The 57,671-nt window shown below is 57.5% G+C and carries 54 protein-coding genes, 1 tRNA gene and 1 pseudogene (1 of these 56 running past the window's edge); 35 read left to right on the top strand and 21 right to left on the bottom strand.

What is annotated here, in order from left to right:
- The 10 genes from SLH49_RS19730 to SLH49_RS19685 form a co-directional block, all read right to left on the bottom strand.
- Nucleotides 1-661 carry the 5' portion of a mannitol dehydrogenase family protein gene (locus tag SLH49_RS19730; protein WP_320270865.1) on the bottom strand. Its footprint begins 830 nt before the window's first position, so the window shows 661 of its 1,491 coding nt (coding positions 1-661); the start codon lies at nucleotides 659-661; its stop codon lies beyond the left edge, outside the window.
- Complete coding sequence (locus SLH49_RS19725; RefSeq protein WP_320270864.1) at nucleotides 661-1,428, bottom strand: L-iditol 2-dehydrogenase; 768 nt, start codon at nucleotides 1,426-1,428, stop codon at nucleotides 661-663. Before SLH49_RS19725 ends, SLH49_RS19730 begins: the two co-directional genes overlap by 1 nt.
- Nucleotides 1,425-2,429, bottom strand: coding sequence for an ABC transporter ATP-binding protein (locus SLH49_RS19720; RefSeq protein ID WP_320270863.1), 1,005 nt, complete (start codon nucleotides 2,427-2,429; stop codon nucleotides 1,425-1,427). Before SLH49_RS19720 ends, SLH49_RS19725 begins: the two co-directional genes overlap by 4 nt.
- A gap of 9 nt (nucleotides 2,430-2,438) precedes the next feature.
- Complete coding sequence (locus tag SLH49_RS19715) at nucleotides 2,439-3,272, bottom strand: carbohydrate ABC transporter permease (RefSeq protein WP_320270862.1); 834 nt, start codon at nucleotides 3,270-3,272, stop codon at nucleotides 2,439-2,441.
- A 3-nt stretch (nucleotides 3,273-3,275) separates the two neighbouring features.
- Entirely contained in the window at nucleotides 3,276-4,166 is an 891-nt protein-coding gene (locus tag SLH49_RS19710) for a carbohydrate ABC transporter permease (protein WP_413785313.1), read from the bottom strand.
- A 190-nt stretch (nucleotides 4,167-4,356) separates the two neighbouring features.
- The gene (locus SLH49_RS19705) at nucleotides 4,357-5,652 is read right to left on the bottom strand and encodes a sugar ABC transporter substrate-binding protein (RefSeq protein WP_320270860.1); all 1,296 of its coding nucleotides are present in this window, start codon (nucleotides 5,650-5,652) and stop codon (nucleotides 4,357-4,359) included.
- A gap of 110 nt (nucleotides 5,653-5,762) precedes the next feature.
- A complete protein-coding gene (locus SLH49_RS19700; RefSeq protein WP_320270859.1) occupies nucleotides 5,763-6,794 on the bottom strand; it encodes a LacI family DNA-binding transcriptional regulator in 1,032 nt (343 codons plus the stop codon).
- A 683-nt stretch (nucleotides 6,795-7,477) separates the two neighbouring features.
- Nucleotides 7,478-7,765 carry a DUF6525 family protein gene (locus SLH49_RS19695; protein WP_320270858.1) on the bottom strand — a complete coding sequence of 96 codons (288 nt, stop codon included), beginning with the start codon at nucleotides 7,763-7,765 and terminating at the stop codon, nucleotides 7,478-7,480.
- Nucleotides 7,766-8,398 carry a DUF1826 domain-containing protein gene (locus SLH49_RS19690; protein WP_320270857.1) on the bottom strand — a complete coding sequence of 211 codons (633 nt, stop codon included), beginning with the start codon at nucleotides 8,396-8,398 and terminating at the stop codon, nucleotides 7,766-7,768.
- Nucleotides 8,395-9,606 (bottom strand): GTP-binding protein, encoded by a 1,212-nt coding sequence (locus SLH49_RS19685; RefSeq protein WP_320270856.1) that lies wholly within the window; start codon nucleotides 9,604-9,606, stop codon nucleotides 8,395-8,397. Before SLH49_RS19685 ends, SLH49_RS19690 begins: the two co-directional genes overlap by 4 nt.
- Before the next feature lie 105 nt (nucleotides 9,607-9,711).
- Between SLH49_RS19685 and SLH49_RS19680 the strand changes: the two genes are divergently transcribed.
- Nucleotides 9,712-10,140 carry an Rrf2 family transcriptional regulator gene (locus tag SLH49_RS19680; protein WP_320270855.1) on the top strand — a complete coding sequence of 143 codons (429 nt, stop codon included), beginning with the start codon at nucleotides 9,712-9,714 and terminating at the stop codon, nucleotides 10,138-10,140.
- A 50-nt stretch (nucleotides 10,141-10,190) separates the two neighbouring features.
- Here SLH49_RS19680 and SLH49_RS19675 read toward each other — a convergent pair whose 3' ends face one another.
- The 4 genes from SLH49_RS19675 to SLH49_RS19660 form a co-directional block, all read right to left on the bottom strand.
- A complete protein-coding gene (locus SLH49_RS19675) occupies nucleotides 10,191-10,853 on the bottom strand; it encodes a class I SAM-dependent methyltransferase (protein WP_320270854.1) in 663 nt (220 codons plus the stop codon).
- A gap of 3 nt (nucleotides 10,854-10,856) precedes the next feature.
- Nucleotides 10,857-12,083, bottom strand: a complete 1,227-nt coding sequence (locus SLH49_RS19670) for a DUF3419 family protein (RefSeq protein ID WP_320270853.1) — start codon at nucleotides 12,081-12,083, stop codon at nucleotides 10,857-10,859.
- Between the two features lie 15 nt (nucleotides 12,084-12,098).
- Nucleotides 12,099-12,899 carry a UDP-2,3-diacylglucosamine diphosphatase gene (locus tag SLH49_RS19665; protein ID WP_320270852.1) on the bottom strand — a complete coding sequence of 267 codons (801 nt, stop codon included), beginning with the start codon at nucleotides 12,897-12,899 and terminating at the stop codon, nucleotides 12,099-12,101.
- Between the two features lie 133 nt (nucleotides 12,900-13,032).
- Nucleotides 13,033-16,368: an ATP-binding protein gene (locus tag SLH49_RS19660; protein WP_320270851.1), complete on the bottom strand. Its 3,336-nt coding sequence runs from the start codon at nucleotides 16,366-16,368 to the stop codon at nucleotides 13,033-13,035.
- A 473-nt stretch (nucleotides 16,369-16,841) separates the two neighbouring features.
- On the opposite strand from SLH49_RS19660, the gene SLH49_RS19655 reads away from it, so the two are divergent.
- On the top strand, nucleotides 16,842-16,979 hold the full coding sequence (locus SLH49_RS19655; RefSeq protein WP_320270850.1) for a hypothetical protein: 138 nt from the start codon (nucleotides 16,842-16,844) through the stop codon (nucleotides 16,977-16,979).
- A 412-nt stretch (nucleotides 16,980-17,391) separates the two neighbouring features.
- Here SLH49_RS19655 and SLH49_RS19650 read toward each other — a convergent pair whose 3' ends face one another.
- Nucleotides 17,392-18,909, bottom strand: coding sequence for a cryptochrome/photolyase family protein (locus tag SLH49_RS19650; RefSeq protein WP_320270916.1), 1,518 nt, complete (start codon nucleotides 18,907-18,909; stop codon nucleotides 17,392-17,394).
- A complete protein-coding gene (locus SLH49_RS19645) occupies nucleotides 18,903-19,565 on the bottom strand; it encodes an SDR family NAD(P)-dependent oxidoreductase (protein WP_320270849.1) in 663 nt (220 codons plus the stop codon). Before SLH49_RS19645 ends, SLH49_RS19650 begins: the two co-directional genes overlap by 7 nt.
- Nucleotides 19,566-19,627: 62 nt before the next feature.
- On the opposite strand from SLH49_RS19645, the gene SLH49_RS19640 reads away from it, so the two are divergent.
- From SLH49_RS19640 to SLH49_RS19600, 9 genes are all read left to right on the top strand, one after another.
- On the top strand, nucleotides 19,628-20,389 hold the full coding sequence (locus SLH49_RS19640) for a hypothetical protein (protein ID WP_320270848.1): 762 nt from the start codon (nucleotides 19,628-19,630) through the stop codon (nucleotides 20,387-20,389).
- Between the two features lie 235 nt (nucleotides 20,390-20,624).
- On the top strand, nucleotides 20,625-22,181 hold the full coding sequence (locus SLH49_RS19635; RefSeq protein ID WP_320270847.1) for a 2-isopropylmalate synthase: 1,557 nt from the start codon (nucleotides 20,625-20,627) through the stop codon (nucleotides 22,179-22,181).
- 308 nt (nucleotides 22,182-22,489) lie between these two features.
- Nucleotides 22,490-23,527 carry a rod shape-determining protein gene (locus SLH49_RS19630; protein WP_320242422.1) on the top strand — a complete coding sequence of 346 codons (1,038 nt, stop codon included), beginning with the start codon at nucleotides 22,490-22,492 and terminating at the stop codon, nucleotides 23,525-23,527.
- Nucleotides 23,528-23,545: 18 nt separating this feature from the next.
- On the top strand, nucleotides 23,546-24,469 hold the full coding sequence (mreC, locus tag SLH49_RS19625) for a rod shape-determining protein MreC (protein WP_320270846.1): 924 nt from the start codon (nucleotides 23,546-23,548) through the stop codon (nucleotides 24,467-24,469).
- On the top strand, nucleotides 24,462-25,001 hold the full coding sequence (locus tag SLH49_RS19620; protein ID WP_320270845.1) for a rod shape-determining protein MreD: 540 nt from the start codon (nucleotides 24,462-24,464) through the stop codon (nucleotides 24,999-25,001). The genes mreC and SLH49_RS19620 overlap by 8 nt, the downstream gene beginning before the upstream one ends.
- Nucleotides 24,998-26,938, top strand: coding sequence for a penicillin-binding protein 2 (mrdA, locus tag SLH49_RS19615; protein ID WP_320270844.1), 1,941 nt, complete (start codon nucleotides 24,998-25,000; stop codon nucleotides 26,936-26,938). The genes SLH49_RS19620 and mrdA overlap by 4 nt, the downstream gene beginning before the upstream one ends.
- Nucleotides 26,935-28,074 carry a rod shape-determining protein RodA gene (gene rodA, locus SLH49_RS19610; RefSeq protein ID WP_320270843.1) on the top strand — a complete coding sequence of 380 codons (1,140 nt, stop codon included), beginning with the start codon at nucleotides 26,935-26,937 and terminating at the stop codon, nucleotides 28,072-28,074. The genes mrdA and rodA overlap by 4 nt, the downstream gene beginning before the upstream one ends.
- A 63-nt stretch (nucleotides 28,075-28,137) precedes the next feature.
- Nucleotides 28,138-29,070, top strand: a complete 933-nt coding sequence (locus SLH49_RS19605; RefSeq protein ID WP_320270842.1) for a glyoxylate/hydroxypyruvate reductase A — start codon at nucleotides 28,138-28,140, stop codon at nucleotides 29,068-29,070.
- Entirely contained in the window at nucleotides 29,060-29,692 is a 633-nt protein-coding gene (locus tag SLH49_RS19600; RefSeq protein WP_320270841.1) for a helix-turn-helix domain-containing protein, read from the top strand. Before SLH49_RS19605 ends, SLH49_RS19600 begins: the two co-directional genes overlap by 11 nt.
- 18 nt (nucleotides 29,693-29,710) lie before the next feature.
- Here the strand turns inward: SLH49_RS19600 and SLH49_RS19595 are convergent, their stop codons facing one another.
- The 3 genes from SLH49_RS19595 to SLH49_RS19585 all read right to left on the bottom strand — a co-directional run bounded on the left by SLH49_RS19595 (nucleotide 29,711) and on the right by SLH49_RS19585 (nucleotide 31,545).
- A complete protein-coding gene (locus SLH49_RS19595) occupies nucleotides 29,711-30,103 on the bottom strand; it encodes a VOC family protein (RefSeq protein WP_320270840.1) in 393 nt (130 codons plus the stop codon).
- Between the two features lie 81 nt (nucleotides 30,104-30,184).
- Nucleotides 30,185-30,958: an SseB family protein gene (locus tag SLH49_RS19590; RefSeq protein WP_320270839.1), complete on the bottom strand. Its 774-nt coding sequence runs from the start codon at nucleotides 30,956-30,958 to the stop codon at nucleotides 30,185-30,187.
- Nucleotides 30,955-31,545: a uracil-DNA glycosylase family protein gene (locus SLH49_RS19585; RefSeq protein ID WP_320270838.1), complete on the bottom strand. Its 591-nt coding sequence runs from the start codon at nucleotides 31,543-31,545 to the stop codon at nucleotides 30,955-30,957. Before SLH49_RS19585 ends, SLH49_RS19590 begins: the two co-directional genes overlap by 4 nt.
- 116 nt (nucleotides 31,546-31,661) lie before the next feature.
- Between SLH49_RS19585 and SLH49_RS19580 the strand changes: the two genes are divergently transcribed.
- The 11 genes from SLH49_RS19580 to SLH49_RS19530 all read left to right on the top strand — a co-directional run bounded on the left by SLH49_RS19580 (nucleotide 31,662) and on the right by SLH49_RS19530 (nucleotide 41,232).
- Entirely contained in the window at nucleotides 31,662-32,321 is a 660-nt protein-coding gene (locus SLH49_RS19580; protein WP_320270837.1) for an ABC transporter ATP-binding protein, read from the top strand.
- The gene (locus tag SLH49_RS19575; RefSeq protein WP_320270836.1) at nucleotides 32,299-33,843 is read left to right on the top strand and encodes a capsule biosynthesis protein; all 1,545 of its coding nucleotides are present in this window, start codon (nucleotides 32,299-32,301) and stop codon (nucleotides 33,841-33,843) included. Before SLH49_RS19580 ends, SLH49_RS19575 begins: the two co-directional genes overlap by 23 nt.
- A complete protein-coding gene (gene kdsA / locus SLH49_RS19570; protein ID WP_320270835.1) occupies nucleotides 33,843-34,676 on the top strand; it encodes a 3-deoxy-8-phosphooctulonate synthase in 834 nt (277 codons plus the stop codon). The genes SLH49_RS19575 and kdsA overlap by 1 nt, the downstream gene beginning before the upstream one ends.
- 16 nt (nucleotides 34,677-34,692) lie before the next feature.
- Nucleotides 34,693-35,973, top strand: coding sequence for a mechanosensitive ion channel domain-containing protein (locus SLH49_RS19565; protein WP_320270834.1), 1,281 nt, complete (start codon nucleotides 34,693-34,695; stop codon nucleotides 35,971-35,973).
- Between the two features lie 63 nt (nucleotides 35,974-36,036).
- Nucleotides 36,037-36,111 (top strand) — tRNA-Gln (locus tag SLH49_RS19560).
- Between the two features lie 283 nt (nucleotides 36,112-36,394).
- Nucleotides 36,395-36,682: a hypothetical protein gene (locus tag SLH49_RS19555; protein ID WP_320270833.1), complete on the top strand. Its 288-nt coding sequence runs from the start codon at nucleotides 36,395-36,397 to the stop codon at nucleotides 36,680-36,682.
- A 387-nt stretch (nucleotides 36,683-37,069) separates the two neighbouring features.
- A complete protein-coding gene (locus SLH49_RS19550; protein ID WP_320270832.1) occupies nucleotides 37,070-38,068 on the top strand; it encodes an AraC family transcriptional regulator in 999 nt (332 codons plus the stop codon).
- A 112-nt stretch (nucleotides 38,069-38,180) separates the two neighbouring features.
- On the top strand, nucleotides 38,181-38,468 hold the full coding sequence (locus SLH49_RS19545) for a DUF1330 domain-containing protein (RefSeq protein WP_320270831.1): 288 nt from the start codon (nucleotides 38,181-38,183) through the stop codon (nucleotides 38,466-38,468).
- A 188-nt stretch (nucleotides 38,469-38,656) separates the two neighbouring features.
- On the top strand, nucleotides 38,657-39,484 hold the full coding sequence (locus tag SLH49_RS19540) for an NmrA family NAD(P)-binding protein (RefSeq protein WP_320270830.1): 828 nt from the start codon (nucleotides 38,657-38,659) through the stop codon (nucleotides 39,482-39,484).
- Between the two features lie 65 nt (nucleotides 39,485-39,549).
- Nucleotides 39,550-40,059: a DUF1772 domain-containing protein gene (locus SLH49_RS19535; RefSeq protein WP_320270829.1), complete on the top strand. Its 510-nt coding sequence runs from the start codon at nucleotides 39,550-39,552 to the stop codon at nucleotides 40,057-40,059.
- Nucleotides 40,060-40,359: 300 nt separating this feature from the next.
- Entirely contained in the window at nucleotides 40,360-41,232 is an 873-nt protein-coding gene (locus SLH49_RS19530; RefSeq protein WP_320270828.1) for a DMT family transporter, read from the top strand.
- A gap of 128 nt (nucleotides 41,233-41,360) precedes the next feature.
- On the opposite strand, the gene SLH49_RS19525 is transcribed toward SLH49_RS19530, so the two are convergent.
- Complete coding sequence (locus SLH49_RS19525) at nucleotides 41,361-42,356, bottom strand: ester cyclase (protein ID WP_320270827.1); 996 nt, start codon at nucleotides 42,354-42,356, stop codon at nucleotides 41,361-41,363.
- A gap of 126 nt (nucleotides 42,357-42,482) precedes the next feature.
- Between SLH49_RS19525 and SLH49_RS19520 the strand changes: the two genes are divergently transcribed.
- The 13 genes and pseudogenes from SLH49_RS19520 to SLH49_RS19460 all read left to right on the top strand — a co-directional run.
- Nucleotides 42,483-43,535, top strand: a complete 1,053-nt coding sequence (locus SLH49_RS19520; protein ID WP_320270826.1) for a sn-glycerol-3-phosphate ABC transporter ATP-binding protein UgpC — start codon at nucleotides 42,483-42,485, stop codon at nucleotides 43,533-43,535.
- A gap of 95 nt (nucleotides 43,536-43,630) precedes the next feature.
- The gene (locus SLH49_RS19515) at nucleotides 43,631-44,878 is read left to right on the top strand and encodes an ABC transporter substrate-binding protein (protein WP_320270825.1); all 1,248 of its coding nucleotides are present in this window, start codon (nucleotides 43,631-43,633) and stop codon (nucleotides 44,876-44,878) included.
- Nucleotides 44,879-44,944: 66 nt separating this feature from the next.
- Nucleotides 44,945-45,976, top strand: a complete 1,032-nt coding sequence (locus tag SLH49_RS19510) for a sugar ABC transporter permease (RefSeq protein ID WP_320270824.1) — start codon at nucleotides 44,945-44,947, stop codon at nucleotides 45,974-45,976.
- A 12-nt stretch (nucleotides 45,977-45,988) separates the two neighbouring features.
- Nucleotides 45,989-46,870 carry a carbohydrate ABC transporter permease gene (locus SLH49_RS19505; RefSeq protein ID WP_320270823.1) on the top strand — a complete coding sequence of 294 codons (882 nt, stop codon included), beginning with the start codon at nucleotides 45,989-45,991 and terminating at the stop codon, nucleotides 46,868-46,870.
- 7 nt (nucleotides 46,871-46,877) lie between these two features.
- Nucleotides 46,878-47,417: an ester cyclase gene (locus SLH49_RS19500; RefSeq protein WP_320270822.1), complete on the top strand. Its 540-nt coding sequence runs from the start codon at nucleotides 46,878-46,880 to the stop codon at nucleotides 47,415-47,417.
- Nucleotides 47,418-47,419: 2 nt separating this feature from the next.
- Nucleotides 47,420-48,733: a histidinol dehydrogenase gene (gene hisD / locus SLH49_RS19495; protein WP_320270821.1), complete on the top strand. Its 1,314-nt coding sequence runs from the start codon at nucleotides 47,420-47,422 to the stop codon at nucleotides 48,731-48,733.
- Nucleotides 48,730-49,782 (top strand): ester cyclase, encoded by a 1,053-nt coding sequence (locus SLH49_RS19490; RefSeq protein ID WP_320270820.1) that lies wholly within the window; start codon nucleotides 48,730-48,732, stop codon nucleotides 49,780-49,782. The genes hisD and SLH49_RS19490 overlap by 4 nt, the downstream gene beginning before the upstream one ends.
- The gene (locus SLH49_RS19485) at nucleotides 49,782-50,546 is read left to right on the top strand and encodes an SDR family NAD(P)-dependent oxidoreductase (protein WP_320270819.1); all 765 of its coding nucleotides are present in this window, start codon (nucleotides 49,782-49,784) and stop codon (nucleotides 50,544-50,546) included. The genes SLH49_RS19490 and SLH49_RS19485 overlap by 1 nt, the downstream gene beginning before the upstream one ends.
- Entirely contained in the window at nucleotides 50,546-51,565 is a 1,020-nt protein-coding gene (locus tag SLH49_RS19480; protein ID WP_320270818.1) for a LacI family DNA-binding transcriptional regulator, read from the top strand. Before SLH49_RS19485 ends, SLH49_RS19480 begins: the two co-directional genes overlap by 1 nt.
- Nucleotides 51,562-52,551, top strand: coding sequence for a nuclear transport factor 2 family protein (locus SLH49_RS19475; protein ID WP_320270817.1), 990 nt, complete (start codon nucleotides 51,562-51,564; stop codon nucleotides 52,549-52,551). The genes SLH49_RS19480 and SLH49_RS19475 overlap by 4 nt, the downstream gene beginning before the upstream one ends.
- 131 nt (nucleotides 52,552-52,682) lie before the next feature.
- Complete coding sequence (locus tag SLH49_RS19470) at nucleotides 52,683-53,666, top strand: cupin domain-containing protein (RefSeq protein WP_320270816.1); 984 nt, start codon at nucleotides 52,683-52,685, stop codon at nucleotides 53,664-53,666.
- 79 nt (nucleotides 53,667-53,745) lie between these two features.
- Nucleotides 53,746-54,870, top strand: a complete 1,125-nt coding sequence (locus tag SLH49_RS19465; protein WP_320270815.1) for a cobalamin-independent methionine synthase II family protein — start codon at nucleotides 53,746-53,748, stop codon at nucleotides 54,868-54,870.
- A gap of 153 nt (nucleotides 54,871-55,023) precedes the next feature.
- Nucleotides 55,024-56,181: pseudogene (locus SLH49_RS19460) on the top strand (MFS transporter); the annotation flags it as partial.
- Nucleotides 56,182-56,719: 538 nt separating this feature from the next.
- On the opposite strand, the gene SLH49_RS19455 reads toward SLH49_RS19460, so the two are convergent.
- Nucleotides 56,720-57,671, bottom strand: a 952-nt coding sequence (locus SLH49_RS19455) for a LysR family transcriptional regulator (protein ID WP_320270814.1), incomplete at its 5' end; no start/stop codon positions are given.

Genomic DNA, 57,671 nt, shown 5'->3' with positions numbered 1-57,671 from the left:
GTTTGGGATCGACCAGATTGCCGAGGCCAACGACCACCTCGCGCAAGACCGTTCCATTTCCGGGCAGGTTGTCGCAACTTTGGCACGTGAAAGGTCCCGCGTCCGCATCCCTGCGCGCGCGCAACGCCGAGACGATTGCGCCAAACGCCGTTCGCGGTCGGTCAAGGCGACGTACATCGTGTTGAATATCTGGGTGCTGTTTGTCAAACCGCTTGGTCGCTGGATCGAGGAAGTATCCCCCCTCTGTGACGGTCAACGAGACGATGCGGATGGACGGGTGAGCCATTTGTCTGATCAGTGCGCCATGACCATCCTCGATGGGTAGATATCCGATCATCGAACCTACTACCTCTGCCGAGGTGCCGGAAGGGTCGAGCTCAATCAGCGTCGTCAGGTAGTCTTGCTCTTCAAGCCGATGGCGCTGCGCAGAATCTTCGCTTCGGACGCTTGCCCCAATGATCGCCCAGTCGAGCGCTTGTCCCTCTTGCATCAGACGATGGGAATACCAAGCCTGATGCGCACGATGGAAGTTACCGAGGCCAATATGCACAATACCCGGCGTCAAGGCCTTGCGGTCATAGTTTGGACGTAAGATGGCGGCGGGCAACCTGTCCAAAGTCTGGTTTCTCAGCGGAATGAGTTTTGCGTCGTGATCTCTCATCAGCTCATCCATTGTCCGCCATCCACGTTGTAGGTCTGCGCAACGACGTAATCTGCGTCGTCGCTTGCGAGGAAAACTGCCATGCCTGTTAGATCTTCGGCCTTGCCTATCCGCCCATAGGGTACCGCAGTGCCCACTTCGACCTTCTTTTGGCCGGGCGATTTGCCTTCATACTTGGCGAAGAATGCATCTACTTCGTCCCAATGTTCACCGTCGACGACGCCGGGCGAGATAGCATTCACGTTTATTCCGTGCTCGATGAGGTTTAGGCCCGCACTTTGCGTCAAACTGATCACCGCAGCTTTCGAGGCACAGTAGACTGCGACCAAAGGCTCGCCGCGGCGGCCAGCCTGAGAGGCCATATTGACGATCTTGCCTTTGATCCCCCGCGCGATCATATGTCGTGCGACGGCCTGTAACGTGAAGAGCGTCCCTGCGACGTTAATATCGAAGACGCGTTGGAAATCCGCATCCTTGATCTCGGTGATCGGGGCTGCGGTAAAGACAGCAGCATTGTTAACAAGGATGTCGATTTGACCAAAGGCCGCGATGGTTTCGGCTACCGCAGCATCTATGCTCGCATGGTCGGTGACATCCATCTTGACCGTCACCGCGCCAATATCGCCCGCAGCGGCTTGCGCGCGCGGCAGGTCGATATCCCCGATCATCACCTGAGCACCCTCATCGATATAGGCTTTGGCAAAGGCCAGACCGATGCCGCGTGCGGCACCCGTGATTAAGGCATTTTTGCCGGCCAAACGGTTCATGCGATCCGCAGCCCTGCGTCATCGAAGCGGAGGAGTTCGTCCTCGCGCGGTCTGAGTTGGATCGTATCGCCGTGACGCAGGGCGACGTCACCGACCGTCCGTACAGTCAGAGTATCTGCCAGATTCGTACCATGGACATGGAAGAAGGTGTCGGACCCTAGGTGCTCGGCGACGCCTACTTTGCCCTGCCATATTCCGCCGTCCTCGACAACGTCGATATGCTCGGGCCGGATACCGATGGTCTTGGCATCGCGTTTGTCGGCCTCCTCGCCCTCTATGAAGTTCATCTTCGGCGAGCCGATGAAGCCTGCCACAAATAGACTGCGTGGCGCGCGGTAGAGCTCGAGCGGCGAGCCCACCTGCTCGATCACACCCGCCCTTAGCACAACGATTTTGTCAGCCATAGTCATCGCTTCAACTTGATCGTGCGTAACATAGATCATCGTCGTCTTCATACGCTCATGCATCTCGGTGATCTCAAGGCGCATACCGACCCGCAAGGCGGCGTCGAGGTTCGAGAGCGGCTCATCAAAAAGGAACGCCTCGGGGTCGCGCACGATGGCGCGGCCTATGGCCACGCGCTGGCGCTGACCACCAGAGAGCTGTCCGGGTTTCCGATCAAGGTAATCCGTCAGGTTGAGGCTTTCGGCGGCGGCCATGATCCGCTTTTCCTGTTCTGCCTCACTAAGGCCCGCCATGCGCATCGGGAACGCGATATTCTTCCTTACGGTCATATGAGGGTAGAGCGCATAGGTCTGGAACACCATTGCGAGCCCACGCTTGGAAGGGGAGACCTGCGTCACATCTTGCCCGTCTATCATGATCGAGCCCGAAGTTGTTTCCTCCAGTCCGGCGATCAAACGCAGTAAGGTGGATTTCCCGCAGCCTGAAGGGCCGACAAAGACCGCAAATTCCCCATCCTCAATCGTCAGGTCCAATGGCGGGATAACCTGAACATCGCCAAAGCTCTTCGTTACACTTTCAAGTTGGATACGTCCCATGATTAAATCCTATTTGACGGCGCCAAAGGTCAGACCTTGGACAAGTTGTTTCTGGCAGAACCACCCCAGCACTACGATGGGCCCCACGGCGGCGGTAGAAACCGCTGAGAGCCTGCCAAAGAACAACCCTTCGGGTGCGCGGTTGCCTTCGATGAGTTTCGAGAGTGTCGCCGCATCGGTCGTGGTCAGGCGCACGGTCCAGTACGCCTCGTTCCAGCAGAAGATGAAGCAGAGCAATGCGGTCGATGCGATCCCACCCCAAGCGAGGGGGATCAGAATCTCCCGGATTTCGCCCCAGGTGTTAACACCGTCCATCTGGCCCGCCTCGATGATTTCTTTCGGGATTTCCTTGAAGTAGGTGAACAGCATCCAGATCACGATGGGCAGGTTAATAAGCATCAAGACCACGATGATCAGGAACTTGGTGTCGAATAGCCCCATGCTTTTCGTCAGAAACGTCATTGGGTAAAGCACGGCCGCCGCGGGCAGCATTTTTGTGGAGAGCATCCACATCAGGACATCCTTAGTGGACCGGCTCGGGTTGAAAGCCATCGCATAGGCGCAAGGGATTCCAACCGCCAAGGCAAAGATTGTGGCAAAGACCGCAGTGATGACCGAGTTCCGGGCAAAGCGCCAATAATCATAGTTCTCGGTCATGTTCAGATAGTTCTCAAGCGTCGGTTGAAAGAAGATCAGGAACTCCGGCTTCACCGCATCGGCGTCGGTCTTGAAGCTGGTCAAGACCATCCAGAAAATCGGGAAGAAGAACAGAAGCCCAACGATCCAGGCGAGTGTCGCGCGACTGGCGCGGCTGGCGTTCGAGGATTGTGCGACAATAGCCATCGGTTACTCCATCAATGATTTGCCGATCATCCGCAGCAGGAAGATCGCAACGATGTTGGCGAGGATCACGGCAAAGATGCCTGTAGCGGAGGCGGCGCCAATGTTGTTGTTGGCAAATTCACCGATCAGGTAAGGTAGGTTCTTGTTGCCATTGCCCCGGCTGACGATCTCGATCTCGGCATAGAGGGACAGGTGAAAGATCGCCTGGATCATCACGACAATCGCGATGGGCCGCCCAAGATGGGGCAGCGTCAGAAAGCGAAACTGGCTCCACGCGCCCGCTCCATCGAGGATCGCCGCCTCCTTTTGCTGCTGATCTTCGGATTGCAGCGAAGTCATGAAGATCAGGACCGCAAATGGCGTCCATTGCCATGTGACCATGATTATCACCGCATAAGCACTGGTCTGTGTTGCGCGAAACGAGATCGGCTCAAGCTCTGGCCAGAGCGAGAAGAACCAGCCAACAAGTGGAGCATTTTGAAGGCCGTCGATAAGGCTGTTGATCCCACCAACCGCAAGGCCCTGAAGGCCAAGGACCGGATCAAGGATCATGTTGATCCACAAGACGGCATTCACCGCTGGCATGACGAAGAATGGCGAGATCAGCAGCACCCGCACAATGCCCCGCCCCGGAAAAGCCTTGTTGATCAGGACTGCGATCAGGACACCAAGGATGACGGTGAGAAACAGGATGCTGCAAACAATGAGCAAACTGTTCTGAATGGCGAGTAGAAAATCCTTGTTGTTGAGGACGAATTCATAGTTTCCAAAGCCTCGCCAGTTTGACAGCGACGGCGTAGTCCACTCCGGACGTCTGAGATTGTTCAAAACATAACGAATGAATGAAAAGTAAAGTGTCATCCCCAGCGGGATCAGCATCCAGATCAAAAGCATTACTACTGCGGGTGTCTGGAGCAATCTTGGAAGCCGTCTGTCTGACATAGTCCTATTCCTCCGGGCCAATGGTGCTATCCACCATGCCCTGCGTCATGTGACGTGAAAATACTTGGGTTCGCGGTATCCGCTTTTTGTGCGGCTGGGTGGGCCCGGTCAGTACGCCGGCCCCACCTCAAGAGGAGAGGTGCTAGTAGCCCGCTTCTTCCATGATCGCCTCAGCCGTAGCCTGAGAGGCTGCTAGGGCTTCATCGACTGACTTTGCGCCAGACAGTGCTGCTGCCATTTCTTGCGCGACCGCGGAGCCAACTTCCGGGAATTCCGGGATTGCTGCAAACTGGACGCCCACATAAGGCTTCAGATCAGTCGCTTCAGGCGCTGCAGATTCGATCGCCGCCAATTCGGCGTCCGCAAAGGCCGCGACAGCCTGGAAATCCGGATTGGCGTAAGTTGAAGCACGCTGACCGGTAGGGACCGAGCCCCAACCGAAATCGGGATGTGCGGCGACAGCCAGCACGTATTCCTCGGAAGTTGCCCACTCAATGAAGTCTTTGGCCGCATCTGCATTGGGGGAACCAGCCGGAACTGCCATCGCCCATGCCCAAAGCCAGTTTGCACCCACGGGATTGCCGGCATTTGGCGATTGTGCATAGGCCACGCCGTCAACTTCGAGGAAGGAGGCCGCGATCGTCGCATCGATCCACATACCGCACTTACCTTCATTGTAGAGCGCAAGGATCTCATTGAATGAGTTCCCTTCCGAGCCCGGGGGACCATAGTTGCCCAGCAGGTCAACGTAGAAGTTGATAGCTGCACGCCATTCATCGCTGTCAATGGTGGGTTTGAAATCCGCGTCGAACCAGGCACCACCAAAGCTGTTCACCATGGTTGTGATAAAGGCCATGTTGTCGCCCCAGCCTGGCTTGCCGCGCAGGCAAGCGCCATAGACGCCATTGTCAGGGTCATGAACAGCGGCGGCTGCGGCCTTGATGTTGTCCCAGCTGTCGTTATCAGCAATGGAAACGCCAGCAGCATCCATGAGATCCTTGCGATACATAACCATCGAGCTTTCGCCATAAAATGGCGCTGCGTACATCGTACCTTCGTGGGAAAGGCCAGCGCGGATAGCGGGCAAGATGTCGTCCATGTTGTACTCAGCACCGAAATCAAGCGGTTCGATCCAGCCAGCAGCGCCCCAAATTGGTGCTTCCTGCATACCGATGTTGATAATGTCATACTGGCCGCCGCCGGTAGCGGTGTCAGATGTCACCTGCTCGCGCAGCACGCCTTCCTCCAGCGAAACCCAGTTCAGCTGTATGCCGGTTTCTTCGGTATATGCCTCAGCCACAGTCTGCATATTGATCATATGACCGTTATTGACGATCGCGATAGTCAGTTCCGCGGCATGGCCGTCGGCATAAACACCAACTGAACCTGCCAACGTCAGCGCAGTCGCGCCGAACAAGGCTTTTTTCACAGACATCATCGTCCTCCCTTATCTGATGATGAAGAAAAGGTAGATGATATTTATTCGCGGCGTCAATAAAAACTTATCGCGTGTAAAGTTATAGAATAAAATTCAATAATTACAAAATTTTATGCAGAACCTCGCATGACAAGTCGACCTTCAAAGAAAGTGACTTCGCGTTCTTTAGCACTTTTACCCTCCTCGATAAGCGCCAGAATCGTCTCGACACTCCGCGCGCCAATGGCGGCATAATCCTGGGAAATTGTCGTCAGGCTTGGGCAAGTGTAGCGGGCAAAGGGATGGTCGTCGTGACCAGCGATCCGCAGTTCACACCCCTCCTCCAGCCCCACTCTGGCGCCGCTTTCAAAAGCTGCGGACAATAGGCCAATTGCAAGTCTGTCGTTGGAACAAAGCACCGTGTTGGTCGGCAACAGCTTCTCTGCAATGACCCGGGTTCCTTGCCGAAAACCGATCTCCTCAAAGTCCCATCCCTCACCGTTAACGCGAATAAAATGTGGCTCTTGACCCAGCCGTTCCATCGATGCGGTATAAGCCGTCCTGCGTCGATATGCGTTCGGGTTCACAGGGTTTTTCATCTCGAAGAAGGCGGGCGGTTCGCCAGTGCGGCAAAGATACTGCACGATCAGATCAATGCTTTGCGCATTGTCGGACCCAAAGAACGCCTCACCAACATTTTCGAGATTAGCATCGAACAAAACCGTCGGGATTTCATCAGCAAACTCCGCCAACAATGCGGAATTGGAGGCACGCCCTAGCGGTGCTAGCAATACGCCCGCTGGTTTGATCGCGCGCAAGCTATCAAGATTAGAAATCTCCTGCTCCGCCCCACCATGCGAACTCAAGAGAAGCGGATTATAGCCCGCCGCCAAAATCAACCCCTCCATCGTCCGCGCAATCGCAGCGAAGAACGGATCAGTCAGGTTCGGCACCACAAGCCCAATGTTCTTCGTCCGCCTGCGGTTCTGGTTAATGGCGTAGATGTTCGGGCGGTAGTCGTAGCGTTCCAGCGCAGCTTCGATCTTGATGCGTGTGGATTTGCGGACACTGCCAGGATCATTGAAATATTTCGACACTGTCGGACGCGAGATCCCGCTCACGGCGGCAAAGCCTTCCATATTCTTTATCTTGGCGCCGGGCATTGCACACACTCCATTCCGATCAAGCCCCGCTCAAAACGAACGGTATCTTGCGGCACGATACTTTGCGCGCGGCAATTTTCCAATTATGAATGTAAAGCTCAAACTTGACGGGATTGCTCCAGAGGCATCTCATTAAGAGCCTTAGTCTACCGGAGGAGGAACGACGACATCGATGAAACTAACTCCGGAGACCTTTGCCTTGGAGCTGCTGGAAGTGACAGAGTCTTCGGAGGCCAATGCGACGACTTCATTAAGCATGAAGAACGCAAAGATGTCATAGATGGCGGGAACGGCAACGACACCCCATCGAGTATCGCAGCCGTGATGGTATCCACGGTTGCCTTGCCGATGAAAGGGATGACCACAAGGACAGGGTACAGGACGCTCACACCATTTTTGCTGATGACGGCGCAGATTAGATTTGCGGAAATACAGGTTATGCCACACTGATCTGCTTAGATGACACAGCGATCATCACAGAATGGATATTAGAAGACTTGATCGCGACCAAGTCAGATGGGACTAAAGTTGCTATGGTTACCGCTGTAAACGATCTTCAAGATACGCATATCAGGTTTGATGTTGACACAATCATTACGCTCCCAGGCATTATGAAAATGGGGTTACTCGCGGGTATCTGAACCCATTACTGGCCTATTGTTGCGATCTATTTTCCATCAATATCATCGCACAGGGTCACCGACGTTCTGACCCAGAGATGGCGTCAAAGCATAACGGTCGCGCCTAAGTGTATTTTGTTCAGCCAACGACAGAGCTTGCAATGCGTCATCGGTACTCAACCCTTCGGCGCGTGCACGGTTCCATAGTTTCCGCGCGGATGCGGGCGACCAAGGCAAAGCTGCCTGGGAAAGCCAGTGCCTTAAGGGCGCGGGCAGGGAATCGTAGCTGCGCATCGGATCAGCGGCGCGCCGTTTGCGGCGCAGGGTGGTCGCGCCAAGATTGCGGCTCACTCAGTCATCCTCCGGATCGAATACGGCATCGAGCACCAAGATAAGCCGCGTCTCTCCCGTGCCTTCAATCGGTGGTGAGCGATGCAAAAGGCCGGCAGGCGGATTTGCGGGCCAGAGGGTGCCGCGCAAAAGAATCGGCGCGCCGGTGGGAACGGTAAAGACGCGCGACGGGTCGTCCCCATCGGGAGAGAGGCCATACTGCGTCCCAGTGCCGCGATAGGTGCAGACGAGCCTGGCGGTGATCGCGTCGATATGAAACTTGCGGCAAGCATTCGACGTGACCGGCTGTAGCCGCAGCCTTATATAGTGGGTCTGCATCAAAGCTGCAAAAATCTCGGCCAGCACGTCGATATCCATAACTAACTGATCGCGTTCAGGGCCGGTAGGTGTCTGGGCGATCTCGCATAGCTCGTTCACCGCAGCTCCCACGGCATCGGGTCGCAGGATGATCCGGCCCTGTGGCAGATTTGTCGGATCAAGACCATTGATCCAAGCTTGAAAGTCGGGCGAAAGCTGCCGACGCCAGATTGCTGCGGCGCAGCTTGGCTCCAGAAAATCCTGCAGGTTTTCCGGTCTGTCGGCGATTGCAACGCCGATGGCAGCCGGATGAACCTTGGCGCGGGCAAAGCTCACGCGGCCTGCTCCGCCCGACGCCATGTGGGGAATGGATCGGGATAGTCCGGCAACGCGTCAGGGCTGGTTGCAACAACCTCAGGCACCAGACAAGCATCAAGCTTTGCTTTCAATGCGGGCCAGTCGATACCTGCGCCGATAAAGACGATTTCCTGCCGCCGGTCGCCCCAAGGCTCTTGCCAATGGGTCTGCATGTATTGCCGCGCGCCTTCATGATCTGGCCACCGCTCTTGCGGGACCGAGGCCCACCAGGTGCCCAACGGCGACACGCTCGACAATGCCCCGGCCAGCGAAAATTCGGCGACCCATTGAGGCCGCGTGGCGAGCCAGAAATGCCCCTTGGCACGGATCACACCGGGCAGATCACCGACAAGCGCCGCGTGGATCTTTTCGGGGATGAAGGGTTGGCGTGCACGATAGACATAAGACGACACACCATATTCTTCGGTTTCCGGGGTGTGATCGGCAAAGCCATAAAGCTCTTTCGCCCACATCGGATGCTCATGCGCTTTTTCAAGATCAAAGAGCCCGGTGTCGAGGATCGTCTCTGCGGGCACGTCTGAATGGTTGGTTTCGATAATCTTCGCATCCGCATTCAGGCTGCGGATGATCTTGCGGGCGGCGTCAGTGCGTTCGGGTCCGGCATCAGCCGTCTTGTTCAGGATAATGACATCCGCAAATTCGATCTGGTCGGTGAGAAGGTGCACCAGCGTGCGTTCATCCTCGTCCCCCATCACCTCACCACGGTCCCGCAGAAAGTCGTGGCTGGAATAGTCCTGCAGCAGGTTCACCGCGTCGACGACAGTGACCATCGTATCGAGCCGCGCGACATCTGACAGGCTATCGCCGTATTCATCGCGGAAGTCAAAGGTGGTGGCGACTGGCAAAGGCTCTGAAATACCTGTGGATTCGATCAGCAGATAGTCAAAGCGCCCTTCGGCAGCAAGACGGCGCACTTCATCCAGCAGATCATCACGCAAAGTGCAGCAGATGCAGCCATTGGACATCTCGACCAGCGTTTCATCTGTGCGGCTGAGTTCGGTGTCTGCACGCACCAGGTCCGCATCAATATTCACCTCGGACATATCGTTGACGATGACCGCCACACGGCGCCCTTCGCGGTTGTTGAGAACGCGGTTGAGAAGCGTGGTCTTTCCTGCGCCCAAAAAGCCGGAAAGCACCGTGACGGGAAGGCGGGTATCTGACATGTTTTGCTCCAATCGCTGCGCTGCAGGTCACGTAACTTATGCGGTTACTAGACCAATGCAATAGCAAAAGTTACATTTGGTTTCTATCTTGGAGAAAACCGGCCAATGAAACGCAATTCCCGCCTGTCGCTTGCCTTGCACACGCTAAGTCATATGGCGATTGAGCCTGCCCGGATCCGGACATCAACCGAAATCGCGGACCATGCCGGAACGAATCCCGTGGTTGTGCGGCGTGTGCTGGGCAAGCTGCGGGATGCCGGTCTTTTGATTTCGGAAAAAGGCCATGCGGGCGGGTGGCGCCTTGCGCGCGCACCGCAAGAGATCACGCTGGCTGACGTCTACGTCGCACTTGACGAACGTCTGGTGGCGGCCTCAAACCAAGAAGAGGCGCCGTCCTGCTCCGTCGAACATATCCTGCAGCGCAAGGTCACGGCGGTGCTGGAAGATGTCGAACGCAGTCTGATCGCGCGATTGGCCGCGACAACCATTGCAGAAGTGCAAGAGACCAAGGACATTGCGCATCACACGCATTGAGCCAAGTGCCGTTCCCTCCCTGCGCACAGCGCGTCAGCAAACAACCGTGCCTAGGAAACGCTGAACGCACCCACCTTCGCAAAAATCTGGGGCCGGTGGATGAGCCGGGCATATTGCGTATAGCCGCGCAATAATGGCCGATGACGCACTTCAACCTCTGGCAGGTCAGCCAGAACCTTCGCCAAATCGTCACGCGGCTCCACATGAAACCGCGCCAGCCACCCGCGCAACCTGCGGTCGAACCATCGCGGCATACCTGCCTGATCACCGAAATCAACGATATGCAACTCTCCATCCACAGAAAGGTGCGTGATCGCTTCGGCAATGGCATCTTGCCATGCCGGGATCATCGAGACGCAGTAAGACATCACAATCCGGTCAAACATCGCCTGACCAAAAAGGTCGGTGGGGTCAAAATCGCAGGCATCGCCCAGCGCAAGCTTCGCCCGATACCCCAGTTTTGCATTAGCCGAGCGCAGCATTTCAGACGAGATATCAAGGCCATAGAGCGACCGACCGGGATAGCGCATATCGATCTGATCAAGATTGCGGCCCGTCCCGCAGGCAATCTCGAGAACATGCGCGTCCTGCGGAGGCTGCAACTGCTTCAGCGCATAGTCCCGGCCCAGAAGGTAGTATTTGCGCGTGGCATCGTAGACCAATCGCTGTCGGCGATAGACCTGATCCATCAAGGCGCCATGGGTGTCGGTCATGGCCTAGCCTTTCAGGTGATAAAGGTGAAAGCCGCCGTAAATGGCCGACCGGTCTTGCGCAAAGCCCTTGGCCGAGGCTTCGGGCTGGTATTCCCAGCGCGACAATATGCGTTCCTCAACCCGCCCCGGCAGGATGTCGTCCCGCCCCCCGGTGCGGAAGATCACGCGGGCGCCGGACGCCGCAGTCCGTGTGATCTCGCGCCAGAGCGCGTTAAGCTGCTCATCATTCATCCAGTCCTGCGCGTCCAGCAGCACATAGCAATCCTTTGACCCGTTGGGCTGCCCGGCCAGCATGTCCGTCAGCGAGCGGTTCAGCACTTTCACCTTTGGGGCATGGGCGCGCAATGTCTCAAAATGCGGCGCCTCCAGATAGGGCGGCACTGCCACGTCCGGACCGGGCTGATATTCGCGATAGGCCGCCTGCCAGGCAAAGTAATTGTCCTGAATGGGAAAATCACAGAAAAGCTTCCGGGTCCGCTCGTTCAGAACCGCAACGATATCGCCGTCCGCATCCGCCGCCAGCTTGTCATATTGCGCGGGCGGAATGCCCAGGCCAAAAAGCGATGCGCGCCGATTGGCCAGAAATCGGACAAGGCGGCTTTGATAGACAGGGACAATCTGGCTTTCATAGAAGGCCTGCTGCTCCTCCAACGTTTTGGCGGCCAAAAGCGGCGCAAAATCGACCCGTGCGATGCGCGTGATTACATGAACCGCCCCAATAAACCGGCCCAAAAGCCCATGCCGGTAAAGCCCCCGCACCAGCATCTTCTTGCGCGGGCCCGCGATGCCCCACCCATTCCAATAAGCGAGAGTCTCTGCATCAAGGTGAGGTGCCACATAACGATCAAAGGTCTGAAGATTGCCCGGCCTGTTCGCGTCGCCCAGCATTTCATAAAGCACCGTGTGATCGGGCACATGCTGCACAATCGCGAGCTTGAGCTTGTTCAACATCACATGGGCCGGTGACAGATCAACCGCTGTGATCGCTGCAGGTCCCGCTGTCAGATAAGACAGCATGTTGCAGCCACCCGATGCGATACACACAATGTGGTCGGTCGGTCGGATTTGCAGCGCCTGCATATCCACCACCGGATCCTCCCAAATCTGGGCATAGACCAGACCATGAAAAAGCCGGGCAAAGCTGCGTTCCAGCAGGCCGACGCGTGTCAGGCGGCCATTTTGGTTGACCGCCGCGCCAAGCTGTTCCGTCACCGAAGGGGTGGATGTCATCCGTTTCACTCCTGCCTAGCTGTCAAGCTCAGCCAATTCCTTTGATCTCTTGCGCCATGGTTTGCGCTGCACGGTTTCGGCGGCGCGCTCTTCCCAGTCGATCAGCTCAATTTCGCCCGTCGGGTGTTCAACAATCGCAGTGCAGCTTTCGACCCAGTCGCCGGTGTTGATATAGGCGATGCCCTTGATCTGCCGGATATTGGCGTGGTGGATGTGGCCACAGATCACACCATCATAGCCACCCCGGCGCGCCTCATCCGCGAGCACATCTTCATATTGGCCGATGAAATTCACAGCCGTCTTGACCTGCTGTTTTGCCCATTTCGACAAGGACCAGTAACGACCGCCCCAAAACGAGCGCAGGCGGTTGATCTTGGGGTTCAGCCACAAGAGGAAGTCGTAAGCGGCATCCCCAAAATGAGCGAGCCATTTGGCATTCATCACGACCGCATCAAACTGATCACCATGGGTGACCAGATAGCGTTTGCCGTTGATCCCGTTGAAATCCGCGGACTGCATCACCTCGATCCCGCCGAAATGCGTGCCAAGGTAGTTGCGCATAACCTCGTCATGGTTGCCGGGGATGAACACCACACGGGTGCCGCGCCGGGCCTTGTCCAGCAGGGTTTGCACCACGTTGTTATGGGTCTGTGGCCAGTGCCAGCCCCGCCTGCTGATCGCCCAGCCGTCAAAGATATCGCCGACCAGATAGATCGTGCTGGCTTCGTGACTGCGCAGGAACGGTACCAGCAGATCGGCGCGACATCCCCTTGTGCCAAGGTGAATGTCTGACAAAAACATCGTCCGGTACAGCATACAACCTGCCCTCGATTTCCGTTGGGCGTCACTTATTGCGCGCATGTGACAGTGAGATGACTGGAGTGTGAATCACAGCCCGAGAAAACACATTATCTTGGGGTCAGTGGTGCCAACGCACGCAAATGCTGAATTATTTGGCCGAAATGAAACCCAACATCAGGTCTTTTGCAGCGGCCATTTCAAGGCGGCAATCGCCGTCGCCGATCTTGTCAAAGACAGGTCGGATCGCTGAAATCACCAGATCGTCGCGCCCGGTTTCCTGATAAAGCCGGGCAAGATCGATACTCGCCCGCAATTCCCACAACACACCGCCCGATGCCTGCGACAGCGAGATCGCTTTCTTGAGGTATTTCTCCGCGCTCGCATCATCATCCGTTTCCCGCGCGAATGTGGCGCGTAGCCGGAAGATATCCGGCAACCAGCTTTTTTCGCCGGTCTCGTTCATTAACGCCCCCGCAGATTGCATCAGCGCCCGCGCTTCATCCATAAGCCCGAGGTCAATTGCACGCCGCGCTGCTACGACACGGTTTCCGGGCACCAGTAGTTTCACGTTGGCAGCGATCATCCGCGCATCAGCCTCATGATAAGCAGCAAGGCCATCTCGGTCACCATTCGCCATCTGTACCAAAGCACCGCTGGCATTGTTCCACATCCGCGATGCTGTCACGTCGTGTTCTTCGACCAATTGCTCCAAGACCGTCAAATGGCGTCGTTCTGCCTCGATATCGTTGGCAAGTTGTGCGCAGGCCACAAGAAGGCCGTGCATCGTGCAATCCGTATTGGGGTGGTCAAGCTCTTTAGCGCGACGCTCAGCTTTGAGCCGATAGGTGTCGAAAACACGGGTCTGTCCCCGGAATGTGGCGATGAAGGCCTGATAGATCTGTACCCCGATGACCGGATCATGCCCGAACCTTGCAGCAAGGTTCTCCTTGGCTGCGCTCTCGCACAGGGCTTCGGCCTCATCCAGATAGGTCTGCGCTTCTTGAAACTGCCCCATCTTCAACCGCACTATGCCCGCAAGGCGCTTTGCAACCAGCGCCTGCGCCACATCGCCAGAAGCGTCAGCAAGTGCGATCAATTCTGCCGCCCGCGCCATACTTGTTTGGAGACTGCCGCGGAAGTAGGTGCTGAGCAGCAGGCCATAAATAATATCACCCTGCAACGGCGTGTCACCTACCTTGCCGGCCAGATCCAACGCTTCTTCCAAAGTCTGCAACGCTTCATCAGCCCAAAGCCCTTTGCCCGGCGCCAACGCAACAAAAAGCTGCACTTTCAGGGCGATTGCACGCACGATCGCATCCTGATCATCAGCCTCCACCATTGGCGCATTCAACGCAATCGCGCGACGCAGATGTGTTTCGCCCTCCTGATACGCGGGCTTTGAAATTGCGGTATTCCCAGCTGCTTCCCACAACGCAATCGCCCGCTCTGTCAACTGCGCGGCCTCCGCATGTGCAGCTAGAAGTTCGGGCGCCGCCTCGGCTCCGGTTTCCAGCGCATCAAGGATCTTGCGGTGAAAACTCCGCCGTACCTCTTTCAGCAGGCTTTCGTAGGCTGCATCACGGACAAGAGCGTGTTTGAACAGAAACGTTGCCTCTTGCGACGTGCCGTGGCGCTGGATCAACTCTGCCGAAATCAATTCATCAAGCGCAGTTTCGAGTGCCTCACTTGGCCAATCACACACTTTAGCAAGCAGCTGATAGCTGAATTCGCGACCGATGCAGGATGCGATTTGCGCAATTTCTTTGGTGCCGTGCAGCCGGTCGAGTCTTTCAGTCAGGCTGTCATGCAACGTGGCCGGTATAGCAATGTCTTTCACCGCACCGTTCAGCACATAGCGATCTCCGCATTCGACCAGAACGTTTGATTCAAGGATTGTCTTTGTCAGTTCCTCAACAAAGAGCGGCACACCATCCGTACGTTGCGCAATGGTCGCAAGGATATCCGCGGGCAGCGCTTTGCCTTCGGTCAGCCTATCAACCATTGCATAGATCCCGTCCCGCGCAAGCCTGTTCAGCTTAAGCTGTGTCACCCGGGTGTCGGTTGTAAAATCATGCTCGAACGTCGGGCGGGACGTCCCCAAGATCATGATCTTTTGGTTGGTTGCACCATCAAGGATGAGGTGAAGCACTTCCAGAGACGTCGGATCAACCCAATGCAGATCCTCGAACACCAAGAGAAGTGGTTTGTCCTTGGCACGTTTCCGAATGAACGAAACCAAGGCATTCATGAGCGATGATCGCAGGTCTGTTGATGACAGCTCGGGGACTTCAAAACGGGTTGCGCCGTCCAGGCCAAGAAGCACTGCAATCGGCGCGGCCAGTGTGGCATCGTCGCGCGTGAGCTTCTCAATTTTGTTCAGGCGTTCCTCGGCGGAGTCACCTCCGACAATACCAGCCTCGTGGGTGATCTGCTGAATGAAAGGATAAAACGCGCTGTCAGTGTGATAAGGTGAGCATTGGTAGAAGATGCGAGTGTGGTGATTGAGGGCTGCCACATCCACAATCGCCTTTACGACACGCGACTTTCCAATCCCTGCCTCACCGCTCAGCATGACCATCTGACCACGCCCGGCCACCGCCTCGGCCCATCGGTCAATCACGATGTCGATCTCGCGATTGCGGCCAACGATTGGCGTGATGTCACCAGATCGGCGTGCAGAAAACCGGCTTTCGGCAAAGGTTTCGCCTTCGACAACAAAGGCTTCGACAGTGCGATCAACACCTTTTAGCTTTTGTGGCCCCCGCGGGGTGAGTACGAAGTTGCTACCCAAAAGGGGCAGAACTTCACCCGGCACAACTAACTGATTTGGCGCTGCGAGACCTTGCAAACGTGCCGCCAGATTGGGTGTCTCACCTACCACTGCGGCCTCTTGACGCGCCGTTCCGCCGGTGAGATCGCCAACAACAACAACACCTGATGCAACACCGACACGCGATGCAAGCGGCGAGCCGTCGGGCGTGGTGATCTTTCTTGTTGCCTCGATTACTGCGAGTCCGGCCCGAACTGCGCGATCCGTGTCGTCTTCGCTGGCATGCGGCCATCCAAAGTAGCAGAGCATGCCATCGCCCAATAACGTGGCGATAAATCCATTGAAATCATCGACCACCTTCGCCACGGCTTTCTGGTACGCGGTGATAATGCCGCGCATGTCTTCCGCATCCATACGCATGACCATCTCGGTGGAGCCAACGAGATCAACAAACATGACGGTCAGATGCCGGCGCTCTGCCTGGGCTGCAGCAAAACCTGCGTGATTGCTCACAACCGGAGAAGCAACGCTCTGAGAAGACATCCGCGACAATGCTGCCCAAATCTTGCGTCGCGGGCCCAGAGGCAGGCCAAGCTCCTTCAGATCATCTTCGCGCAACTCCGGCAGTGTCTCGAAATCGATTTCCGCTTTGTCAAAAGCGGCCTGGTATTTTCCCAGACCCAAACGATCCAGCCAAAGGCCGATATCTGACATAGCAGCACATTCTCCAACGCATCTGCGGTTCACGCAGATTTCCCAAACCCAGTGTCCTTTACACTAGCACGATTGACCAAGCGTCATCGCGATTCTTTAAGATCAAAGGTGCAGAACGACCAATATTGACCGTGAAGTGTGCCCCTAATGGAACTCTTTTTCACGATACTGCAAAGCAAATGGGCCACCTTTCGATGGCCCATTGTTTCTTTCAGCTCAGTTACAAGCCTATTCAGTCTTGCCACCATCCTTGTCAGAGGTCACGTCGGGCGACTGACAGGCGCCGGGCATCTGGCAAGCGCCCGCAACCTGACATGCGCCAGGCAATTGGCAAGCAGCCACTGCGACTTGGCATGCGGCCACAGGTAACTGACAGGCAGCAACCGTAAACTGACATGCGGCCGGGCTTTGGCAGGCAGCCGCAACTTGACAAGCCGCCGTCACTGGCAGCTGGCAGGCACCTGGCACCTGACATGCAGGCGCCACTTGACATGCCGCTGGCAATTGGCAGGCGCCTGGCATCTGGCAAGCAGCAGGTGCTTGGCATGCCGGAACTGCCTGGCAGGCGGCAGGCATCTGACATGCCGGGGCAGCTTGGCACGCGGCCGTAATCTGACAAGCACCCGGACTCTGGCAAGCTGCAGTAGCAGGCAACTGACAGGCACCAGGCAACTGGCAAGCACCAAGTGCCGTTGCAACCCTGTTAAAGGTCGCCAAATCCTCTTCACTGATATTCAGAGCCTTTTGCTTGTCCTCTAAATCCGCGACACGCATCTCAAGACTTTTTTGCTCTTTATCGTCTGCCATAACGTTCCCTAAAATAAACTGTCCTGGCGCAACCGTTACACGAACTTTCAGTTAGGTCAAACAGGCTTTCCTATATAAGACAATGTGTTGTAGGTGCCCCACAGCAATCGGCTTTTTGCTAAAATCGCAACTGATTTTCACTGCACAAACCTGGACGCATGTTCGGTGACGCGCCCCGATCAATTACCAAACGCGTCAACAACGATGCCGCAGCAATTAGACAATTTCCCCGTCATCCATACGGACCAAGAAACGTTCCGCCTCTGACAGCACCGTCTCGCGCCGGGTATCATCCATCCGGTCCCAGACGCGATACATGTTGCCCATCCGCGGATTTCCGGAAAAACGGTCGCGATGCCTGTCAAGGAAGTGCCAATAAAGCAAGTTGAAGGGACAGGCCTTCTCACCCGTCTTATCCTGCACGCGGTAAGCGCATGAACCGCAATAGTCCGACATCTTGTGGATGTAATTGCCGGACGAGATGTAAGGCTTTGAGGCGATGATCCCGTCATCGGCAAATTGGCTCATCCCAATGACATTAGGCGCCTCGACCCATTCATAGGCATCGGCATAGACGGCCAGATACCATTCATGCACCTGAGCCGGGTCAATCCCTGCGAGCAGCGCAAAATTGCCCGTCACCATCAGGCGCTGGATATGGTGGGCATAGGCCTCATCCTTGGTCTGCGAGACCGCTTTAGCCATGCAATTCATCCGCGTCTCACCACCCCAATAGAGGTCAGGCAGCCTGCGGTTATGGCCCAGCGCGTTGCGGGTAACATAGTCCGGCCCCTCGCGAAAATAGATGCCGCGCATATATTCACGCCAGCCGATGATCTGGCGAATGAAGCCCTCAACCGCGTTTAGCGGCGTCAGCCCCGCGCGATAAGCAGCCTCGACCTGTCGGCACACATCCAAAGGGTTCAGCAGCCCGACATTGAGATAGAAACTGATAAGCGAATGATAGAGGAACCGGTTGTCATTCAGCATCGCATCCTGAAAATCGCCGAATTTCGGCAGCCCCGCCTCGATCCAATGGGTAAGCTGTTCCTGCGCCTGATCGGCATCGGTTGCAAACCAGAACGGACGCAACGTGCCGAAATTGTTGCCAAAACGCGCCTCAACCAGATCGAGCACCTCCTCATCCGGCGCAAACCACAAAGGCCCCGCAAAATCCACCTCATCGGGGGCAGGCTTGCGGTTCTCGTGGTCATAGTTCCACTTACCGCCCTCCGGCTGATCCCCATCCATCAAGAGCCCCGTCTTCCGCCGCATCTCGCGATAAAAATACTCCATCCGCAATTGCTTGCGGCCCTCGGCCCAGTCCTCAAACTCCTGATGTGAAGCAATGAACCGTGTGTCGGGCAGGCAATGGGTCTTCAGCGGCATCGCCGCCAACGCGTTGATCAACCGCCACTCCCCCGGTTCGGTATAAACCACACCCGCCGCATCAAATTCGGCCGCGCGTCGGATCAGCTCCCCGGTGATGGCCCCCGTATTCTCCGGATCATCCAGCCGCGTATAGGCCACCTGCCAGCCATCCGCGCGCAGCCTTTCAGCAAATTTGCGCATCGCGGAAAACGTAAACGCGATCTTCTTAGGGTGATGCGGTACATAGGTCGCCTCCCCCATCACCTCGGACATCACAACAACATCATTACCCTTGTCGGTCTTGAGAAGGGCCGACAGGCCCACCGAAAGCTGGTCCCCCAGAACAAGAACCAACCTCACCAGACAATCTCCTGCCCCGCATAATCGTAAAACCCGCCGGTCTGCGCGGGCGTCAGCCCGTCAATGACCGCCAACAAATTCCGCGCCGCCTCATCCGTTGGCACCGTCTTATGCCGCCCAGCATAATTCGCGGTAAAAGATGTCTCGACAGTTCCTGGATGCAAAGCCACACAGATCGATTGCTTATGGCTCCGCGCAAACTCAATCGCCGCCCCATGCACGATCTGGTTCAGCGCGGCTTTGGAGGCCCGATAGGAATACCACCCACCAATCTGATTATCCCCAATCGACCCAACTCGTGCCGAAAGAGTCGCGACAACACACCGCTTATCCCGCGGCAGCAACCCCGCCAGATGCGACAGGATCAGCGCCGGACCAATCGCGTTCACCTGAAAAACCCGCGCCATGTCGTCATGTTTGAGGGCCGCAATCGTCTTTTCAGGCGCACCCCACAAAGGCGCCAGGATCCCCACCGCAATGAAGACCAAATCAAACGCCCCCTCCAGCCGCTCCATGGCCCGCGCAACAGACGCCTCGTTGCCAACATCAAACCCGTCCTCCAAGCGCGACAATCCCGTCACATCCCATCCATCGCCCCGCAATTGCTGGTAAACCGCCGATCCGATCCCGCCACTGGCCCCAATCACCAATGCCCGCATATGCGCCCTCCTTTGACTTCTCCCGACCTAGCGCCAGCTTGCCAAGGAACAAGGAGAGCCTCATGCGCACAGCCCTCACCTGTCTTTGCCTCGCCGCGACGCCGCTCGCCGCGCTCGATCTGACCTATCAGACAAGCTACGACCTGAAGCGCCCGGCCAGCCTTGATTATGATCCGACTTTCTGCGGTCTCTGGATCGCGAATGAAGGACCCGAGGTGATCCTCGTCACCCTACAGGGCGATGAACTCCGTCGCATCTCCAGTGATCTTTCCCGGATCAAGGCGATCACGATCGAAGATGACCACCTGCTTGTCGGCGACGGTTTGGGCAACATGCAAAGGATCACAAAGGATGGCGCGCCACTGGCTGAGCCCTTCCGTCTTGCCATGAACTGGGCCGACACCGAGGGGCTGACCGTGACCGGCGACGGCACCATCATCATGGTGGAAGACGACCCCGAACGCATGACATGGATGAACCCTGATGGCACGGTGCAGCGCCAGATCAACACGCTCAACCTAGACCCGCCCCTGACCGAGGCGCAGGGCATCGCCTACGACCCGCGCACCGGCTACCTTCTGATCGTGGACGATTGGGAAGGCACGAACAGCCTTTATGAATTCGACGCCGATGGCAAACTCCTCGGCACTACGTCGCTGCTGCCTTATGGCCGCGACCCCGAAGGCATCGCGCTACGCCCCGGCTCAAACGAGCTCTTCATCGCATTCGACGGCGGCGCCAGCATTGCGTCCTTCAGCTACAACCCCACGCTGCCCGCCGGTACAGAGCCGCTGCCACCCGGCCCCGACTGTCTGATGTTCTAAACGCAGGCATCATCTCGCCAAAAATACTCCCGCCGAAGGCATTCCAGACTTTTCAACAGGCAAAACGCCAGTATATTGCACCGCATGATGAACCGCGCGCATATCACAAGCAAGAGGCCGAACGGCCTCCTTCTGCGCGACATCCTACTTCTTAGCAGCCTCTGAGCGTGCCATTCGGCGCGACCGCTCAGGGGGGTTCAGCGCCGGATTTTGCTAAGAGATAAGGACCAGACAAATGACCACAGATAAAGTGTTGATCTTCGACACCACCCTGCGCGATGGCGAGCAAAGCCCCGGCGCCACCATGACCCATGACGAAAAGCTGGAGATTGCCGAGTTGCTCGACGAGATGGGCGTCGATATAATCGAGGCTGGCTTTCCCATCGCCTCCGAGGGGGACTTCAAAGCGGTGAGCGAAATCGCAGCGCAGGCCAAATCCGCCACGATCTGTGGGCTGGCGCGGGCCAATTACAAGGATATCGACCGCTGCTGGGAGGCGGTGAAGCACGCCAAATCCCCGCGCATCCATACCTTCATCGGCACCTCGCCCCTGCACCGGGCGATCCCGAACCTGAACATGGATGAAATGGCCGAGCGTATCCACGACACCGTCACCCATGCCCGCAACCTCTGCGACAATGTGCAATGGTCACCCATGGATGCCACGCGGACCGAAGAAGACTACCTGTGCCGCGTCGTGGAAATCGCGATCAGGGCCGGGGCGAGTACGATCAACATCCCTGACACCGTGGGCTACACCGCCCCGGTCGAAAGCGCCGACCTGATCCGCATGCTGATCAACAAGGTGCCCGGCGCAGATGACGTCATCTTTGCCACCCATTGCCACAATGACCTTGGCATGGCGACGGCGAACTCGCTGGCGGCGGTCGAGGGCGGCGCGCGGCAGATCGAATGCACGATCAACGGGCTGGGCGAACGCGCGGGGAATACTGCATTGGAGGAGGTCGTCATGGCCCTGAAAGTGCGCGGCGACATCATGCCCTACACAACCGGCATCGACACGCGCAAGATCATGAACATCTCGCGCCGGGTCGCCACCGTCTCGGGCTTCCCCGTGCAGTTCAACAAGGCCATCGTCGGAAAAAACGCCTTCGCTCATGAAAGCGGCATCCATCAGGATGGGATGCTGAAGAACCGCGAAACGTTCGAGGTGATGAAGCCCGAAGATGTGGGCCTCTCCGGCACCTCCCTGCCACTGGGCAAGCATTCGGGCCGGGCCGCGTTGCGTGCGAAACTCAGCGAACTGGGTTTCGATTTGGCTGACAATCAACTGAACGACGTCTTTGTTCGGTTCAAGGATTTGGCCGACCGCAAAAAGGAAGTGTTCGACGACGACCTGATGGCGCTCGTCACCCAGAACGAGACCGAAGATGACCGGCTGAAACTGAAATCGCTGAAGGTCGTCTGCGGCACCGACGGCCCTCAAAAAGCCGACATGGTGATGGAGGTGGACGGCAAGGATGTCGAAACCTCCGCCACCGGCGACGGGCCGGTTGACGCCACATTCAACGCCGTCAAATCGATCTTCAAACACGGCGCGCGGCTGCAGCTTTATCAGGTGCAGGCCGTGACCGAAGGCACCGACGCACAAGCCACGGTCAGCGTGCGGATGGAAGAGGACGGGCGCATCGCCACCGGCCAATCCGCCGATACCGATACCGTTGTTGCCAGTGCAAAGGCCTACATCAACGCGCTCAACCGGCTTCTGGTCCGGCGCGAACAATCGGCACCCGGCTATGATGTGAAAGGCGTCAGCTACAAGGACGCCTGACGCAAAGTAACCGAGTCGTTTCCATATCGGCGGTCCGGGCAACCGGGCCGCCTTTTTGTATCCCGCCCAGAGACAATGTCTGCTAAAATGATCAAAAGAACACAGCCAATGTTCGAAAAAGACAATTCAACACATAGAAAGCACCCCGATCAGTGAAAAACGGATCGCAAAAAGACAAGCGGCGACTTGCCGCTGGGTTCTTTTTCGCAAGGGGTTCTCTCCCCTGTGAACCCGCCTTATAAGCCTTTGCACACCGCGCCTACGGGACCGCGCGGCAAAAATGACTGGGACTTGGGAAGAGCAAGGGCATGGCAGGCTTCGGAGGATTGTTTTCATCAGATATGGCGATTGACTTGGGCACGGCGAACACGCTGGTCTACGTCAAAGGCCGGGGCGTGATTTTGTCAGAGCCTTCGGTCGTCGCCTATCACGTCAAGGACGGCGTGAAGAAGGTACTGGCCGTAGGCGAAGACGCAAAGCTGATGCTGGGCCGCACACCGGGAAGTATCGAGGCGATCCGCCCGATGCGCGACGGCGTCATCGCGGACTTCGACGTCGCCGAAGAGATGATCAAGCACTTCATCCGCAAGGTGCACCGCCGCTCCACCTTCTCAAAACCCAAGATCATCGTCTGCGTCCCGCATGGCGCCACACCGGTTGAAAAACGCGCGATCCGTACTTCGGTTCTGTCCGCAGGCGCGCGACGCGCAGGCCTGATCGCAGAGCCAATCGCCGCCGCCATCGGCTCTGGCATGCCCATCACCGACCCCACCGGCAACATGGTCGTCGATATCGGCGGCGGGACGACCGAGGTCGCGGTCCTGTCGCTCGGCGACATTGTCTACGCCCGCTCGGTTCGCGTTGGTGGTGACCGCATGGATGAGGCGATCATCAACTACCTGCGCCGCCAGCATAACCTTCTGATCGGTGAATCTACCGCGGAGCGGATCAAGACCAGCATCGGCACCGCCCGCATGCCCGATGACGGGCGCGGCCAGTCAATGCATATCCGGGGTCGCGACCTGCTGAACGGCGTGCCAAAGGAAACCGAGATCAGCCAGGCCCAGGTCGCTGAAGCTTTGGCAGAGCCCGTCCAATCCATCTGCGAAGCGGTGATGACCGCACTTGAGGCCACCCCACCCGACCTCGCCGCCGACATCGTCGACCGCGGCGTCATGCTCACGGGCGGAGGCGCGCTGCTGGGCCAGCTTGACCTTGCCTTGCGCGAACAGACCGGCCTTGCGATCTCTGTCGCGGACGAGTCGCTCAATTGTGTGGCCTTGGGCACCGGCCGCGCGCTAGAGTATGAGAAACAGCTGCGGCACGTTATCGACTACGACAGCTAACCTGACCCGAGGAGCATCTTGGCAAAGGACAAGAACAGCGAAGACTATGTTGGCCCGATCCGCCGCTTGGCCGTCGGGCTGCTGGTGCTGGTGCTGTTTGGCATTTTCCTGTTCTGGCGGATCGATAGCCCCCGCGCCGAACGGCTGCGGGCCGAGGCGATTGACACATTCGTTCCGTCATTCGCCTGGGCCATGGCCCCGATCAACGGCGTCATCAACCTGATCAGCGATTTTGAAAGCTACCAGCAACTCCGCGCCCAAAACCAGGATCTGCGGCGCGAGTTGCAGCAGATGAAAGCCTGGAAAGAGGCTGCGCTCCAACTGGAGCAGGAGAACGCCAAGCTGCTTGATCTCAACAATGTCAGCCTTGATCCGCAACTGACCTATGTGACCGGTGTGGTGATCACCGATAGCGGTTCGCCTTTCCGGCAATCGGTTCTGGTGAATGTCGGCGCGCGCGACGGCATCATCGATGGCTGGCCCACGATGGACGGGATCGGGCTGGTCGGCCGGATTGCCGGTGTCGGGCAGAATACCAGCCGTGTGATGCTGCTCACCGACACATCCAGCCGCATCCCCGTGACAATCCAACCGTCTGGGCAAAATGCGATCCTCGGCGGAGACAACACGCTCAACCCCCCGCTCGAATTTCTGGAGGACACCGCGATGGTCCGCCCCGGTGACCGCGTTGTCTCATCCGGTGACGGCGGCGTTTTCCCTGCCGATCTTTTGGTCGGTCAGGTCGCACTTGGCACCGATAACAGGCTCCGCGTGCGGCTTGCGGCGGATTACCAGCGGCTGGAATTCCTGCGCGTGCTACGGTCCCAGCCGCATGAAGAGATCCCAGACCCCACCGACCTGCTAGCACCAGAGGCAGAGTTCTTTGGCCCCGCAGCCCTCACGCCATCGGCCCTGACGACAAGCGAGGTGGGCGATGGCTGAGCGCACCGATGCCCGCACCTGGACGCATCGCGCCGTCTTCCTGATGCTGGCCTTTGTCATCATCGTCGCACAACTCGTCCCGCTGGATATGCGCCCCACGGCCTGGGCGGCACCAGACCTGCTCTTGGTCATCACACTCGTCTGGGTCGCCCGCAAACCGCGTTACTTGCCCGTTCTCGTGATCGCATTTGTCTTCCTTGCCGCCGATTTTCTGTTTCAGCGCCCGCCGGGGCTCTGGGCGGCGCTTGTGGTCATGCTGACCGAGACGATCCGCCGCCAGCACCGCGAATTCCGACAGATGCCGCTTTTCGTGGAATGGGGCACGATCACATTTGGCGTCGTCGCGATCACGGTGCTGAACCGACTGGCGCTGGCCATCACCATGGTGCCGCAGGCGCCGCTGGGCCTCACGCTCATCCAGATGATCGGCACGATCCTGATCTATCCCCTTGTCGTTTTGATCGCGCATTTCATATTCGGGGTCAGCCGCGCAGCACCGGGTGAAGTCGGCAGTCGAGGGCAAAGAATATGAAGCGACCGCCCAAAGATATCCTCGAAAGCGCCCGCACGATCAGCAGACGTGCGCTTGTGATGGGTGCTGTGCAACTCGGTGTGGTGGGCGCGCTGGGGTGGCGGCTGCGGTCGATGCAGATTGAGCAGGCGGATGAATTTCGTCTGCTGGCTGAAGAAAACCGCATCAATATCCGCCTGCTGCCCCCGGCCCGCGGCCTGATCTTTGACCGCAATGGCGTTCCGATTGCTGATAATGAGCAGAATTACCGCGTCGTGATGGTCCGCGAGGATGCGGGCGATGTGGGTGAAGTGCTGGCCAAACTCACCGAGATTGTGGAGATCGACCCCGACGACCTCATGCGTGCGATGGAAGAGATGCAGCGCCGCTCACCCTTCGTGCCTGTGACCATTGCCGACCGGCTGTCTTGGGAGGATGTGGCGCAGATCAACCTCAACACCCCCGCCCTCCCCGGCATCCAGGCCGAGGTGGGCCTTAGCCGTGTCTATCCATGGGGCGCCGACCTCGCCCATGTGGTGGGCTATGTGGGTCCCGTCAGCGATTATGACCTGAGCCGCATCGAAGACCCCGACCCTCTTCTACAAATCCCGAAATTTCAGATCGGCAAAACCGGGGCGGAAAACAAGCTGGAGCAGACCCTGCGCGGCAGTGCGGGCACGCGGCGGATTGAAGTCAACGCCGCAGGCCGCATCATGCGCGAACTTGACCGGCAAGAGGGTGATCCCGGCAAGGACATCCAGCTGACCATCGACAGCCGTCTGCAATCCTACACCCAGGCCCGGATGGATGGCGAAAGCGCGGGTGCCGTGGTCATTGACCTTGAAAATGGGGACTTGCGCGCCATCGCCTCCGCCCCCGCCTTTGACCCCAATCTTTTCGTACGCGGCATCTCGACCCGCGACTGGAACGCGCTGAACCAGGACAAATACCGCCCGCTTGCCGCCAAGGCCGTACAGGGCACCTATCCGCCCGGCTCCACCTTCAAGATGATCACGCTCTTGGCGGCGATGGAAGAGGGGCTCGTGACCCCGGATGAGACCGTCTATTGCCCCGGCCATATGGATGTTTTCAACATACGCTTCCATTGCTGGAAACGCGGCGGACATGGCAATGTGAACCTGCATGAAAGCCTCAAGCAGAGCTGCGACTGCTATTATTACGAGATTTCCCAGCGCGTCGGTATCGACAAGATGGCCGAGATGGCGCGCAAGCTGGGCCTTGGCGTCAGGCACGACCTGCCCCTGTCTGCGGTGGCGCAAGGCCTGGCACCCGACAAGAAATGGAAGGCCGAGATACGCGGCGAGGATTGGCGGATCGGCGACACCGTCAATGCCTCCATCGGGCAGGGTTACGTGCTGTCATCGCCCCTGCAGCTCGCGGTGATGATGGCGCGTCTTGCGACCGGGCGCGAGGTGACGCCGCGCCTGATCAAACTGATCGACGGCGTCGAACAACCCAGCGGTCTGGGTGAAAGCCTCGGCCTCAATGAAAACACCCTGCGCCGCATGCGCGCCTCGATGGAGGATGTCTGCAACCACCGCCGGGGCACTGCTTATGCCTCTCGCATCGTGGATGAGGCGCATAAAATGGCGGGCAAAACCGGCACCAGCCAGGTGCGCCGCATCACCCCCGAAGAACGCGCCGCCGGTGTGACCAAGAATGAAGACCTGCCTTGGGAACGCCGCGATCACGGGCTTTTCGTCGGCTACGCGCCTTACGACAATCCCCGTTACGCCTGTGCCGTCGTGGTCGAACATGGCGGCAGCGGCTCCCGCGCCGCCGCCCCCATCGCGCGCGATATCCTTCTACAGGCGCAATATGGCGGCCCGCCCCCGCTAGAGGCTTATCCCGCCAGCATCCGCGACCAGATCGCCGAACAGCAGCGGCGGATCAATGCGCGCATCCCACCGGGCGCGCAGGGACGCAGCCGGGTATGAGCTATTTAGAGTACAATACCAAACACGTCCCCACGGGCTTTCGCAAAATCTGGTACCTGCATTGGCCGATCATCATGTTGCTGATAGCCATCGCCTCTGCGGGGTTCCTTATGCTCTATTCCGTGGCGGGCGGCTCCACTTCGCCCTGGGTCGAACCGCAGATGACACGCTTTGCGCTCGGTATGGCGCTGATGATGATTGTGGCGATGGTGCCGATCTGGTTCTGGCGCAATATGGCCTTTGTCGCCTATGCCGGGTCGATCATCCTGCTCTTGGGGGTCGAGTTCTTTGGCGAGGTGCGCCAAGGCGCGCAGCGCTGGATCGATCTGCGCTTCATGCTGCTGCAGCCATCCGAGCTCACCAAGATCACGCTCGTGATGTTCCTCGCCGCATATTACGATTGGCTGCCGAACAAGAAAACCTCGCACCCGCTTTGGGTCGCCTTACCGGTGCTCTTCATCCTCGCACCCGTCGCCTTGGTCGTGAACCAGCCAGACCTTGGCACGGCGCTCCTGCTCTTGATGGGCGGGGCAACGGTGATGTTTCTCGCAGGCGTCCACTGGGGCTATTTCGCAACCGTCATTGGCTCTGGCGTCGCGGCAGTCTTCGCCGTCTTCCAAAGCCGTGGCACGCCATGGCAGCTTTTGCAGGACTATCAATACCGACGGATCGACACATTCCTTGACCCTGCCAATGACCCGCTCGGCGCAGGCTATCACATCACGCAGGCCAAGATCGCCTTGGGCTCCGGCGGCTGGACCGGACGCGGCTATATGCAAGGCACGCAAAGCCGGTTGAACTTTCTGCCCGAAAAGCACACCGATTTCATCTTCACGACGCTGGCGGAAGAGTTCGGCTTTGTCGGCGCCTTCGCACTACTTGTGATGTATCTCTTGATCGTCGTCTTCTGCATCATCTCGGCCTTAGGCAATCGAGACCGCTTCGCGTCGCTATTGACCCTAGGCGTGGCGATGACGTTCTTTCTGTTCTTCGCGGTGAATATGGCAATGGTCACCGGCCTTGCGCCCGTTGTCGGCGTGCCACTGCCACTCGTCAGCTATGGCGGATCAGCGATGCTGGTCCTGCTTGTGGCCTTTGGTCTGGTGCAAAGTGCCCATGTCCACCGCCCGCGCTAAACCTCAACACTTTAGACAACCCGTCCCGGACCTGATCCGGGACCTCTTCGGGTGACCCAGCCGATGCTCAATATCCTTTTCTCTGCCCAACCCCCACGCTGGGATGAATACGCAGCACCGCTCAACGCGGCCCTGACCAAGGCAGGCCTGACGGCCAATCTCTCCCGCGACCACGCGCCCGAAACCGTCGATTACATCGTCTTCGCGCCGAACGGTCCCGTCACTGATTTCCGCCCCTACACCCGCACCAAAGCGGTGATGAGCCTGTGGGCGGGGGTTGAGACCGTGGTCGACAACCCCACCCTCACCCAGCCGCTTTGCAAACTTGTCGACCCCAGCCTGACCGACGGCATGGTCGAATGGGTGACAGGGCACACGTTGCGCCACCATCTGGGCATGGATGACCACGTCACCAGACAGGATGGTGTCTGGCGCAACTTCATCTATCCGCCGGTGGCCAAGCATCGGCCCGTGACCATCCTCGGCCTTGGCGCATTGGGGGCGGCCTGCGCCGAGGCGCTGCACCGCCTTGGCTTTCCCGTGACCGGGTGGAGCCGCAGCGCAAAGGATATCCCCAATATCCGCTGCCTCAGCGGTGATGCGGGGCTGCGTGAAGCACTCAAGGACGCCGAAATCGTCATCCTGCTTCTGCCGCAAACACCGGCGACAGAGAATATCCTGAATGCCGAGACGCTCGCCCTCCTCGCGCGCGGCGCATTTATCATCAACCCCGGTCGCGGACCACTGATTGATGATGACGCGCTGATCGCCGCCCTCGACAGCGGACAGATCGCCCACGCAACGCTGGATGTCTTCCGCACCGAGCCGCTGCCATCAGATCACCCCTTCTGGGCGCATCCTGCACTGACGGTCACACCCCATATTGCCTCAAGCACTCGCCCTGAAACCGCGTCGGAGGTGATCGCGCAGAACATGGCCCGCGGGGAGGCAGGGCAACGGTTTCTTTATCTGGTTGATCGGTCTCGTGGATACTGAAGCCGTTGATTTCATCCGCTGGACGAGCCGACCCACCGAGATCCAGCAGTTCACGATCATGCCGGACGGGTGTCGCGATGTCATCTTGCGCCAATCAACGCATGGGCATGTGTTGCGGCTGACCTCGCTCGACCACCGGCCCCGAACCATCACATTGATGCCGGGTGACGAGATTACGGGGTACCGATTACGACCCGGCCTGATACTTGATCCCGTTTCGCTCGCACTCGATGATCTCCCCGAGGCAATCAGGCACGCGCAATCGCGCGATAGGGATCTGAGCGGAGCGATCAATGCGCTTGGCAACGAGGGCACCTCAGTGCAACTCGTCGCTCAAACGCTTGGGGTCAGCTTACGCACGCTGCAGCGTCACCTTGCCCGACGCGGCCTGCCGCCACCTGAGTTCTGGCGGCTTCTTGGACGCGCCCGGCGGGCCGCTATTGCCTTGAAAACCAATCTGCCACTCACTGACATTGCGGGTGATTTCGGGTACAGTGACCAAGCGCACATGACGCGCGCACTCCGCCATTGGTTTGGCCGGTCGCCCTTGGCACTTCGCCGCGATGAAGCGCTCTTGAACAGCATCGATCAACCCGCACTGGGCACCTGGCGGGCAGCCTGACCGCGCTTAACCAATACGCTATGGAGCGTCGCGGGCGACAGGTGAGCAAATCTCAATCAGGTATCCGTCTTTGTCGCTAACCGAACATGTGGTCTGCACCCAGGGCTGCTCCGCAACCGGTTTTTCCAGCGTCGCACCAGCGGACAATGCCCGTTCCAGATCACGTGCGACATCATCGGTCTCAAACGACAACCCAAAGGCCGGCGATTTCGGGGAGACTGCTAGGGGCTCCTCGCCCAGTTGTCGGATCAGGTCGCAGGCGGCAAAGGCAAGCTTGGTCTCGCCCGTGACCAATTCTCCATAATCCTTGCTGTCGTGCAAAAACGCGATCTCAAACCCGAAAGCCGCGTGGTAGAAATTGAGCGCCGCGCGCACGTCGGCGACGTATAAGATGGTGTAGCGAAACTTCATATCCTCGACCCCTGATTGGCGTTGCCCGCGTGTTTGCCAAATCGTTCTGGACCTGTCTTGAAGGATCGCGACAGCGCAACCCTATCGCAGTTTTGGCGGCTTCTCCGGGTCCATACCCGGTGCACCGGGTGCCTCTGGCATCACGGCCTCCGGCAGATCAAAGCGCAAACCGACACGTGCGAGATGGGCCGCCAACGGATCAGACGCGCGCGCGAACATCACATCCATCACACCCGCCTCGATGCCCGAAAAGGTCAGCGCTTCGCTTGCGGCGGCGGCCAATGCATTTTCCGCGCCGTCCAAAGCGTCAATGAAAACAAGCACGTGACCTTTGCCGCCGTCTTCGTAGGTTGCAGCAGCCAGATAGGCAAAGCGCGCAAGCCCACCCGCAATGGCGAGCTTACGGTCAAGGCCTGTCACAACCGCCTCTGGCACATGCGGAGCCGTGATCTCGGTCAGCCGTGCCTCAGTCTCATCCGGTGCGTTGCCCAAGGTCGCGACCAGCCAATCCACCGCCTCCGCCGGGATCAGCATCGCCGACGGCGCCACATCCAAATTCAGCGCCAACCCAATCCCCTGCCCCGCCAGCATCCGCACCAGATCACGCCCCGGCAGACCGGCATAGGGCGCGACACGTCCGACGAATTGCGACAGCCGCTCTTCCCGGTCAAAGACAAGGCTAAAGCGTTGATCTTCCGCCTCAAAAAGCGCGGGCTTTACCTGATCGCCGTCAGGCTCACCGTCCAAAAGCATGAAGAGTTGGGTATCAGCCAGCCGCTCATAAAACCGCAAACGCACGGCGTCGTCTTCGGGGGCCGCCTCCATTGCGGCATGGGCATTATCAAGATCGGTCACGCAAGCACATCTTTCACGGCACGACGCAGTTCTGGCAGCAAATCACTGGCAAACCACGGATTTTTCTTCAGCCACCCGGTATTGCGCCAAGACGGATGAGGCAAGGGAAAGACGCGCGGTGCATGGTCGCGCCACCCCGCCACGACCTGCGTCACGCCCGCTTGCCCGCCCAGATGCCATTTATGCGCATATCCGCCCACCAGCACGGTCAGCGGGACAGGCCCGAGTTCGGCCATCACACGGTCATGCCATGTGGCTTTGCAAATAGGCGGCGGGGGCAGATCGTTGCCTTTCGCGTCATAGCCCGGAAAACAGAAGGCCATCGGCACAACCGCGATCCGAGTGCGGTCATAAAACAATTCAGAATCAATGCCCAACCACTCCCGCAGCCGGTCGCCGGAGCGGTCCCAGAACGGCTTGCCGGCCTCATGCACGCGCATTCCGGGGGCCTGACCAGCAATCAGGATGCGCGGGGCCGCTTCGAACCACACAACCGGGCGCGGCGCGTGACGGGTGGCGGTCTGCGCAAAACGATCCACGCAAAGCCGACAGGAAGCGATCTCACTTTGCAAACGCGTATCTGTCATTCGTCTTTATGCCCAAATTTTGCGATAATGCTGTTATATCGGTACGCATATGGTGTGCTGTTAAGGAAGTCGGGGTAAAGCAATGCCATCCCCGCATGAGGCAGGACAGAGCAAAAATGCTGGAATTTGCAGAAGTCAGCAAATCCTTTTGGACCGGTAAACAGCGCAAGGTCATCCTTGATCGCGTCTCTTTCCGTGTGGAATTGGGCAACTCTCTGGGCATTCTGGCGCCTAACGGGACCGGCAAGACCACGCTGATCAACATGATGGCGGGGCTGGAAAAACCCGATGAGGGCAAGATCACGCGCGGCTGCAAAATCTCATTCCCGCTGGGGTTCATGGGCGGGGTCGCCGGAAAGCTGAGTGCGCTGGAAAACAGCCGCTACATCGCGCGGCTCTACGGGCTTGATCCAGACTATGTTGAAGCATTTTGCAGATGGCTTTGCGGGCTGGAAGAGTATTTTGAGATGCCCGTGGGCACTTATTCCACCGGCATGCGGGCACGGTTTTCCTTTGCCCTTATGCTTGCGTTAGAATTTGACATCTATCTGATCGATGAGGGGATGCCTGGTGCGACGGATGTCGAGTTCAATCGTAAAGCTGGGCAAATCCTACGCGACCGGTTAGAGCGCGCGACGGTGATCATCGTGTCGCACCAGGCTGCCACGCTTGAGCGGTTTGCACGCTCTGCCGCTGTGCTGCAGAATGGGCAATTGCATATGTTTGACACCTTGGAAGAGGCGAAAGTGCTGTATGACTACGAAACCCAAGGTTAAGAAGTTCCGCATTCGGCGCGGCAAGGTCACGCCCGAGGCGGCAGCGCAAGAGGCGGCGCCCGAGGCGGCAGCCGCGCCTTCGCAAGCTGAAATCATTGAGGCCATCAGCAAGGAAGGCTTGACGGGCCGACAATTGCGTATGGCGCGCCGGGTGGCCCAGAAAAACGGTATTGAGGCCTCATCCGATTTTGTTGCAGTAATGAAGCTGCGCGAGGCCGGCATTGATCCGTTCCAGCGTAACTCGGTTCTGGAACTGGTCAAGCCTGACGCGGCCAAATCTCAGGTCGATCCAGGGCGTATCCAATTGCCCGAAACGACCGACCCCAAAGAGCTGATGCCCGCGCCAGGTGGACCGCAGAAGCCGGGCAGCCATGTCTCAGAGATACGGCGCATCCAGCGCGAGATTGCCCAGCGCCGCCGCCGCAAGCTGGCCTTGCTGTTCACGCGGCTTGCTGTTTTCATCTTTCTGCCGACGGCGATGATGGGCTGGTATTTCTATCAGGTGGCCACGCCGATGTATGCCACCAATTCCGAGATCGTAATCCAGCAGGCACAATCTCAGGGTGGCGCGCCTGCCGGACTTGGCACCTTGTTTCAAGGGACGTCCATCGCCACGCAACAGGACAGCATCGCGGTGCAATCCTATCTGGCCTCGCGCGAGGCGATGCTGCGACTGGATGCCGATCACAATTTCAAAGGGCATTTCAGCAACCCTGACATAGACGAGATCCAGCGCTTGCCCGAAGGTGCGACGAACGAGGATGCCTTTGCGCTTTATCAGGACCATGTGCGCATCAGCTATGACCCAAGCGAGGGGATCATCCGCATGGAGGTCATTGCGGTTGACCCACAAACCAGCCAGCGTTTTTCCGAAGCGTTGATCGGTTATGCAGAGGAGCAGGTTGACCAGCTGACAGCCCGTTTGCGGGCAGATCAAATGCGTGGCGCACTTGCCAGTTATGAAGATGCCGAACGACGGCGGTCAGAAGCATTGGCGAATTGGCTGGCGATCCAGGAAACGACACAGCAGATAGATCCACGTAGTGAAACATCGGCCCAGCGCGCGCGCATCTCAACCCTTGAGACAGAACAGGACCGGCTGGAAGGCATTCTGCTGTCACGGCTCAGTGTTGAACGTCCCAGCCAAGCCCAAGTGCAGACTTTGCGCGATCAGATCGCCAATGTGCAGACGCAGATCGCCGAAATCCGCCAGCAAATGGCGGGCAGTGACGATACGACCGTCTCGCAGGCCTCGCGCAATCTGGACCTGTTGACCGCGGAAGAGGACTACCGGTTCCAAGTCGCCATGGTCCAACAGGCCTTGACCCAGATGGAAACCGCCCGGATTGAGGCGAACAGGCAGGTCCGGTATCTCTCGCAAAGCGTACGTCCCATCGCCCCGGATGAGGCCACCTATCCGCGTGCCTTTGAAAATACCCTTTTGTCATTTTTGATCTTTTCGGGCATCTATCTGATGATTTCCCTGACGGTATCTGTCCTTCGCGAACAAGTGAGCTCTTAATGCAGATTGTCGATATCGGCCCCTTGCGGGTCAGCAATGATCACCCTTTGCTGATCATCGCAGGCCCCTGCCAGTTGGAAACAGCCGACCACGCACTGATGATTGCGCGAGAAATGGCCGCCTCTTGTGCGGCCCACGGCGCACAGTTCGTCTTCAAGGGCAGCTTTGACAAGGCCAATCGCACCTCGCTGGGCGGCAAACGTGGTCTTGGCATCGATGAAGGGTTGAAAGTGATGCAGGCCGTCAAAGACGATGTGGGCTGTCCGGTTCTGACCGATATCCACACGCCAGAGCAATGCGCGACCGTGGCGGCGGTTTGCGACATCATCCAGATTCCCGCGTTCCTGTGTCGCCAGACCGATCTTTTGCTCGCGGCTGGCGAGACCGGTGCCGTGATCAACGTCAAAAAGGGGCAGTTTCTTGCGCCCTGGGACATGACGAATGTTGTCGCGAAGATCGAAAGTACAGGCAACAAACGTATTCTCGTGACCGAACGTGGGGCATCGTTTGGCTACAACACGTTGGTGGCCGATATGCGATCGCTGCCGACGATGGCGCGCATGGGTTATCCGGTCGTAATGGATGCGACGCATTCAGTACAACAGCCTGGCGGTGCGGGCGGCTCATCAGGCGGACAACGCGAATTTGCACCCGTGATGGCGCGTGCTGCCGTGTCCCTTGGGATTGCTGCAGTCTTCATCGAAACACATCAGGACCCGGACAATGCACCCTCTGACGGGCCAAATATGATCCCGCTTGATCAGATGGATGGCCTTGTCAAAAGCCTGATCGGGTTCGACGCACTGGCCAAGGCAGATCCGGTGAGGGTGTAGTACCGGGCTGATTTTCATGCGATTTCTCCTCCTGATCTGCCTGTTTCTTGCCACGGCCCACCCCGCCCGCGCGCAAGAGGCGACGGGCACGATCACGACCGAAAACACTGCCGCGCAGGATGCGGCAATTGCCAACCGGATCAGGGAGATCCTGACCGAGTTGGACAATTACGGCGATGTCACGGTCACCGTGAATGAAGGTGTGGTAACACTGCGAGGCACAACCGCCTCCACCCTTCAGGCCGATGCGCTTGATCCGCTAGCGGCCCGTGTCGAGGGGGTGGTCGCTGTGCGCAACGAGGTGACGGAGACCACAGATATCGCGGAACGGCTGAACCCTGCGCTTGAGCGCTTCCGCGCCCGTTTCGATCAGTTCGTCACGTTCCTGCCACTGGCACTGATTGCCGCGGCCGCCTTCGCGCTCATCGTTTTCATCGGCCTCGCCCTCGCCCGTCTGCGCCAACCATGGGAACGTTTGGCTCCAAATACGTTTATCGCCGAGATCTACCGACAATTGGTCCGCCTGGCCTTCATGGTCTTTGGCCTTGTGATCGCGCTCGATATCCTCAATGCCACCGCCCTGCTCAGCACCATTCTGGGGGCCGCCGGTATCATCGGCCTGGCGCTTGGTTTTGCGGTCCGTGATACTGTCGAAAACTTTATCGCATCGGTGATGCTGTCGTTCCGCCAGCCTTTCCGCCCCAATGACACCGTTGAGATCAACGGCGATATCGGTAAGGTCATCCGCCTGACCAGCCGTGCGACGATCTTGCTGTCGTTTGATGGCAATCACATCCGCATCCCAAATGCGACGGTCTTCAAAAGCCGGATCATCAACTACACACAAAACGCCGAGCGACGGTTCATGTTCAGCGTCACGATCGAACGCGATGCCGATCTGTATGCGACACGCACGTTGGTGGAAGAGACCGTTCAAAACCTGCCTTTCGTGCTGGGCGAGCCCGCAGCCCAAAGCTGGATTGAGGCGCTGCATCCCGCCGGGGTCGAACTGGTCATCACAGGCTGGGTCGACCAGAATGCCACATCGATTGTCCGCGCCAAGGGAGAAGCGCTGCGTCAAGTCAAGCTAGCCATCCAGAATGCAGGCGTGGTCATCCCCGACGCAACCCAGGCGATCATGCTCACCCGCGAAGCTGCCCAACCCGACGTCGCTGAAAGCACACGTGTCGAAACGGTGGATGCAAGCGACGACGCCGCACTCGAACGGATCGTCGATGCTGAACGTGATCTGGACGCGTCCGAGGATCTCTTACGCGAAGACAGCCCCAAGGAATGAGTGTTTTCTTTGCAAACGGGACTTGAACCGCTGGCACCTTCGCAGTATCTAGCGGGGCGCTGCTGGGATGTAGCCAAGTGGTAAGGCAACTGTTTTTGGTACAGTGTACCGTAGGTTCGAATCCTACCATCCCAGCCAAGCACTTCCTTGTGTGCCGTCCGGCATAAGTTGGAACTTGTCCGGCTAGACTTGCAACTTCTGACAGGCAAGAGTGCAACTTCCACCACTTTTGGCGGGGTTTGGTGTCTTCCGCTTTACATAACTGGCTTTTTTGTTCGCTTCGAAAAACTGCCCCCGATAAGTGCAACCTACTGGTCGTGGATTCATCGGCATTATTTAAAATATCCGGGCTATCCTGCCATTTCTTGTCGACAGGAGCAGCTACCCCCAATATAGGATTAACCCCAAAATGGGGGTGGGTGTGATTGTACTGGCGTTGGCCTCTGAGGCCGCCTGCACTGGGAAAACCACGACACTGCGAGTGTTGGCTTCTGCCTTTGTCGAGGCAGATCGGAGTGTATTCACCGCGAACGCAGCCATGATTGAAAACGGAGACGAGGACGACTTGGGTGAGTGGGCCTTCAAGCTGCTTGGCGAACCAGATGAACCACAACTGCTCGACTATCCTACCAAGTTGCGGTCTTCCCCAGACGAAATCGCAACTCTAAATGGCCAATTCCAAAAACTGTATTCTTTATCAATAGCTTGAAAATTCGCCAGACTCCAACTTAAACCGGACGCAACAGTGTGTCGTCCGATGTGAATTGCAACTTGTCCGGCTAGATTTGCAACTTTTGCCCGGTAAGAACGCAAATTTCAGCAGATTTGGTGGATTTTACCGAAGGCCGTCGGCCCAGTTGGTGGCTTTTCTAGTTTATAGGAACAGCCATGATAGCTTCGGTCAGGTTGCGTTGGCTTCGGCGCGCAGAGCGGTAACCGGACCGTCTCTGACACTTTTACCATGCGGATAGCGGGCCACCTATTCCGATAGCATCGCCCACCCCTAAACGAGGGGGTTTACCAGCCAGAACCGCGAAAGCGTGATCGTCAGACGGCGGAACTTGGCATGCGCAATCGCCGGACGTAGCCTGCATGTATGGGACAGGTCACTTCACTCTTTGCTCGCAAGCTCGTTGATGTTGCGGGCGATGCCATTGATGGGAAGGCTGTGCTCGACTTCGTCGGGCTGGATCTGAACGATCCTTGGGACCCCAAACACATGCTGGATGAAGACGACTACTACAGCATGATCGAATTGATGGCCAAGCAGATGGATATCACGGCATTGCCCCTCATAGTTGGGGAGGCGATGCGTCCTGACCAGTACGGCGCACTTGGGCTGGCATGGAAGGCAGCGCCCAACCTGCTTGGTTCGTTTTCTCGGGTGGCCAGGTATTGGCGGCTTTGGACGAGTTTCACGCAGTATGCGCTGGAAGAAACCGCGCGCGGAATGCTGTATGTACAGCATCGCGAAGGCCGTCGGCGGTTGGGCATGCGTATCTCAATCGAGGCCACTTCGGCGAGTGGCGTATCGCTTAGTCGGCAAGTGTCGCCGAGGCCTTTTGCCCCGATCGAGGTCTATTTCAAGCACGCGGCGCCGAAGACGATCAAGCATCACGAGGCCTATTTCGGCTGTCCCGTGCATTTCGGGGCCGACAAGGATGCGATGCTCCTGTCCCACAAGTCTCTTTTGGAACCCAACATCCTTGGAGACGAAGGAATTACACAATTCCTTGTTTCCCATCTCGATCAGGAGCTAGCTCAGATCGACGACACCCCAGCCTTACCCGCACGGACCAAAGGCGAAATTGCCCGCGCCCTTAGCGAAGGACTTCCGAACATGGCGGACATCGCGCAGCGGCTCGGGTTGAGCGCCCGCTCTCTTCATCGCCGTCTGTCAGACCATGGCCTCAGTTTTCAGACGCTCACCGAAGAGACACGCTCGGAGATTGCAATCGGGATGCTTCAAGAGAAACGCTACGCCTTATCAGAGATCGCGTTCCTCACCGGTTACTCAGAGCAAAGCGCCTTCAATCGCGCGTTCAAAAGATGGACTGGCGTGACACCTGCGGCCTACCGGAAGACGCTAGGGTGAGGTTGGTCTGGCGGGCGGTGTCAAAACTCTGGCTTCAACGGTCAATCCAGCCTTACTGCCTTCTCCTACTTTGCTGATGCACACGAAACACATCGGTTCAAGGAGAATGAAAATGACCGCACTTATCGTTGCACGCTTCGACGTCAAAAATGCCGAAAGCATGGATGCCTACGCTACCGCAGCTGGCCCAACCGTGCTGGCTCATGGTGGCGAATTCGTCGCCATGGGCGAGAAAATCAGCGCGCTGGTTGGACAAGACGAAAAACAGTCCGTTGCCATGGTTCGCTTCCCGGATGTCGCATCGGCCAAAAGATGGTTTGCTTCGCCCGAATACACAGCCTGCAAGCCTCTCCGCGAAGAGGCTGCTGAGATGCAGTTTACGCTCTACGAGACAGAGTAACAAAACTTCTACGCAGTAGCAGAAGAGGGCGGCGTTGGGCATTCCAACGCCGTTTTTCGTTTTGCGGTTTGTCCCAACACGAAACCCGGTTGGCAGCGGATGTCAAAACCTTGGCAAGCGCGGTCAATACCAGGGCCCCTCGATCTTTCTACACCTCGGCCATCAACTTCAACCAAGGGAATACAGATATGACTGACCAACCCATCCTCGTTATCGGCTCTACCGGCAAAACCGGCGCTCGCGTCGCAGCCAGGCTTGAGGCCAAAGGCGTTTCTGTCCGCCACGGCTCCCGCCGGTCGGAGACAGCGTTCGATTGGGAGGACCCGTCCACATGGACCCCCGTTCTCAGCGGCATCTCCAAAGCCTATGTTACTTACTTCCCGGACCTTGCCTTTCCCGGCGCTATAGAGAAGCTCGAAGCCTTCACCAAGGTCGCAATGGATACCGGCCTGGAACACATTGTTCTTCTTTCGGGTCGTGGCGAGCATTTCGCCACTCTGGGTGAAGAGATCGTGCGAAACTCTGGCCTGCCTTTCACCATTGTGCGGGCTGCGTGGTTTGCTCAGAACTTCAGCGAAGGTTATCTGCGTGATCCGATCCTTGGCGGCGTGCTGCCGATGCCGGGTGGCGACATCGCCGAGCCTATCATTGACATCGATGATATCGCCGACGTGGTCGTCGCGGTACTGACCGAAGAGGGTCATATTGGCGAACGCTACGAGGTAACCGGGCCCCGTCTGATGACCTTTGCTGAGATGGCTGAGGTGCTTTCCACCACATTGGGCCGCCACATCCAGCACATCCCGATTGCTTTCGAAGACTTCCACGCAAATGTAGCGGCCTCAGGCGGTGAATTTGTCGCTGACGTCTTTACGCAGATTGCACGCGAGACGCTGGATGGCCGCAACGCATCTACGAGTGATGGTGTCGAACGCGCTTTGGGTCGCAAGCCCCGCGACTTTGCCGCCTTCGCGCAAACCGCAATGGCCACTGGTGCGTGGTCGGCTGCTGCCTAGCTCCACCCACAACAAAGGCAGGAGACACCGCTCTCCTGCCCCCAACCCATTCAGGAGTAACTCTCATGTCGACCGCACTATTCTTTCTAATCCAGTTTGCGATCCTGGCTTATGCCCTCGTGGGCGGCGTCCTTCTGGCATTTTCAGACTTCATTATGCGTTCTCTTGCACTCACCGGCGGTCATGGCGGTGTGGAGGCGATGCAAGTCATCAATCGCGAGGTCTTTCGTTGGGTCTTTATGGCCCTCTTTTTGGGCATGGCTGCCGTTTCGCTGGTCGTTGCCGGCTATGGTGCCTTCGGCGTCTCCGGACCAGCCGGAACACTGATCATGTTCGCCGGGTTGACCTACCTCATCGGCTGTTTCGGCGTCACAGTGTTCTTCAACGTACCGATGAATGAAGCTTTGGCGGGCATGGAGATGTCATCAGAGACGACGCGCGATTACTGGCTCCGGACCTATGTGCCGCGTTGGACGTTCTGGAACTCCGTCCGGACGATCGCATGCGCCGCGTCAGCCGCAATGCTTCTCTTCGCGGTACTCTGGATGACCCAGGCCCAAACACCGCCCGCGTGACGAAGCTCAAGGGATGGTCGGCTTGGCAGAATGGTATTTCCCGTATCCGACCATTGATTGTCTTAGCCGTATCGTCACTGTCTCCATTGGTCTCGAAGGCGCGGGCAGTCTACCAAATCAAAGGTCCGGTTTGTCGGCAAAGCAGTCCTCGGACAAAGCGCTTGGTGTTCGCGCTGGCCGCGAATCTCTGAAATGAGCCCAAACTCACCAATGCTGCGGGCTGCATGAACGGCTGTTTTGGCATGTATCCATCAGGCTCTGGTCTAGGCATTTCGGAAATTTGTAGGCAAGTCTGCTCAGATGGAACAAGAGCAACTAGGAAAGCTACTGAGGATTGGTGGTGCGGCAGCGACAGTTGGCGTCGTTTCGTGTGTGCACGCCGCAGCAGAACTCATGCCATTGGGTCAAATCATGGCCTTCCGAGCGATCATCTCTGGGCTTTTGATCCTGTTGTATGGCCTCTGTTTGAAGAACCCTGCCGATTTGCGCCCAAAGAGCTGGGGACCTCACCTAATTCGGGGACTGTTGGCCTGTTGCGCAATGGTTTTGAGTTACATCGCATTCGCTCGACTTCCCGTTACTCAAGCACAGACACTATCGTTTCTCGCACCGCTAATCGTTTTGCCAATCGCAATGGTTCGCCTTGGGGAACGCCTGACGGCAAGGTCGGTAGTTGGACTTCTGATGGGTTTTGCTGGTGTCCTATTGATTTTGGGATTGTCTTTTGAAACTGGCCCTTACGCATTTTGGGGAGCAGTCGCAGGGATCGCTGGTGCTGTCTTTGTCGCGATCATTCAGGTCAAAATCCGCGCAATGACCATGACCGAGACTGCCATTTCGATTTCACTCTCGTTCACGGTGATCATTGCTTGTGTCACCGGGCCGAGTGTCATTCTCGGGAATTGGGTGTGGCCGGGCGGTGCTGGCCTCTTTCTTCTTATCGCAGCTGGCATTTTCGGTGCCCTCAACTTGGTTCTTTTTGCAGAAAGCTTAGCCAGAGCACCGGCCTCTGCTGTCGCGCCGCTAGATTACACAGGGCTTATCTGGGCGCTCTTGGCGGATTTCTTGGTTTTCTCACACGTGCCTGGCCCGATGGGCGTCCTCGGTAGCGTGCTGATAACAGTTGCTGCGCTCATCGTTGTTTTGAAACCACGTGGTGAGCTTAGTCGATAGTATATCACAGCCATACACAAGGAAGCAGCCATTCGCGATGCCGCAGCGACTTGGTGCTTTGTCCGCATCTGTTCCTTTTAGACGAGGCGTGGCGAGGTTCAGGTGTATTGCGAGATTCATGATGGCAGCTAGAGGCTAACGGCCCTCTTCAGAATATCGACTCCTTGAGACTTCCAGTAGTGCAGCAGGTCAATAAAGATCCAGTTTTCCACCAGTTTGTCACCTTCGCGTCTGTAAATGTCGATCACGCGAAACTCTCCGGCCTGACCGGTCGCAGGCATTCCCATGAAACCGCCTGTGTGTCTGGCCGTGAAGTTCGGCCAACCGAAGAATCCGCCATAATGCCCCTCGGCTAGGCGACACCGGTGCTGCGTTTTGGACCGTTCGGTGAACGCCGCTCGGAACGGGCCCGAATGCTGTTTAGCATAGCGTTCGATTGTGTAGGTCGCGCCGATCCCATGCGGGCCCCACCAGAGCATGTCATCATGCCAAGTGCGCGCCAACTCTTCCTCCAACGTCATTCCCGAATTCCATTGGCCGAGGTCGCTGATCATTGCGTTGATTAAGGCCAGCGTCTTGCGCCCCTCCTCAGGAACCTGTGGACCATAAAGCAGCGCATCATGCGGGCGCGGCCCTGGCTGGACGAGAAAGGTACCAGTCTGTGGCGGGAACGGGTCTTGACCCGCCTGTACCATGAGGTGGGGGATGTCGAAGTACATTGCCGTTTCGGCGATCTTGCCATCGGCAATCCGGTGAAACTCGCAATAACGCAGCATCACCAGTTTTCGAGTAGGCCGAATGCCCAGCCAAGGCGCATCGAACAGCCCCATAAGGTGACCCATCGAAACAACCCAGACGGTCTCGTGGTCGTCTGTCTCGTTTGTGCCGGCAAAGAAGGCATCCTCGCGCCGCTGCATCCGGCGCAGCGCATCTTTCAATGGCCGCCAGAACGTTTCTGCAACCGCCTCGGCAGTCGTTATTTCGCCAAAGGGGTGGTATCCGCGCCAAGAATAGTCTGCTGTAGCAAATGTTGATACAGCATCGATGATCTCGTCGCCTACTGCGGCCTCAAGTGTCGCATGGAACTCTCGGACAACCGACTTTTCTGCCTGAAAATCAACCATTTTTCAAAGTCTCCGACGCGAATTGCATGCGCTTGCAAAAAATAGCTTGCCGAAATGCGATAGTCGAGTCTAGCCTTTATGCAAACGTATGCAAAAAGTCTTGCGTCAGTCTGTAGGGGGATACTGATGGCGGAAATCCAACTCAAAAGTGTTTCAAAACGCTGGGGCAGTTTTGTCGGCGTCAATGCATTCGACCTTACCATTGCTGACCAAGAATTTCTGGTGCTACTCGGCCCTTCCGGCTGTGGCAAGACGACGACGATGCGCATGATTGCTGGGCTTGAGGACGCGTCTGAAGGCGACATCTTGATTGATGGCAAACGAGTAAACGACCTGGAGCCCAAAGATCGCGATGTCGCGATGGTGTTCCAAAGCTATGCGCTTTACCCAAATCTGAACGTTTACGAAAATATACGTTTTCCACTGAAGGTACGCAAAGCCGAAGGCGATCATGACGCGATGGTGCGGCGTGCATCGGCAATGGTCGAATTGGATGAATTCTTGCATCGGCGCCCGGCAGAGTTGTCGGGTGGCCAGCGCCAGCGAGTGGCACTTGCGCGCGCGATTGTGCGGGAGCCAAACGTCTTCCTGATGGACGAACCCCTGTCCAATCTTGACGCAAAACTGCGTGTCTCGACCCGCGCGCAGATCAAGAACCTCAGCCACGAGCTAAAGGTGACCACGATATACGTCACCCATGACCAGATTGAGGCGATGACACTGGCCGACCGCGTCGTGGTTATGGAACGGGGCGTCGTGCAGCAGATCGGAACACCCACGGACATCTACGACAAGCCAGCAAATACCTTTGTGGCCAGCTTCATTGGTAACCCCGCAATGAATCTGATCGAAGGACATATGCAGGGCGGTGTCTTCAGCGCCGAACATGTCGAGATTGCCGGGCTAGATGCGCCTGACGGCCCTGTAACGCTGGGCTACCGTGCCGAAGATGCCTCAATAGCTGAAAGCGCGGCCGACGGCCACATCACGCACAAGATCTACACGCTCGAACTCTTAGGTGACGCAACAATGGCGACCGTCCTGATCGGGAACCACGTCGTGAGTGTTAAGGCTGACAAGAATTTCCGCGCGAAAATCGGAGACGCCGTCTCAATCAAGATCCCGCCCGAACACTGCCACTTGTTCGACGGGCAGACTGGCCAGAGGATCGAGAGCTAATCCTCGAAATCTAACCCGGGGACCAACCTCGGGACGACAAACGGGTGCGCGGTTGCAAGGCGCACCCCAAAACAGACAGAAACAGGGAGAAAAAGATGTTTCTAAAGCAGATTGCTATTACCGGGGTTGTTGCGGGCCTCATGTGCACAGCCGCATCAGCGGACGGTCACTCCGATTGTGGACCTGCGGGTCAGTCCATCCGGATCCTCGGATCTGATTTTCCCGCCATTCAGGCGATGTCTGGGGCGTCGCAGGCCAATTGCGAAAGCGCTGCCAGCGAGTTCTCCATCACATTGCGGGACGACACCCGCGACATGATGAACCAGGCACAGACTGCTAACCCTGCGCAGTACACTTCCGTGATCGTGGCAAACGCAACCCTGACACAGTTGATGAACGACGGTTTGGTGCGTCCACTCGATGATCTGGTCGCCAAATATGGCGCAAACCTGAGCCCGAACCAGCTGATCACCATCGACGGCAAGGTGATGGCCGTCGCCTTTATGGCAAACTCTCAGCATCTTTATTCCCGCACCGACATTTTGGCGCAAGTTGGGATCGATAGTGTGCCGTCGAATGTTGATGAAATGGTCGCAGCCGCCGAAGCGATCCGCGCGGCCGGGATCATGGAGCACCCGATCGTCATGAACGCGACCGGTTGGAACCAGGGCGAACTCTTTAATTTGTTCTTCTTCGCGACAGGCGGCGAGCTGTTTAAGCCGGGCACAGCCGAGCCAAACATCAACAACGAGAACGGCGTTGCAGCACTCGAGTCGATGGCGGCTCTGGCCGAGTACGCACATCCCGACTTCCTGAGCCATGCGTCGAATGAAACCCAAGGTCTTTGGGAAGCCGGTCAAGCCGCCCTCGGGATCATGTGGGGTTCCCGCGGCGGTGCTATCCTTGATGATGAAGGGTCAAGTGCCGAAGTCACTGAAAATACCGTTTTGTCGGCAGCGCCGACGGCAGGTGGCGACATCCCAGCCGCTACCTTGTGGTGGGATGGCTTTACGATTGCCACCAACATTTCCGATGCTGAAGCAGAAGCGACCTTTGCCGCTCTGGCAAGTGCAGCGACGGCTGACCTGATGGAAGACCACAACGATGACGCCATCTGGCTGATCGACGGCTACACACCTGGTCCGGCGGCTGCTGGTGTTGCGGAAACGGCGCAAGCGGGTGCGCGTCCGTATCCTATGATCCCGTACATTAACCTGATGCACAACGCAGCATCCGCTGAACTGTCTGACTTCCTGAAAGGCGAAGAAACCGCCGAACAGGCACTGGCAGATATTGAAGCCGCCTACATCACAGCGGCCACTGAAGCGGGCTTCCTGCAGTAAGCCATGCTTGGTCGGGGCCGTCGGAACGGCCCCGACATCGCGATATTCTCAACCCGAGGCGGCCTTATGAAACATCGTTCATTCTTCTGGTTCATTCTGCCCACGCTTTCCGCGATGATCCTCTTTATCGCGCTGCCGATCGTCTCGGTATTTGTGCAGTCCTTACATGTCGAACACGAACAAGTATTGGTGGTCAGCGAAAGCTGTGGACCTTTCGGATGTACCGAAACCACCACGATTGATCAGGAAGCTACGGCCCTATTGCGTGAAGAAAGACCCCTTGGTCAGTTCAACGGAGTTGGAACCTATCTCAACCGCGCCCATCTTGCGACCGCCGAAATTGGCGAGGCCTGGCGGACCGCCGAAACATTCGGCGACTTCTTTAACGAAGTGCTGGACCTTCCATTCTATTGGGCGCTGGCTTTTACGCTGACATACACCTTCGTTGTGACGCCTTTCGTACTGGTGCTTGGCCTTGCGATTGCCGTTGGCGTGAACAACTTGCCGCGAGTTTTCAAAGGTCCCACGATCTTCATCTCGCTCTTGCCAATGATTGTAACACCGCTTGTTGGTGCGTTGATCCTGTTCTGGATGGTGAATGTCGATGGGGTGCTGGGGGCCGCAATCCAATGGCTGTTTGATGACCCGAACCTTAGTATGAACGCATCGACCCCTCTGGTCTGGACCATGTTGATCATCTACGGGATCTGGTCATCGCTGCCGTTCAGTTTCATCGTTTTTTATGCTGGGCTGCAAACGATCCCAGACGACCAGCTTGAGGCCGCCCAGATTGACGGCGCGACCCGCTGGCAGCGGATGCGCTATGTCACCGTCCCCCATCTGATGCCGCTGGTGGTTTTCATCACGCTGATCCAACTGATGGATAATTTCCGCGTCTTTGAGCCGATCATCAGTTTTCAGGCGGAATCCCACGCGCGGTCACTGTCTTGGATCATCTACAACGACCTGATTGCGGCAGGTAACCCGCTCTATGGTTCCGCCGGGGCAACATCAATGCTCACTATCTTCGGTGTCGCGATCCTTTTAACGCCTGTGCTGATCCGCACGTGGCGCGATTTCAACCGCAAATCTGTTTAGGGCGAGGACATCATGGCAGCGACAAAGAAATCCCGCTTTACACCCTTTGGAGTGATCTCAGCGGCCCTCGTGATCCTCTGGATCATTGTGGCGGCCTTTCCCTTCCTTTGGACCGTCTGGGGATCATTTAAGGTCGAAGGTGACTTCTTCTCCAAGGCAGATTGGACATATGCGCTGACCGGCGTCAGGACAGAGTTCGAAACGGGTGGTGCTTTCACCCTGAACGGATATGAAGGTGCCTGGATACAGGAGGAGTTTTGGCGTGCGGTCCTGAACACTAGTATCGTGGTCTTCTTTACCGTCGCGATATCGCTGACATTCGGCACCTTGGGTGGCTATGCGCTTGCGCGATCGGGGTACAAATACGCGTTCTGGCTCCTGATGGCCGCTCTGGTGTTTCGCGCGATGCCGCACATGACCCTGGTATCGGGCTATCTGCTGCCGTTTTTTGAATGGAATGTCTGGGGAATACTGCCGACCACGATCATTGTGCTTGTGGCAATCAATCAGCCCTTCACCCTCTGGATGTTGCATTCCTTCTTTCTCAACATTCCGAAAGACATGGACGAAAGCGCTATGGTCGACGGATGCACGCGGTTCCAGGCATTCCGCTACGTGATCATTCCGGTGATGTGGCCGGGGGTGATCACGACGGGCCTCTTCAGCTTCTTGCTTGCCTACAACGACTTCACGGTGACACGGATGCTTCTGAGCCAGGAAAACGAAACCATGATCCCCAAGATCGCTAGTTTTCTAGGCTCCACCCAGGTGCAGGGCAATGTGATGTTCGCTGTTGCAGCGGTCGTCTCGGCCACAGTTCCGCTGATCATTCTGGTCATGTTCTTCCAGCGGCAGATCGTTAGCGGTCTGACCGCAGGTGCAGTGAAAGGATAAGACCACAATGCCTGGAGCCCGCCCAGAACAGGCCACCTTGACCCGTGACACAGACCTGTCAAAGACCGCCGAAACCCGGGCAGTGATCGAAGGGATGGTCGACGGCCTGAACGACCACCGCATTGCTGACATTGGTGAGTTCTTCGCGGACAGCTTCCGTTGGATGGGCAACTTCGGATGCGGCACCAAACACGGGTTGCGCGCATTTCAGGACAATTGGCAACGCCCGTTTCAGGCGGCTTTTTCAGATAAGGTCTGCGTGGACGAGGCGCGGCTGTTCATGGGCGAGTGGGCCGCTGCATTCGGGCGGCAAGAGGCCACGCATTCGGGCATGTTTATGGGGGTTCCGCCCTCAGGAAAGCGGGTGGAAATCCGCTACATGGATTTCTGGAAGGTCGAGGACGGCAAAATCACCGACAACTGGGTGATGGTCGATTTTCCGCACGTTCTCGCACAGCTTGGGATCGATGTTTTCAACGGCGAAGGTTGGGAAAGCTTTGATCGGGGTGAGCGCGAGCCACCCCATCCGGCAAGCGAAGGACAATAAGAATGGCAATCACGTATCTGAAAAACAGCAAACCCGAAGACGAAAAGGCTGCGGACGATGCAAAGGTCCGTTCTATCGTAGAGGCCACGCTGCGAGATATCGAAGACCGCGGCGATGCGGCGGTACGCGAGCTTTCGGTCAAGTTCGACGGCTACGACCGAGACGGTTACCGCCTGTCCCCAGCAGAGATTCATACGCTTATGGCCAAAGTCTCGGACCGCGACATGGAAGACATCAGATTTGCACAAGAGCAGGTCCGCAACTTTGCGCAGGCCCAGCGGGACAGCATGCTCGATATCGAGATTGAGACGATGCCAGGCGTGATCCTTGGTCACAAAAATATCCCTGTGCAATCGGTGGGCTGCTACGTCCCAGGCGGCAAGTTCCCTATGGTCGCCTCGGCGCATATGTCTGTGGCCACTGCTGCTGTCGCCGGTGTGCCGCGCATCATTGCCTGTACCCCGCCGTTTAAGGGCGAGCCGAATCCGGCCGTGATTGCAGCCATACACCTTGGTGGCGCGCATGAAATTTATGTCATGGGCGGCATTCAGGCGGTTGGTGCAATGGCGATTGGGACCGAAACAATTGATCCCGTGCATATGCTGGTCGGCCCCGGTAACGCTTTTGTGGCCGAAGCCAAACGGCAATTGTTTGGCCGCGTCGGCATCGACCTGTTTGCTGGTCCAACCGAAACGATGGTGATTGCGGACGAAACTGCTGCCGATGCCGAACTTTGCGCGACTGATCTGCTGGGTCAGGCAGAACACGGATATAATTCGCCTGCTGTGCTGCTGACCAACTCCCGGAAGCTGGCAGAAGGCACGCTTGCCGAGATTGATCGCCTGCTCAAGATCATTCCCACTGCCGACACGGCCGCCAAAAGCTGGGAAGACTACGGTGAAGTCATCGTCTGCGACACATATGAGGAGATGCTGGCGGTGGCTGATGATATCGCCTCGGAACATGTGCAAGTGATGACTGACCGCGATGATTGGTTCCTTGAGAATATGACTTGCTATGGCGCGCTGTTCCTTGGTCCACGCACCAATGTCGCCAATGGCGACAAGGTCATTGGCACCAACCACACGCTGCCAACCAAAAAAGCTGGGCGCTACACCGGTGGGCTTTGGGTCGGCAAGTTTCTCAAAACGCACTCCTACCAAAAGATCACCAGCGATGAGGCTGCGACCAAAATTGGTGAATACGGCAGTCGTTTGTGCATGCTAGAGGGTTTTGTCGGCCATGCCGAGCAGTGCAATATCCGCGTTCGCCGCTATGGTGGGCGCAACATCCCCTATGGAGAGGCCGCTGAATGACAGACACGCATTCAGCAGATAAAGCGTCTCTCGCCACGCTGCGGGCGGCACAATACGACTGGAACTCAGAAGCGATCCGCCGTGCGCTCGACATGCTTTGCGCGTCTGACGCACAGTTTCATCTCGCCCATCCATTTGGCGATATGACCGGCGGCGTGGCATTCCATGACAATGCGCTCGCCGTCCTGCGCGCAGCTTGGCCCGACGTTGAACGGCGAGACTGGATTGTCATGGCTGGAGTGGACGAACACGGCGCCGATTGGGTTGGCTGCGGAGGTCATTTTGTCGGCACCTTTGTCGCGCCGTTCCTGGATATCCCGCCGACCGGTCACTTTGCACATATGCGCTTTCATGAATTCTACCGGTTCGTGGACGGGAAAGTGGTCGAATATCAAGCGCTTTGGGATCTCCCCGAGGTGATGATGCAGGCTGGTGCATGGCCTATGTCGCCTTCTCTGGGAAGGGAGTTTTGCATCCCTGGTCCGGCTTCGGGGGATGGTTTGGTCCGTCCTGAACGCGATGAGGCACACAGCCGCGCCAGTCAGAAGACAATCATCGCGATGCTCGACCACCTTAAGAAGCACCCCTCGCAAGGTGGGCCCGACGTGATGGAAATGCCGCGCTTCTGGCACGAAACGATGAACTGGTATGGGCCGGCAGGCATCGGCACAGGACGCGGCATTGCGGGTTTCCGTAACTGGCACCAGATCCCATTTCTGAACGGGATGCCGGACCGCGGACAATATGTGGATGACATCACCTACCACTTCTTTGGCGACAATGATTATGTGGCCGTGACCGGCTGGCCAAACATGATCCAGACGGTCACCCATGACGGATGGCTTGGGATCGCGCCAGCGGGCAAAAAAATCACCATGCGCAGTCTGGATTTCTGGCGGCTTGAAAGTGGTCGCATCCGCGAAAACTGGGTCATGGTGGATTTGCTTGATGCCTACCGGCAATTGGGCGTCGATGTCTTCGCCCGGCTACGTGAATTCAACAAGGCGCGGGTCCCTGGATCTGTGCCCTATCCTGTGCGAGAGACCTGATGGCTTTACCACAGACACCTTCATTCCGACTTGACGGGAAACGGGCCTTGGTGGCCGGAGGATCGTCGGGGATCGGGCTTTCAGCTGCGGTTGCCTTGGCAGAGGCCGGGGCAGACGTAATAATTGCGGCGCGCAATGCGCAGAAACTCGAAGCTGTCGTTGCCGAATTGACGGCAGCCGGGATGAGCGCCAGCGCCTTAACCCTTGATGTTGTGGATGTCGCGGCGACCGAAGCTGCGGTTGCGGAAAACGGCCCCTTCGATGTGCTTGTCAATTCAGCGGGCCTCGCCATCCACGCGCCTGCGCTGGACACAACAGAGGCTGACTTCGACGCGGTCAGCAACATCAACATCAAGGCCGCCTACTTCCTGACCCGGTCGGTGGCGAAGGGGCTGATCGCGGAAGACAAGCCCGGCAGCTTGATCAATATCACCAGTCAGATGGCGCTTGTGGGCGGGATTGATCGCGCGGTCTATTGCGCGACCAAACACGCGGTTGAGGGATTTACCAAATCCATGGCCATCGAATGGGGCAAACTGGGCATCCGCGTGAACACAATCGGGCCGACCTTCGTGCGGACACCGCTGACCGAACAAACGTTCCGAAATCCCGACCGCGTCGCGTGGATCATGGACAAGATCAAACTGGGTCGTGTGGGCGAGGTGACTGATATAATGGGGCCGGTCGTTTATCTGGCTTCTGACGCCTCCGCGCTTATGACCGGGGCGCATCTTTCAATCGACGGGGGGTGGACAGCAGACTGATGGAACGCGCCAAGGTCACATCGGCAGAAGTTGCCGCACTCGCCGGCGTCAGCCAATCTGCGGTCAGTCGCGTTTTCACACCTGGTGCCTCGGCCTCGGCGCGGACGGTGGAAAGAGTACGCAGCGCGGCGGAACAACTGGGCTATAGACCAAATGTTTTGGCCCGCGCGATGGTCTCGGGCAAAAGCCGGATCATCGGGTTGGTGGTCGCCTATCTGGATAACCAGTTCTACCCCGTCGCGCTTGAACGATTGTCTAATGCGTTGCAGGAAAAGGGTTATCACATCTTGATCTTTACCGCGCCGAACTCCACCGATGGTGTCGACAAGGTGATGCATGATCTGATGGCCTATCAAGTGGACGGGATCATTCTGGCCTCGGTTTCGATCAGTTCGGATCTAGCCGACCGCGCCAAAGATGCAGGGATCCCCGTAGTTTTGTTCAACCGAGGACAGGACGACATGGGGCTAAGTGCTATCACATCTACCAATCGTGCCGGTGGTCGATTGGCGGCCGAGTTCTTGCTTGCTGGCGAACACAAGCGGATCGCCCATATTGCGGGCTGGCAGGGTTCCTCGACCGGTCGCGACCGGCAGGCAGGCTTTCTTGAGGCTCTGGACAAGGGCCGGATTACGCCGCACGCCTTGATTGACGGCATGTATGATCGCGATGTCGCTGCGGCTTGTGCCCAAGACTTGCTCGGTGCCAAAACCAGACCAGACGCCATCTTCGTGGGTAACGATCACATGGCCTTTGCTGTCATGGACACCATGCGCGCTGCGGGTATCTCTCCCGGAGAAGATATCTCGGTCTTGGGCTATGACGACGTGCCGCTGTCGTCATGGGGTGCCTATGACCTCACCACGATCCGCCAACCCGTGAACCGGATGGTCGATACGGCCGTCGACACCATGCTCACACAGATCGAGCAGCCGGAAACGCCGCCACGCCAGATTGAAATAGATGGGCAGCTAATCGTGCGCAGTTCGGCTCGCATTCCAGAAGGATGGCCTCAATGAAGGGCTTTGATCCCAAGTTCGGCGATTTTCCTGACTACATCATCGGGATCACCAAAGAGATTTGGGAAGATCGCGCAATTGCCACGCTGAACCACTACTACGCGCCCGATATCGTCGTGCGGTCGCCCGCTTCGGTGGTGATCGGCAATCAGGGGGTCATCGCCGCTACGATGGCCACTTTGGCTGAGTTTCCCGACCGCGAGCTTTTGGGGGAAGACGTGATATGGTCAGGCACACCTGACCAAGGTATGTTATCGTCGCATCGGATTATTTCGACGGCGACCCACGCCCAAGATGGCGTCTACGGGGCGGCCTCGGGCAAGAAATTGCGCTACCGCATCCTCGCGGATTGTCATGCGAAGAATAACGCGATCGATGACGAGTGGCTGATCCGTGACCAGACCGCCATTGTGCGCCAGATCGGCTGGGCTCCCCAAGACTATGCCCGCGACCTGATCCACCGCGAAGGAGGACCGGAGGTCTGTGTTAAGCCGTTATCGCCTTTAACGGATGTGGACGGCCCCTACAAAGGCAACGGCAATAATGAGGAGTGGGGACAGCGCCACGCCGACCTTCTGAACCGGATCATGGGCGCGGATATGGCCGCGGTTGAAAGCGAATACGACCGTGCAGCACAACTGGAATACCCCGGCGGTGAGACAGGGCACGGCTGGGTAGCGGCGGACGGTTTCTGGATGAGCCTGCGCGCAGCGCTTCCCGATGCGACCTTTACCATCCACCATCAGATCGGGCGCGATGACCCATATATGCCGCCACGGTCCGCGATCCGTTGGTCGTTGCACGGCAAACACAGTGGGTGGGGTACCTTCGGCAGACCGACAGGGGCGGAGGTTTATGTTCTCGGGATCAGTCACGCCGAGTGGGGTGCGTTGATCGGTGGCCAAATTAAACTGCGTCGCGAATGGACGTTGTTTGACGAAACCGCTGTCTGGAAGCAGATCCTGCTGCAATCAGGGGACATCTAGTGGGTCAACCGGAGACGACAAAAAGGCGTCACGCTCTGTTTCAGGCCATTCGAGCTGAGCGGCTGAACCCGCACCCTCCGGGCCTACGCTTCTGAAACAAATCTTCAGAAGACAGCCCAAGGATTGTAAAAATGGCAAACCAAGACATGGAAACCCGCATCGTTCGCTACGGCGACCTGCAACCCTGCAAGACCGCCTTTATCGATGCACATACGCCCGGCTCGGACCAAAAAGAGAACTTCACTATTATTGGTGGTGGTGTGTCCGAAAGCCCCGATCAGCACGTCCATATCTCGATCCCGCACGGGTTCAATATTGGCGCGGCAGGCCAGCCGCCAAAATGCCGCAACAGTCTTCATGACCACCACACTGCAGAGGCGTTCTTTGTCCTCAAAGGGCGATGGCGATTTTTCTGGGGGCGCTGGGGGACAGCGGGCGAGGTTGTGCTGGAAGAGGGGGATATTTTCAACATCCCAACTGGCATCTTCCGCGGGTTTGAAAACATCGGCACCGATTATGGGATGATTATGGCGATCCTTGGGGGCGACGACGCAGGCGGCGGCGTGATGTGGGCCCCCCAGGTGATCGAGGAGGCGGCTGCACACGGGTTGGTGCTGGGCGAGAACGGCAAACTCTATGATACCAAGAAAGGTCAGTCGCTGCCCGCAGGCATCAGCCCTATGCTGCGGATGTCTGATGAGGAGCTTGCCAAACGGCCCGAACCTTCGACCCGTGACGTGCTGCCGAACCATGTCGCACGTTACTGGGACATGATGGCCTTGGCAGATAAAGCGCCTCTGCAGGTCATTGGTGAGGACGGAATGCTGAAGGACAAACCGGGGTTCGAGGTGAGTTTCATGAACCGCAATTCGGCCAGCGCCGATATGCAAACATACGCTTATGCATCCGTCATGATGCCAATGCGCGGTCATTGGCGCGTGAATTGGGACGCAGGAAATGGATATGAGGCCGGCAGCGCGACCCTCGCGCCGGGTGACACGATGTCCGTCCCAGCGGACGTGCCGCACAGCACCTCGCCGTCGATGACAGGCGAGGCGAGCGTTTATCATGTCGTTGCAACGGGCGATCCGGCGGGGCCGACGTGGAAAGGTTAGCGGTAGCCTTGTGTCCCGTTTGGCGAACGATCTGTAGATGCTGCGAAAACGCGGAACCGACAGCTGGAGGAGAAGACAAATGCCAGGAGTCTTAACATCTCATGTGGGGTCTTTGCCTCGCACCCAGGAGGTGGTGGATTTCATTTTCGCCCGCGAGCGGAATGAGGATTATGATCCCGTCGCTTTTGACGCAGCGATGACATCAGCTGTGTCAGAAACCGTGAAGAAACAGGTGGATGCGGGAATTGATATCGTCAGCGATGGCGAGACGTCCAAGATCTCCTATGCGACTTACGTCAAGGACCGCTACACCGGTTTCGACGGCGACAGCCCCCGCAACCCACCCGCCGATCTCAAGCTTTTTCCGAGCTTTCTCAAACGTTTGGCAGATGATGGCGGTACACCTAAATACGCCCGGCCGATGTGCGTTGGTGAGGTCAGGTCAAAGGGGCAGGGCGAGCTGGAAAAGGATATCGCCAACCTTAATGCTGCCATGGCAGAACATGGGGCAGCGCGTGGTTTCATGAATGCTGCGTCCCCAGGTGTTATCGCGTTGTTTTTGCAAAATGATTTCTACAAAACACGCGATGCCTACCTTGCTGCTCTGGCAGATGCGATGAAGGCAGAATACGAAACCATCGTCGCTGCCGGTCTTGATCTCCAACTTGACTGCCCCGATCTCGCGCTCTCAAGACATATGCTTTTCAATGACTTGTCCGATGATGAGTTTCTGAAGATCGCCGCTTCCCATGTCGAGGCCCTAAACCACGCGCTGTCTGATGTGCCTGCCGCAAAGGTCCGGGTTCATATCTGTTGGGGCAATTACGAAGGCCCGCACATCTGCGACATTCCCATGTCCAAGATGTTCGACACGTTAATGTCGACAAAGTCGAGGTATGTTCTTTTTGAAACCTCGAACCCCCGCCATGGGCACGAATGGGTAGTCTTCCGCGACCGCAGGGACGATATCCCTGATGACAAGGTGCTGGTGCCGGGCGTGGTGGATACAACGACGAACTTTGTTGAGCATCCTGATCTTGTTGCGCAACGTATTGAAAGGTTTACGGATATCGTTGGCGTCGATCGTGTGATTGCCGGGTCAGATTGTGGCTTTGGCACATTCGCCGGCTTTGGCGCGGTTGATCCTGATATCGCTTATGCGAAACTCAAGACCCTCGTAGAAGGGTCTAGGCGCGCATCGTGACACTCCCGCTGGTCCTGCGTCCCGGGATGATGTGCAACGCACATCTTGTTGCACATCAGGCGGCTGGGCTGGAGGCGACCACATTGCACTGACCGAAGCGGATAACATGGCGGCTCTGGCTGCGATTGTGTTACGCGATGGGCATGGACCGCATCGCTACTCACCCGCGATCCATTTTGGATCGCGTTTCTGCCCGCAGCGCTGCGCGTTCGATGGATTGTGTTTTCGATCCCTGCAGGACTTCTGGCCGATCGATTGGATCGGAGGCAGCTCATCGTCGCGTGTGACGCCTTTCGCGCGTTAGCTTACGGCGTCATTGCTGTCGCTGTTCATGCCAGCTTGCCATTTTCCGATCCGTCTGAGCAAGGCTTTGGAGATGGGACCCTATACCTCATCCTGGTCTGTCTTGGGCTTCTGATTGGGAGTGCAGAGGTTGTGCGTGATAACGCGAGCCAGTCACTGCTACCGGCCATTGTCTCACCAAATGAGCTGGAACGGGCCAATGGTATCCTTGGCAGCATCGAAACCGTTGGCAATGAAATGGCGGGGCCTGCTTTTGGGGCGTTCCTGATCGCAGTCTTCTTGCCAGCACCATTCTTTGCAATTGCGTTAGCTTTGTCGTGCGCAGCGATGTTGGCCGCGTCATTGCCCGGTTCGTTCACACCCGCAAGTCGAAATGCGAGCAGCACAGGCTGGCGCAGTGAGTTGATGGAATGCGTGCGTTTTGTTTGGGCTCATCCCATGCTGCGCCTTTTGGTCTTTGTGACCGGTATCTGGAATTTCTTTGCAGAAATGGCTCTGATCGCCTTGGTGTTACATGTGCAGGAAAACCTCGCATCTGGTGCAACGACCTATGGTCTGATTTTGGCGTTTGGAGCGGTTGGTGGTGTCTGCGGCGGTGTGCTCGTGGCACCCTTACTAAAGGTCATGTCGAAGGGAGATGCCGCGCGCTGGATGGGTGCGACCACAGCGCCTGTGTTTCTGGTCTTCGCCTTCGCATCTGGGCCCGTCACCGTCGCTGCCGCGATGTTCGTTTTCTCACTCAGCGGCGTGATCTGGGACGCAGTCTCGGTGTCCTATCGCCAAAGAGTTGTGCCTGATGAAATACGCGGAAGGGTGAACAGCATCTATCGCTTGTTCGCTTGGGGTACAATGCCGCTGGGCCTCATCGCATCCGGGGCCTTGGTGAATTTCGCGGAAGTTAGTTTGGACCGCAGTGCCGCCCTGATTGTGCCGTTTCTCGTTGCGTCATTTGGTATCCTTATTTTGTCCGTGGTCATCTGGCGCCAAATTGGGCGCGGCTTTCAATAAGGCCCGCATAACCGTCCTGTTGGTGTCGTTCAGCCACGCTCGGCTTGGCTCAAATGACCGGTCGGTTTCTGGCGAAGCGAGAGCAAGACGGCAGCAGGTATGATAGCGCCGCTGAGAATTGTCGTCTGGGACGGGACTTCCGACAAAATGAAAAGTACAGGGATCGACGCCAATGGTGTTTCCAAAGCACCGACGAGCGCGATTTGACCGCCTGGTAGCTTCGAGCTTTGAGTTGTGAGTGCTAGCGTTTCGGCCAATCGATCTGCTCACTAAGAGCCTATCAATTTGAGAACTGAGAGGCTTGTTTGCAGACTACTCAACCAAGCGCGAAGAGCAGTTCGAAGCCACAGCGCAGATCCACTTCCGCTGGCCGCGTAGCAGCATCGGACTAGCCAATCGAATGTCTGTTTAGGGCCGTCCTGGATGTACCGTCGCGCCGTCAGACTGTGGACACTCCTCGATCTGCGAGGTTTTTGGTAGCCTAGTTTGAGCAACGCTGAGCTTCATACAAACCCTGTTCAACATCAAAAACCGCCTCTCACAGAGCATTCTCATGCCACGCGGGGTTTTTCCCAACCCGATCGAGAAGAAAGTCCATAAACACCCGCACCTTTGCCGACAGAACATTGGTCTGTGGGTAGATTAGCCAGAGTGCCGTGTCGGCCACGCAGGTGTAATCGGGCAGGACGCGGACGAGTTGGCCTGCGGCCAGTTCTTGATGAACGCTCCAGAGGGAGTGGGGCGCAATGCCAGCACCAGCCATCGTAGCAACCTTGTGGCTGTGACCATCGTCGATGATCAGGTTACAGCGGCCTATGCGTGGGTCGAAGTTAGCATAGGTCCCGTCATCTTTGACCATGCGGTGCGGCATGTCATTTCCGAACGCCACTAAGTGATGGTCTTGGAGGTCATCAGGCGTTTCTGGTTGTGCGTGTTCAGTCAAATAGCCCGGTGACGCGCACAGAACGCGCGTGTCATCGGCCAGTTTACGGCCTCGCAGGCTGGAGTCCTCAAGAACGGCATTCCGCAGAGCGAGATCGAAACTGCCATCGATCAGGTCGAACTGTTTGTCCGACAGCCGCATATCCAGACGCAGGTCTGGGTGATCTTTCGTGAAGTCCGGCAGAATGGGTGCAATGTAGAGTTGGGCGAAGGTGCTGGGAGCCGTGAAGCGTAACGTGCCGGACACCCGTGTTTCGCCCTGGCCAAGTGCCGCTCTGGCAGCATCCTCACGGGCCACGATGTCTCTGGCATAGGGCAGGAACTCTAACCCCTCCGTCGAGAGGGCGACCTTTCTGGTGGACCGATGAAGCAGGTCGGCCCCAATGCTTTTTTCCAGTTTGCTCATCCAGGCACTGGCAACCGACGGAGCCAACCCAAGCTCCCGTCCGGCGGCGCTGATGTTCAGCTTATCGGCAGCCAGCACAAAGAGGCGCAGGGTATCTGTTTCCATCATTATATCCAAAACCGGAAATATCATTTCTGATCTG

Source organism: Cognatiyoonia sp. IB215446 (assembly GCF_033963825.1).
GTDB lineage: Bacteria > Pseudomonadota > Alphaproteobacteria > Rhodobacterales > Rhodobacteraceae > Yoonia.
This window is presented reverse-complemented; position numbering and strand designations above follow the sequence as displayed.

Bases quoted from the DNA above. Each gene is read 5' to 3' on its own strand.
- SLH49_RS19510 (WP_320270824.1), top strand. From the start codon at position 44,945: ATGAAACATCGTTCATTCTTCTGGTTCATTCTGCCCACGCTTTCCGCG.
- SLH49_RS19675 (WP_320270854.1), bottom strand. From the start codon at position 10,853: ATGACCGACACCCATGGCGCCTTGATGGATCAGGTCTATCGCCGACAG.
- SLH49_RS19640 (WP_320270848.1), top strand. From the start codon at position 19,628: ATGCGCACAGCCCTCACCTGTCTTTGCCTCGCCGCGACGCCGCTCGCC.
- SLH49_RS19525 (WP_320270827.1), bottom strand. From the start codon at position 42,356: ATGGTTGATTTTCAGGCAGAAAAGTCGGTTGTCCGAGAGTTCCATGCG.
- hisD (WP_320270821.1), top strand. From the start codon at position 47,420: ATGGCAATCACGTATCTGAAAAACAGCAAACCCGAAGACGAAAAGGCT.
- SLH49_RS19505 (WP_320270823.1), top strand. From the start codon at position 45,989: ATGGCAGCGACAAAGAAATCCCGCTTTACACCCTTTGGAGTGATCTCA.
- SLH49_RS19630 (WP_320242422.1), top strand. From the start codon at position 22,490: ATGGCAGGCTTCGGAGGATTGTTTTCATCAGATATGGCGATTGACTTG.
- SLH49_RS19580 (WP_320270837.1), top strand. From the start codon at position 31,662: ATGCTGGAATTTGCAGAAGTCAGCAAATCCTTTTGGACCGGTAAACAG.
- SLH49_RS19500 (WP_320270822.1), top strand. From the start codon at position 46,878: ATGCCTGGAGCCCGCCCAGAACAGGCCACCTTGACCCGTGACACAGAC.
- SLH49_RS19515 (WP_320270825.1), top strand. From the start codon at position 43,631: ATGTTTCTAAAGCAGATTGCTATTACCGGGGTTGTTGCGGGCCTCATG.
- SLH49_RS19720 (WP_320270863.1), bottom strand. From the start codon at position 2,429: ATGGGACGTATCCAACTTGAAAGTGTAACGAAGAGCTTTGGCGATGTT.
- SLH49_RS19535 (WP_320270829.1), top strand. From the start codon at position 39,550: ATGTCGACCGCACTATTCTTTCTAATCCAGTTTGCGATCCTGGCTTAT.
- SLH49_RS19715 (WP_320270862.1), bottom strand. From the start codon at position 3,272: ATGGCTATTGTCGCACAATCCTCGAACGCCAGCCGCGCCAGTCGCGCG.
- SLH49_RS19470 (WP_320270816.1), top strand. From the start codon at position 52,683: ATGGCAAACCAAGACATGGAAACCCGCATCGTTCGCTACGGCGACCTG.
- SLH49_RS19475 (WP_320270817.1), top strand. From the start codon at position 51,562: ATGAAGGGCTTTGATCCCAAGTTCGGCGATTTTCCTGACTACATCATC.
- SLH49_RS19710 (WP_413785313.1), bottom strand. From the start codon at position 4,166: ATGCTTTTGATCTGGATGCTGATCCCGCTGGGGATGACACTTTACTTT.
- SLH49_RS19655 (WP_320270850.1), top strand. From the start codon at position 16,842: ATGCAGGCGCCACTTGACATGCCGCTGGCAATTGGCAGGCGCCTGGCA.
- SLH49_RS19485 (WP_320270819.1), top strand. From the start codon at position 49,782: ATGGCTTTACCACAGACACCTTCATTCCGACTTGACGGGAAACGGGCC.
- SLH49_RS19605 (WP_320270842.1), top strand. From the start codon at position 28,138: ATGCTCAATATCCTTTTCTCTGCCCAACCCCCACGCTGGGATGAATAC.
- SLH49_RS19490 (WP_320270820.1), top strand. From the start codon at position 48,730: ATGACAGACACGCATTCAGCAGATAAAGCGTCTCTCGCCACGCTGCGG.
- SLH49_RS19680 (WP_320270855.1), top strand. From the start codon at position 9,712: ATGAAACGCAATTCCCGCCTGTCGCTTGCCTTGCACACGCTAAGTCAT.
- SLH49_RS19665 (WP_320270852.1), bottom strand. From the start codon at position 12,899: ATGCTGTACCGGACGATGTTTTTGTCAGACATTCACCTTGGCACAAGG.
- SLH49_RS19595 (WP_320270840.1), bottom strand. From the start codon at position 30,103: ATGAAGTTTCGCTACACCATCTTATACGTCGCCGACGTGCGCGCGGCG.
- rodA (WP_320270843.1), top strand. From the start codon at position 26,935: ATGAGCTATTTAGAGTACAATACCAAACACGTCCCCACGGGCTTTCGC.
- SLH49_RS19480 (WP_320270818.1), top strand. From the start codon at position 50,546: ATGGAACGCGCCAAGGTCACATCGGCAGAAGTTGCCGCACTCGCCGGC.
- SLH49_RS19700 (WP_320270859.1), bottom strand. From the start codon at position 6,794: ATGCCCGGCGCCAAGATAAAGAATATGGAAGGCTTTGCCGCCGTGAGC.
- SLH49_RS19530 (WP_320270828.1), top strand. From the start codon at position 40,360: ATGGAACAAGAGCAACTAGGAAAGCTACTGAGGATTGGTGGTGCGGCA.
- SLH49_RS19540 (WP_320270830.1), top strand. From the start codon at position 38,657: ATGACTGACCAACCCATCCTCGTTATCGGCTCTACCGGCAAAACCGGC.
- SLH49_RS19620 (WP_320270845.1), top strand. From the start codon at position 24,462: ATGGCTGAGCGCACCGATGCCCGCACCTGGACGCATCGCGCCGTCTTC.
- SLH49_RS19565 (WP_320270834.1), top strand. From the start codon at position 34,693: ATGCGATTTCTCCTCCTGATCTGCCTGTTTCTTGCCACGGCCCACCCC.
- SLH49_RS19465 (WP_320270815.1), top strand. From the start codon at position 53,746: ATGCCAGGAGTCTTAACATCTCATGTGGGGTCTTTGCCTCGCACCCAG.
- SLH49_RS19550 (WP_320270832.1), top strand. From the start codon at position 37,070: ATGGGACAGGTCACTTCACTCTTTGCTCGCAAGCTCGTTGATGTTGCG.
- kdsA (WP_320270835.1), top strand. From the start codon at position 33,843: ATGCAGATTGTCGATATCGGCCCCTTGCGGGTCAGCAATGATCACCCT.
- SLH49_RS19645 (WP_320270849.1), bottom strand. From the start codon at position 19,565: ATGCGGGCATTGGTGATTGGGGCCAGTGGCGGGATCGGATCGGCGGTT.
- SLH49_RS19685 (WP_320270856.1), bottom strand. From the start codon at position 9,606: ATGTCAGATACCCGCCTTCCCGTCACGGTGCTTTCCGGCTTTTTGGGC.
- SLH49_RS19670 (WP_320270853.1), bottom strand. From the start codon at position 12,083: ATGACATCCACCCCTTCGGTGACGGAACAGCTTGGCGCGGCGGTCAAC.
- SLH49_RS19725 (WP_320270864.1), bottom strand. From the start codon at position 1,428: ATGAACCGTTTGGCCGGCAAAAATGCCTTAATCACGGGTGCCGCACGC.
- SLH49_RS19520 (WP_320270826.1), top strand. From the start codon at position 42,483: ATGGCGGAAATCCAACTCAAAAGTGTTTCAAAACGCTGGGGCAGTTTT.
- SLH49_RS19545 (WP_320270831.1), top strand. From the start codon at position 38,181: ATGACCGCACTTATCGTTGCACGCTTCGACGTCAAAAATGCCGAAAGC.
- mrdA (WP_320270844.1), top strand. From the start codon at position 24,998: ATGAAGCGACCGCCCAAAGATATCCTCGAAAGCGCCCGCACGATCAGC.
- SLH49_RS19585 (WP_320270838.1), bottom strand. From the start codon at position 31,545: ATGACAGATACGCGTTTGCAAAGTGAGATCGCTTCCTGTCGGCTTTGC.
- SLH49_RS19635 (WP_320270847.1), top strand. From the start codon at position 20,625: ATGACCACAGATAAAGTGTTGATCTTCGACACCACCCTGCGCGATGGC.
- SLH49_RS19575 (WP_320270836.1), top strand. From the start codon at position 32,299: ATGACTACGAAACCCAAGGTTAAGAAGTTCCGCATTCGGCGCGGCAAG.
- SLH49_RS19705 (WP_320270860.1), bottom strand. From the start codon at position 5,652: ATGATGTCTGTGAAAAAAGCCTTGTTCGGCGCGACTGCGCTGACGTTG.
- SLH49_RS19660 (WP_320270851.1), bottom strand. From the start codon at position 16,368: ATGTCAGATATCGGCCTTTGGCTGGATCGTTTGGGTCTGGGAAAATAC.